The sequence below is a fragment of the Nocardia sp. NPDC004654 genome (genome assembly GCF_040609595.1).
In the GTDB taxonomy this organism is placed as follows: Bacteria; Actinomycetota; Actinomycetes; order Mycobacteriales; family Mycobacteriaceae; genus Nocardia.
In genome coordinates this window covers 57,672-115,342 of sequence record NZ_JBEXKI010000010.1, presented here as the reverse complement: position 1 = coordinate 115,342, position 57,671 = coordinate 57,672, and the positions used below count along the sequence as shown (strand labels likewise).

The following is a 57,671-nucleotide window of genomic DNA, read 5'->3' as shown; positions in this document are numbered from 1 at the left end:
GTGCAGCGCCGCGATCCCGACGCGCGCCGACAGCGTCGGCGTCGCCGAGTACGGTTCGGGCCGGATGTCCAGGACGCCGAAGGTGATCGAGTAGGCCGGGCTCATCGCGCGCCCCTCTCGGTTCGCGCCCGCGCCGACATCGTGGTGAAGAACTCCTCGATGTAGTGGTGCGCCTCCTGGCCGCCGTCGAACCCGCGCCACAGCAACCGCATCCGGCCGACGAACTCGTAGCAGGCGTCGATGGGCAACAACAGGCAGGCCCTGGGGCAGCCGCGGTGCGGCATGCGGATCAGCAAAGCCTCGACATCGTCGGCCGCGATATCGATCTCCGGGTGCCGGTCCAGGATCGCGCGCCAGCGCGGCAAGGGCAGTTCGGACTCGGTCGCGCCCGCGGGGCTCGGATAGAACGCGACGGTGCGCTCGAGCGTCGAATTGCGGAAGAAGAAGGCCAGACCGACCGGGATCTCGAGCGAGTCCCACTCGTCCTGGTCGATGACCACGTCCGGGAACGACAGGTAGCGGTCCGGCACCGCGCGGTACCGCAATGCGGCGGTCTGGTCGGTGAACAGCAGATAGCAGCCGCGGCAGACGCACATCAGCTGTCTGCCTTCGATATTCACCACGTGCTGGTGGGCTTCGCCGATCGGGTCCGCGCACATCTCGCAGCGCTCGCCCGCCGGTGCGGGCGGTCGCGGCGCGGTCAGGCGGCGCAACACGCCGAACGCCGAGGTCATCCGGGCACCTCCGCGGGCACCGCCACCGACAGCTCACCGGAGCGCACCAGCACCGGCAGCGGTTCGAGGTGCCCGTCGCCGTCGACCCGCGCACCGGCGTGCACCGCGTCGAAATGCGCGCCGCACGCCGGGCAGCGCAGCACGGCGTCGCCCACGGGGAAGCCCAGGCGTCGGTGCAGGACCGCGCCCGCCATCGAACGACCGCAGGCGCCGCACCGGTCGCGGTAGACGAACAGTTCGTCGCCGACCCGGCAGGCCAGCACCGGGACACCGGCCACCGCGAACCCGCCGACTTCACCCGCCCCGATCGCCGCCAGTTCGGGGACGGCGATCCAGCTGCCGGACTGCGGGCCGTGCACGCGCGCGAACAACGACTCCGCCGCGATCACCCCCGAGCCCGTCTCCGCGGCCGCCGCGACCACCTCGATCGCCTCGATCTCGGGCGCGGCGGCGCGCACCGCGTCCTCCACGGCCAATTCCAGCGTCACCGACGACGACGGGCAGGTGCGGCAACTGCCCGCCAGCTCGAGCCGCACGATCCCGTCCTCGATCTCGATCAGCGAGACGTCGCCGCCGTGCGAACCGAGGTAGGGCCGCACGCTGTCGAGCGCGGTGCGCACCCGCGTCGCCACGTCGTGCGGGTGCAGCCCGTGCACGAGCAGCAGACTCGCGATCAGGTCGTCCCCGGCCAGACGTTCGAGCGCCGCGTCGTCGAGCATGCCGACGATGCGCTCGAGGCCCGCGCCGTAGAGATCGGCGACCTCGCGGACCAATTCCTCGGCCCGCTCCCTGGCCGCGACGCCGCCCACCGAACTCGATTCGAGCAGCGTTTCGATGCGTTCGCCCGCACCGCGCCAGCGATCGTCGTCGACTGCTGCCTCGCCGTGTCCGTTTCCCATCTCCCGCTGCGGGCGCGCCATCCGCTACTCCGGGGTCAGCGTCTGGGCGGGGGAGTGCACTTTCTCCAGCGTCTTTCCCTTGCCGAGATACATGTGCACGCCGCACGGCAGGCACGGATCGAAACTGCGCACGGTGCGCATGATGTCGATGCCCTTGAAATTCTCGCGGTTGTTCTCCTCGAAGATCGCCTGGCCCTGCACCGCGTCCTCGTAGGGGCCCGGTGTGCCGAAGCTGTCGCGCGGGCTGGCGTTCCACGGCGTCGGCGGATACGGGTGGTAGTTGGCGATCTTGCCGTCCCTGATCACCATGTGATGGGAGAGGACGCCGCGTACGGCTTCGGTGAAACCGCACCCGATGCTCTCCTCGGGCACCTCGAACGGCTCCCAGGTCTTGGTGTGCCCGGCCCGGATCTCCTCGATGGCCTTCTCGGCGAAGTGCAGGGCGCAGGCCGCCGCGTAAGCCTGGAAGTAGGTGCGGGCGCGGTCGCGTTCGATGGTGTTGCTACCGACGGACGGAATCTTCCATTCGAGTTCGACCGGCCCCTTCAGTGCGGTCTTGGGCAGGTTGATCTGCACACTGTGCCCGGTCGACTTCACGTAGCCGATGTCGACCAGGCCGGCCAGCGCCGTGGACCACAGCCGTGCCAGCGGTCCGCCGCCGGTGTCCAGCGCCAAGTGGTCGGTGCCGTCGAACCAGCGCGGCGACATCACCCAGCTGTACTTGTCCTCCAAGTCGCGCTTCTGCGGCCTGGGGTTGGTGTGCTGGTTCCACGGGTGGCGCCGATCCACCGGATTGCCCAGCGGATCGGTCTTCACGAATGTCTCCTGGTCGGTCCAGTCGTCGTAATACGAACTGCCCAGCAGGATTCGGATGCCGAGGTTGATGTCGACCAGGCTGGTCGTGAGCAGTTTCCCGTCCACCACCACACCGGGAGTCACGAACATCTTGCGACCCCAGTCCTCCATGTCCTTGTAGGAGAAGTTGCAGAACTCGGGATCCTGGAACGAACCCCAGCAGCCGAGCAACGTGCGGCGCAGACCGACCTTGTCGTAGCCGGGCAGTGCCTCGTAGAAGAAGTCGAACAGATCGTCGTGCATCGGCACGGCCTTCTTCATGAACTCCACGTACCGCATCAGACGCGTCATGTAGTCGGTCATCAGCTGGATGGTGGCGACGGTGCCGACACCGCCCGGATACAGCGTCGACGGATGCACGTGCCTGCCCTCCATGAGGCAGAACATCTCGCGGGTGTACCGGCTGACTTGCAGCGCCTCGCGGTAGAACTCGCCGCTGAACGGGTTCAGCGCCCGCATGATGTCGGCGATCGTCCGGTATCCGTGGCTTTCCGCGTGCGGCGCCTCGGTGCGCTCGGCGCGGGCGAGTACGCCGGGATTGGTCTCGGAGACCATCTTCTCGCAGAAGTCCACGCCGACCAGGTTCTCCTGGAAGATGTTGTGGTCGAACATGTACTCGGCCGCTTCGCCGAGGTTGACCAGCCACTCGCCCAAGTGCGGCGGCTGCACGCCGTAGGCCATGTTCTGGCAGTAACACGAACAGGTGGCGTGGTTGTCGCCGCAGATGCCGCAGATGCGACTGGTGATGAAGTGCGCGTCGCGCGGATCCTTGCCCTTCATGAAGATCGAGTAGCCGCGGAAGATCGACGAGGTGCTGTGACACTCCACGACCTGCTGATTCTCGAAATCGATCTTGGTGTAGATACCCAAGCTGCCGACGATCCGGGTGATCGGATCCCACGCCATCTCCACGAGGGCGTTCGGGTCGATCGTGCGGTGTGACGGCTCCGGAATGATCTGAGTCATCGAAGTCCTCCTACCAGGTGCGCGTCGCGCCGGTTTCCAGCTTCTCGCCGCGGTGCCGCCAGCGCGGCTCCTTGTCCACGGTGCGGCCGGTGACCGAGCGCAGGCTGCGGATCACCGACCCGTACAGTCCAGAGGCCGCCGAGGAGAATTTGCCGCCGGGCGGTTCGTCCATGAACGGCATGAACTTGTCCGGGAAACCGGGCATGGTGCAGCCGATGCAAATACCGCCGACGTTGGGGCAGCCGCCGACGCCGTTGATCCAACCGCGCTTGGGCACATTGCATTTCACGACCGGACCCCAGCAGCCGAGCTTCACGATGCACTTCGGCGATCCGTACTCGGTGGCGAAGTCGCCCTGCTCGTAGTACCCGGCGCGATCGCATCCCTCGTGGACGGTCGCGGCGAACAGCCACTTGGGCCGCAGCGCGTCGTCGAGCGGGATCATCGGCGCCTGGCCGGTGGCCATGTAGAGCAAGTAGGTCAGGGTCTCGGAGAGGTTGTCCGGGTGGATCGGGCACCCCGGCACACAGACGATGGGAATGTCGGCCTTGCTCCGCCACTCCCAGCCGAGGTAGTCCGGCACGCCCATCGCCCCGGTCGGGTTGCCCGCCATGGCGTGGATGCCGCCGTAGGTGGCGCAGGTACCGGCGGCCACGATGGCGGTGGCTTTCGGGGCGAGGCGATCCAGCCACTCGCTGGTCGTCATCGGCTGGCCGGTCTCGGGGTTGTTGCCGAACCCGCACCAGTAACCCTCGGTTTTGAGTTGCTCGTTGGGGATCGATCCCTCGACCACGAGGACGAACGGTTCGAGTTCGCCGCGGTCGGCGCGGAAGAACCATTCCAGGAAATCGTCGGCCCCACCGTTGGGACCGCATTCGAAATCGATCAGCGGCCAATGGACGGCAACCTTGGGGAGACCGGGGAGCGAACCCAGGGCGATCTCCTCGATGCTGGGCTGGGAGGCGGCAGTCAGCGCCACCGAGTCACCGTCACAACTGAGGCCGGCGTTGATCCAGAGAACGTGGATCAGCGTTTCTTCGGCTTTGACTGCTTCCTTAGTCGGCATGAGATGCCACCTTTCGAAGCTGGAGCGCCGCACAGGCTTCTGATTCAGAAAACCGTCCGGAATGTGACACTCGTCACGTCAGTCTAGGCGGGGCTGGAGGCTTCCTCAAGGGACGCCGACGGCGGCGACATCTGTCCGGAAAGCCATGTGTACCAGCTCGGCAAGCCCTCGCCGGTGATCGCGGAGACCGGCATGATCGGCACGCCGGGATTGATCGAGTGCGCGTATTCGGCGCACCGGTCCAGATCGAAATCGACGTAGGGAATCAGGTCGATTTTGTTGACCAACACCAATCCGGCCGCGGCGAACATGTGCGGATATTTCAGCGGTTTGTCCGTGCCCTCGGTCACCGAGAACACCACGACCTTGGCGAGCTCGCCCAAATCGAACAGCGCGGGGCAGACCAAATTGCCGACATTCTCGATGAACAGCAGCGTGCCCGGCGCGGGATCGAGCTCGTCCAGGGCATACCGCATCATTTCGGCATCGAGATGGCAACCGGCTCCGGTATTGACCTGCACGACCCGGCACCCCGTCGCCTTGATTCGCTGGGCGTCGAGCAGCGTCTCCTGATCGCCCTCGACGACCGCGACCGGGCGATCGCTGAGATCGCGGATGGTCCGCTCGAGCAGCGTCGTCTTACCGGCTCCCGGCGAGCTGGTGACATTGAGCGCCACGATGCCGCCGCGCCGCAGCCGTTCTCTGTTGTGCTGGGCCAGCCGGTCGTTCTTGGCCAGCACCTTCTGCTCCAACGTCACCGTTTCGGTGATCGGCACGTGCACGTGATCCGCGTGCTCGTGGCCGTGCGCGTCGTCGTGCTCGTGGCCGTGGTGGTGGCCGTGCGCGTGCTGGTGGTCGGGGTCGTGCCGGTGGTCGGGGTCGTGCTCGTGCGGGTGGTCACGCAGGACCGTGATCATGGCTGTCGAGTCGCCGCATCCGCAGGTCGCGCACATGGTTCGCTCACTTCCATCGTTCGGATTCGAAGCTCCCGCCCGGACCTGATCTCGACGTCGGCGCTACCGCACGGACACAGCAGGATCAGGTCGACGAGGGCGAACTCGGCGCCGCAGGAGCGGCAGATCGCGGCGCCGGGCACGGTCTGCACGACCAGCTCGGCGCCGTCCGCCACGGTCTCCTCGGTCGCCAGCTCGAAGCAGAACCGCATCGCCTCGGGCACAATCGCGCACAGCGCGCCGACCTCTACGGTGACGCTGTGCACCCGTCGTCCCGCCGCATGCTCACACACGGCGTCGACGACACTTCGAGTTATCGCCATTTCGTGCATCGTGGCCTCGGCTTTTGGGATATGACCCTTATCGAGGCTACTCCGTGGCACATGGGGCGGAGTCGTATCGGAGAATCCGTTCGCTCGACCGGCGGTATGGTGGCGGATCGGCGAATCGATAGGTGAGCCGCCCTCACAACTCCTGGCCGATGAGGGAATCCACCAGGTCGTTCAGCTCCGCGACCAGGTTCGCGGCGCCGCCGGAGTGGGCGAGGTTGCGCAGCTCGAGCGGGTCCTCCTGACGGTCGTAGAGCTCGTACTCGAACTCCGCGCGCGGTCCGGACAGGTTCTCCGGTGTGGAGTATCGGGCGAAGCTGTAGCGCGAGGTGATCGCCCCGCGCAGGCAGTAGCCGACGCCGGGCAGCAGACCGCCGCTGGACTTGGCGTCGGAGGTCAGCAGGAGGGCCTCGCGCACCGTTCGACCGGGGTCGGCCAGCAGCGGCGTCAGGTCACGGCCCGCGACCGGGCCGAGCGCCTGTGCGGAGGCTCCGGCCAGCGCGGCGAGGGTGGGCACCAAGTCCACGTGCGAGGTCAGGCCGGTGGCGGTCGTCCCGTGGGTGCCGGGGTTGCGCGGGTCGGCGATGACCAGCGGCACCCGGTTGTTCTCGCGGTAGATCATCGCCCCCTTCTGCCGAAGTCCGTGCGCGCCACCGAGTTCCCCGTGGTCGGCGACCCGGACCACGACCGTGTCGGCGGCCGCGCCGCTGTCGTCGAGAGCGCCGAGCACCCGGTCGATCAATTCGTCGGTGCGGCGCAACAATTCGAGGTACCAGTTGCCCCACTGCCGCCACTGCCGTTGGGCGAGCGGGGAGGCTGTTTCCTCCGGCATCACGCCGCCGACAATGGAATTCGCTGTGCGCCAAGCGGTTTGCACACGAGGTTTGGTCGACAGGTCGGATTCGAAGTTCGCCGGTACGTCCGCGCCGTAGTCGGGAACGTCTTCGAGCCGGTAGAAGCGCGGGCAGAACATCATGTCGTGCGGGTTGACCATGCTCACCACGCACAGCCACGGCTCGGGAGTGCCCGCGCGTCGCCGCAGCCAGTCCACCGCATGGTCGACGACCCCGGGATCCTCGTGCATTCCCTCGTTCGGCCCGCCGCCGGACAGGATGTCGATCGCCTCGTCGAACCCGTACCGCGACAGTGCCGTGAGCTCCGTGCCGACCGGATCGGACAGATGCCATTTGCCGATGTAGGCGGTGCGGTACCCGGCGTCGCGCAGAACCGTGCCGAGCGTGGGGATGGTCGTGTCGAGGTTCGGGCTGAACGCCTCCATCGCGCCGAGCAGCGCCCCCATCGGCTCGCTGCCGCGAACATTGTCGAGCATGCCGGTGACGGGCGCCTGCCGACCGGTGAAGAACGTCGACCGGGCGGGTGAGCACGGCGCGGTTGGGGTGTGGTGCATGGCGAAACGCACTCCCGTAGACGCTATTCGGGCACGTGCGGGCAGGGTGAATCCCGGCGGCAACGTGACGTCCGCGCGTTCCTGGTCGGTCATGACGACCAGGATGTTCGGGCGGTGCGACGAGGGCGCGGCCACCGCGCGCGGGACGGGCGCGGCCGCCAGCACGGGCGCCGCGGCCATCATGGCGAGCACCTCGCGGCGGCCGACCATCGTTCGTTCGGGCATGTGGGACACAACCTTTCGCCGACTGCACACGCAATTGACGATATCTTCACTTACGAACGAAAGGTCAGTCAAGCGCCCGGTGCAGCGGCGAGCCCTCCTAGGAGCAGCTGGGGGAGGTGGTCTGGGCGTTGGCGAGCATCTGGCAAGCCCATGCCTTCTGCAGTTTCCAGCGGCCGTTCTCGGCGACGAAGGGGATCACGGACTGGCCCTCGACGGGTGTGCCGTTGACGGACAACGTCGCTCGGGCCTGCATGGTCTCGCCGCCGGTGTACTCCACCTGCGTCACCGTCATGGTGACGCCGTTCTTCGTGGCCGCCTCGGTCACTCGGGCGATCAGATCCGGGTCGTTCTCCGCCCCCTGCACGAAGGTGAGCTTCTGGTCCGCCGGTGTGGCGGGATTCAAGGCGATGCCGAGTCCAGCGTTGAGTTCGGCCGGGCTCGGCAGCGGGACCGGTGGCTTGTCGCTCGCCTGCTGCGTCCTGCTGACGGAGGCGGGCTGGGCGGGGGAGTCGCCGCCCGAATCTCCACATCCAGCAACGACGATCGCCGCCGCGACGAGGAGAACGCGGGCGCGTGGGAATGGTTGCCTGCGCATGGTCGTTCCTTCCGGCCGTCAGTCGACGCCGACGGCCTTGATGATGTCCAGACGCGCCGCCCGGATCGCCGGTGGGACGGCGCCGAGCAAGCTCAGCGCGACCGCGCCGACCGCGAAGACCAATGCCGCCGCACTCGGCCGGTAGGCCACGTCGATGTTCATGATGTCCACGCTGAGCCGGTCGAAGAAGTACTGGCTCGCCATGCCGAACAACAGCCCGAGGCCGCCGCCGACGATCCCGACGCTCGCCGCCTCGGCCAGCACCATGCCGAGAGTGAGCCTGCGGCTCGAGCCCATCGCTCGCAGCACACCGAGCTCGCGGCGGCGTTCCAGGACCGACAGGGTCAGCGTGGTGAGCAGGGCGATCGCGGCGATGAGCGCGACGATCACCCACAGGGCGTTGCTCACCGCCATGCCCTGCCGGAGGGCGCTTTCGACGCCCGCGGTGGACTCCTCGCTGGAGTACACGTGCACCCGATCCGGCGTGACCGCGCGGATCGACTCGCGAAGCCGGTCGGCATCGGTCCCCGGGGCGCCCTCGACCTGCAAAACGGTCGCCCCCGGCCGGTCGAACCAGTCCCGCATCTGGGCCGAACCCATGCCGGCCGTGCCGGACAGGGTCGTGAAGTACGGCACGACGGCCAGCACTGCGGTGCGCTGTGTTCCGCCCGGCGTGCGCAGCGTGAGCTCGTCACCGACCTCGAGTTCGAGGGTGCGACTCAGATCCCTGGAGAGCACGACGCCGCGTCCGGCGACGATGTCGGCGCGGGTCCGCGGATCGAGGTCGTCGAACAGCGGGCTGGCCGCGTTCTCGCCGAGTCCGTGTAGCGCGATCTTGTGTTCGCCCAGCGTCGCGTACGCGACTTGCCCTTCGCTGACCCGCGCCACGCCCGGAAGTCCGGCGATCGTGGGGGCGAGGTCGTCCGGCAGCGTGGGGCCGGTGGGCAGCTGGTCGGGCGAGTGCGAAGCCACCCAGACGTCGACACCGCCCGCGGGTGTCACCGAATCGCGCACCGACCCGAGCAGATCCCCGTTCGAGCCGGTGATGGTCACGGTGACCGCGACCGCCATGAAGACCGTCATGAGGGTCGCCCAGACCCGCCGCGGCGCGCGCTCGAGCGTCGCCGCCGCCAGTTCGCCCGCGTGGCCGAGACGCCGTGCCACCGCGGTAGCGGCTCGGACCAGCTGCTCGGACAGCGCGAAGCACAGCGTGACGCTCGCGCCGAAGAACATCGACAGCGCGATCCCCGACCACAAGAACTCGCCGAGCCGCAGCACCGCGAGCCCGACCGCGATCGTCACCGACCCGATCGCGGAGACCGCCGCGCCCCACCGCAGCCAGGCCGGAATACGGTCCGCGGTGGACGCGCCGACCGGAGCGAGCGCCTCGACGGGCGACACCTTGTACACCTGCCGCGCGGCGACCGCCGAGGCGGCCACGCTGGTACCGGCCGCGGCGAGAACCGCGACCGGAATCGCGTACAGCGGAAGGATGTACACCGTCCGCGCCTCCACCGACTGCATGAGCGCCGCGGGCAGGGTGCCGACCGCCAGACGGCCGAGTACGGCTCCGAGCGCCGACCCGATCAGGCCGCCGATCGCGCCGACCAAAAACGCCTCGACGAGCAGATCGGCCACCAGCGTCCGCCCGCGTCCGCCTACGGCGCGCAGCATCGAGATGGTCGCCCGGCGTTGGGCGATCGCCATCGTCACCGTGGTGTAGATGAGGAACGCGGCCACGATGAACGCCAGCGCCGCCCCCATCAGCATCATGTACTGCAGTATCCGGATTCCGTTGCCCGCCTGCACCGCTCGCAGGCTCGGCGCGGCCACCACGGCGCGGCCGTCCACCGCGTCTTCGACCGCCGCGCGCACGGCGGCGCCGTCCGCTCCGGCGGCGGGAACGATCAGGACCGAATCGATGCGGTCGGCGTGGCCGGTCACCCGCTGGGCGACGGGCAGGGCCGCCAGCACGAAGCGGCCCTCGTTGAGACGCGCCGCCCTTCCGTCGCGCACCACACCGGCGACGGTGACCTCGGTACTGGCCAGCAGGAGTGAATCACCCACTGCCGCACCGACTCCGGTGCCGACGATGACACCGTTGGGAGTGGCGGCGAGGGCGTTCAGGTGCGTTTGCAGCGCCCGTTGCAGATCGCTTTCCAGCGCGGTGGCGCTCATATCGGTGCCGATCAGCAGCACGTCCCCCGCGGGGGTGGGAACGACGTCGCGCACCATCGGCACGGCGGTGCCGACACCCGGGACTCCGGCGACAGCGGCGTGCACCGCGGCGGGGAACCCGGTGTCGGTGATGCCGGACACCTCCAGGGTCGCGGAGCCGGCCAGGCCGCCGACGAGCCGATCGACCGATCCGGTCAGCGAACCGAAGATGCCGAAGACCGCGACGAGGAACGCCGCCGACACCGCCGTCACCGTCGCCGACGCGAGGGCGCGGCCGCGGTGGACGGCGAACTCGCGAAAGCCGAACATCCGCCACCGATCGACGACCGTCCTCATCGCGAACCCGCCGCGAGTTCGTCGGTGACGATGCGGCCGTCGGCCAAGCCGATGATCCGGTCGGTGGCGGCCGCCGCGTCCGGATTGTGGGTGACCATGGCCACCGCGCGATCCTCGGCGTGCGCGATGTCGGCGAGCAAGGCCAGGATGTCGGCGCCGGTCTTGGAGTCCAGATTGCCCGTCGGTTCGTCGGCCAGGATCAGCGGCGGATCCATCATCAGCGCCCGCGCCAGGGCCACCCGCTGCATCTGGCCGCCGGACAGTTCCGCGGGGCGGTGCTCGGCGCGGTCGCCGAGGCCGACGAGATCCAACAGCTCCAGTGCTCGGGTGCGGGCGGCGCGCAGCCGGGTGCCGTCCAGCAGTCTCGGTACGGCGACGTTCTCCCACGCGGACAGCGTCGGAAGCAGATTGAAGAACTGGAACACGAATCCCACGTGGTGACGCCGGAATCGGGACTGCCGGTCGTCGTCGAGGTGCGCGAGCTCCTCGTCGCGGAACCGAATGGAGCCCTCGTCCGGGCGATCCAGCGCGCCGAGCAGGTGCAGCAGGGTGCTCTTGCCAGCGCCGGACGGGCCGACGATCGAGACGAACTGTCCCGCTTCCATTTTCATGCTCACACCATCGAGTGCGCGCACGCTCTGGCTGCCGAGGTGATAGGTACGGACGACGTCGCTCAACGCGAGCACTCGCACCTCCCGGCCGCCGCGACAGCTTCCGGTGTCATCGGCCCGCCGATCCGGTCATCGCCTCGAGCTTGTGCATCGAGTCGGTGAGCAGTTGCCTGGCGTCCCGCTCGATCACCTGCCCGAGCTGGCCGTTCACCATCGGGCCCGCGAAATCGCCCGCGATGGTCAGGCTGCAGCCGCCGGGGATGCGCTGGATCCCGAAGCTGAACTCGCACGACACCCCGGCGGGGCTGCTTCCCGAGAACACCAGCTGCATAGGCGGTTTGAACGCGGTGATGGTCAGCTCCAGCCGGTGCGTCATGCCGAGCATGCGGATGCTCTGCACGAGTGTGGAGTTCACGGTCATGTGTTCGGGCGGGTCTTCCAAAAAGCCGTCGTGCATCATGAACCAATCGCCCCAGGTGCCGGTGTCGGCGATGATCGAGTAGATCTGCGTGGCGCTGACGTCCAGCTCTTGCGTTATCTCGAAGCCGGCCATTAACCCCTCCCAAAGGTATTTCGCCGAGCGTGCGGGGATACGAAGCCCCCCAATGTGACAGTACGCGCCGGTCTCCGTGACGCGTCGGGCATGCCCGGACTCGGCGCTTCACGGCGCGAATGAATCGAGGATTACATATGGGATCGCAGCGTGCTAGTGACTGGCGGTAACAGTAACGAGAAACTAATGGCATGAAGGCGTTATGGAATAGCGCGAAGCTATCGCCGAAAGCGTCGCCGGGATCCGTTGCGGGCGGCGAAAACTGGTGTTAGATTCGTCGCGACATCGGGGTCCGACGCGTGGACCGTCGATCTTGCCGACGCTGTGGGGGTACCCTTTCCGGCGCCGGACGTGGTGGGGAAAGATTTCCGGGATTCTTCTCTCGCATGGGGTCATGTTCATTCACTTGTGCCGATAGGGCATGGATTATCGATACGGGGGCGTTTATGACGCGCGATTCTTTTTCGGACGATTCTGTCGGCATCGTGGGAATGGCATGCAGGTTTCCTGGTGGAATCGATTCGCCAGAATCCTTGTGGCAGTTCCTGGTCGCGGGAAAGCACACCTCCAGCAAATTCCCCGGTGACCGGGCGATGACCGAGCTGGCGGACATGGCGTCGCCCGAGGTCGCCGCCGCGATGGCGCCGATGGGCGGATTCATCGACGAGCCGGGGCAATTCGATCCGGAGTTCTTCGGAATCAGCCCACGCGAGGCGAAGGCGATGGATCCGCAGCAGCGGATGGTCCTCGAAACCGCCTGGCAGGCAATCGAAGACGCGCGGATCGACGCCGATCGGTTGCGCGGCAGCGACACCGGCGTCTACATCGGCGCGATGGGCGGCGACTACGCCTACCTCATTCCAGGACAAAAGGATCTCGACCCGGGCTATGTGTCGCTCGGCGTCAGCCAAAGCGTGCTGTCGGGACGCGTTTCCTACATCCTCGGCCTGCAAGGCCCGACGATGAGCGTGGACACGGCCTGCTCGTCCTCGCTCGTCGCGATGCACCTGGCCGCGCGGGCGCTGAAGTCCGGCGAATGCTCTCTCGCGCTGGCCGGCGGCGTCTCGATCATGTCCACGCTCACCGGCTTCTACGCGCTCGGCCAGCACGGCGCCATCTCCAAGGAAGGCCGAAGCAGGCCCTATTCCGCCGACGCGGACGGATTCTGCATGTCCGAAGGCGTGGCAGTCCTTGTGCTGGAACGGCTTTCCGACGCGCGACGCAACGGTCACGAAGTGCTCGCCGTGCTGCGCGGCGGCGCGATCAACCAGGACGGAGCGACGAAGGGGCTCACCGTCCCGAGTACCGAGGCGCAGCGCAAACTGATCGGCGCGGCACTGGCCGACGCTGGTCTCGGGCCGGACGACATCGACATGGTCGAGGGGCACGGCACCGGTACGCCGGTGGGCGATCCGATCGAATTGGCCGCGCTGTTCGACACTTTCGGCCCGCGGCGCCCGGACGGCAAGCCGCTGCTGCTCGGCTCGATCAAAGGCAACTTCGGACACACCCAGGCCGCCGCGGGTGCGGCGGGTGTCATCAAGGTCGTCGAGTCCATGCGCCGCGCGGCTGTGCCGGGCACCGTCAATTTCGCCGAACCGACCTCGGCCGTCGACTGGTCGAGCGGCGCCATCGAGGTCCCGGTCGAGACCGTGGCCTGGCCGGAGCGTGACCGGCCGCGCCGGGCGGGCGTGTCGTCGTTCGGCATCGCGGGCACCAACGCCCACGTCATTCTCGAACAGGCCCCGCCCGCGCCCGCCGAACCGGCGCGACCCGCCGACGCGGCGTTGCCTACCGCCGTCTTGCCGGTCTCGGGCCGGACGCCGGAAGCCCTGGCCGCCCAGGCGGGCGCGCTCGCCCGCCATATCCAGGACCATCCCGAGTTCGGGCTGCACGACCTCGGTTACGCACTCGGCACGACCCGGACCGCGTTCGAGCATCGCGCGGTCGTGCTCGGCGCCAATCGCGTCGACGCGCTCGCCGGACTCGCCGCGGTGGCGGAAAGCCGACCGGTGGGCCCGATTCGTGGGCAGTCGCTGCCCGATCGCCGGGTGTGCTTCGTGTTTCCCGGTCAGGGCGCGCAGTACGCGGGAATGGGCGCGCGGCTGATGCGCGAGTCCCCGGTGTTCGCCGCCGAGATTCGCGCCTGCGAAGAAGCGTTCGCCGAGTTCGTCGACTGGTCGTTGACCGATGTGCTGAACGAGGTCGACGGCGCGCCGACGCTCGACCGTGTCGACGTGGTGCAGCCCGCGCTGTTCGCGACCATGGTGGCGCTGGCGGCGCTGTGGCGGTCGGTCGGCATCGAACCCGAAGCGGTACTGGGTCATTCGCAGGGCGAGGTGGCCGCGGCGTATGTGGCGGGCGCGCTCTCGCTCGCCGATGCCGCGCGGATCGTGACCATGCGCAGCAAGCCGTTGCGCGCGCTTCCCGGGTCCGGCGGCATGGCATCGATCAACGCACCGGCGGCGCGGGTGCGCGAGCTCATGAGCGGCGTCGAGGACATCCATATCGCGGCGATCAACTCGCCCGCCACCACGGTGATCGCCGGTGGGGCCGAGGCGGTCGCGCGAGTCGTCGCGGCGGCGGAGCGGGACGGTCTGCGCGCCAAGATCATTCCGGTCGACTACGCCGCGCACACCGATCACGTGGACCCGCTGCGCGAGCAGCTCGAGGCCGCCGTGCGCTCGGTCTCGCCGCGCTCGGCCCCGATCCGCTTCTTCTCGACCGTGACCGCCGACGAGCTGGACACCGCGAACCTGGGTCCGGAGTACTGGTTCCGCAATCTGCGCGAGCCCGTCCAATTCGACGAGGGACTGCAGGCTGCCTTCCAGTCCGGATACAACGCCTTCATCGAGATGAGCGTCAATCCGGTCCTCACCTCGGCCGTGCACGAGTCGCTCGATCATGTCGGGCCGTTCGCCGAGTCCTGCTTGATCGTCGGCTCGCTGAAGCGCGAGGACGCCGGCATGGAGCGCTTCCTCACCTCGGTCGCCGAAGCCCACGTCAAGGGTGTCTCGCCCGACTGGTCGCGGCTCTACCCGGCGGGCGCCGCGCGGTCGGTTCCCCTGCCCACCTACGCCTTTCAGCGTCAGAAGTACTGGCTGTCGAGCGTCGCGGGTTCCGGCGGCGGCAAGCCGAGCGGGCTGGGTCTGGCCGATGCCGGGCATCCCCTGCTGGGCGCGGTCGCCGAGAACCCCGGCGCCGACCGATTCCTGTTCAGCACCCGCCTTTCGCTGGCGACGCACGGCTGGCTGGCCGATCACGCGCTGCACGGCAACGTCCTCGTTCCCGGCGCGATGCTGCTCGAACTGGCCCTGCACGCGGGCGACAAGCTCGGCACCCCGCGGGTGGCGAAGCTGACCATGTACACGCCGGTGACGCTGCCCGCCGAAGGCGCGGTGCAGCTCCAGCTGACCGTCGGCGAGCTCGAGCGATCCGGACGCAGGAAGGTCGCGATCTACTCGCGGCCGGAGAACACCGACGAGGCGCCGGGGCAGGTCGAGTGGAGCCTGCACGCCGACGGCCAGCTCAGCGCGGCGGGCAAACCCGACGACACCGAGGCGCCCGGCCTGGAACTCTGGCCGCCGGTCGGCGCGCAGTCGGTGGTCGAGCCCGCGAACGCGTACCAGACCCTGGCCGCCCTCGGCTACCAGTACGGTCCGGTCTTCCAGGGCATGAAGGCGGTCTGGAAGCGGGGTGAAGACGTTTTCGCCGAAGTCGCGCTGCCCGAGCAGGTTCCGGACGCGGACAAGTACGGCCTGCATCCGGCGCTGTTGGACGCCGCGATGCAGTCCGTCGCCGCCTCCGCGGCGCTGCTGCCGTCCGAACCGGGCAGCCTGGCCCTGCCGTTCGCGTGGGAACGGGTGGAGCTGCGTGCCGTCGGCGCCCGCGCACTGCGCTGCAAACTGACACCGGCGGGCGCGGATCGGGTGCGGTGGGTGCTCGCCGACACGACCGGCAAGGTGGTCGCCGCGGGCACGCTGCAGGTTCGCTCGGTGTCCGTCGGCAAGCTCGCCACCCGCGGGCTGGCGGAACGGCAGGACTCGTTGTTCGGCGTCGAGTGGCTGGCCACTCCCGTGCAGCGTATGAACTTCGCCGCGGCCCAGGGTGAATGGGTGATCGTCGGAGAGCCTCCGCTCGGCATCTCGGGCGAGGCGGAACTTCCGTCGTATCCCGATCTCGACGCGTTGCGCGCGGACATGGCGGCGGGCGCCGCGGCGCCGAAGGTCGTGCTGCTGCCGCGCATGGCGGCGTCCGTGGGCGGTGAGCCGGGCGCGCACCTGAACCAGATGGTGCGCACCGAACTGGCGGCGGTGCTGAAACTGGTGCAGGAGTGGCTCGCCGACGAACGCTTCACCGAGACGAAACTGGTCGTCCTCGCGCGCGGCGTGCAGTCGGTCGGCGCCGCCGAGGACATCTCCGACATGGTCGGCGCGACCGTCTGGGCGCTGGTGCGCAGCGCCCAGTCCGAGTATCAGGACCGCATCGTGCAGATCGACGTGGACGAAGCCGGGATCTCACTCGGGCAGATCGCCGCGGCGCTGCACACCGACGAACCCGAGCTGGCCGTGCGCCGCGGCGACTTCTACGCCCGCCGGATCCGCTCGGGACTCGAATCCGCAGTGGCGCAGGGGACTCGGCTGGCCGGTCCGTGGCGGCTCGAGATCCCGGCTTCCGGCAATCTCGACGACATTGCGCTGTCCGAGTCGGCCGAACCCGACGGCTCCGCGCTCGCGCCGGGAACCGTCGTCGTCTCGGTCCGGGCGGCCGGGTTGTCCTTCCCGGTCGCGCTGACCGGCCTCGACGCACCCGCCGGACGGCCCGCTCGCCTGGTGCACGAAGCGGCGGGCGTGGTTGTCGCGACGGCGCCGGACGTCACCCGATTCGCGCCCGGCGCACGGGTTTTCGGCTTGTTCGGCGAGATCGCCGCGACAGCGGTCGTCGATCAGCGACTGCTCGCGCCGGTACCCGCCGCGTGGTCGTTCGCGCAGGCGGCCGCCGCGCCGGTCGGCTATGTGACGGCGCTGCACGCGTTGCGCGATGTCGCGGGCGCCCGCCGCGGGGAGAAGGTGCTCGTCCACGCGGCCACCGGCGGCGTCGGCATGGCCGCGCTGAACATCGCCGCGCATCTGGGCTTGGACAGCTACGCCACCGCGGCCGAGCCGAAGTGGGACGCGTTGCGGGGGATGGGCTTCGGCGACGACCGGATCGCGGACTCGCGATCCGACGGGTTCGCCGCGCGGTTCGCCGCCGCGGGCGGCTTCGACGTCGTACTCGATCTGCTGCCGGACACATTCACCGAGCATTCCCTCGGATTGCTCGGCGGTGCCGGCCGATTCGTCGAGATCGCCAGGGACGTCGTCCGCGATCCCGACGAGGTGCGCGCCGCGCACGGAACCGACTACGCCTCCTTCGAGCTGGGCGATCTGGCCGTGGACACGCTGGCCGGTCTGCTCGCCGAGCTCGCCGACCTGTTCGAGCGCGGCGACCTCGCGCCTTTGCCGCTGACCCGCTTCGACGTTCGCCATGCCGCGACCGCCGTCCGGTATCTCAGCGAGGCCGAGCACATCGGCAAGGTGGTGCTCACCTGGCCGAAGCCCTTCGATCCGGACGACACGGTGCTGATCACCGGTGGGACGGGGACCATCGGCGCCATCATCGCCCGCCACCTGGTCTCGGCGTATGGCGCAAGGCATCTGATCCTGACCAGCCGCAGCGGGGAGCAGGCCGAAGGGGTCGCCGAACTGGTCGCCGAGCTCGCCGAAGCGGGGGCCCGGGTCACCGTCGCACAATGCGACGCCGGTGATCGCGACGCCTTGCGGGCGGTGCTCGACGCCGTGCCCGCCAACCATCCCCTCGGCGCGGTGATCCATCTGGCGGCCGCACTCGCCGACGCGACCTTCGACGCGCTCACCGACGAGCACCTGGACAAGGTCCTGCGCGCCAAGGCCGGCGGCGCGTGGTACCTGCACGAGCTGACCGAAGGCGCGGACCTGTCGATGTTCGTGCTCTTCTCCTCGGCCGCGGGTACTTTCGGCAACGCCGGTCAAGCCAACTACGGTGCGGCCAACGTCTTCCTGGACACCCTGGCCCGGCACCGCTACCACCGCGGGCTGCCCGCCACGTCGATGGCGTGGGGCTGGTGGTCCGAGGACACCTCCAACACCGGCAAGCTCGACGAGAAGGATCGAGCCCGGCTGCGCAGGATGGGCGTGACCCCGATCCCGACCGGTCAGGCACTCGCACTGTTCGACGCCGCACTGCAGACTGGCAGGCCGAACGTGCTGCCGATCGGGATGGACCTGTCGCTGCTGCGGGTGGCCGCCTCGGTGGCCGAACTGCCACCGTTCTTCCGGGCGCTGCTGCACACGAGGCCGCGTGCCACCCAGCAGATGGGCGACGCGTCGCAGCTGGCCAAGCGGCTGTCGGGCCTGAGTCCGGCCGAGCAGCACGAGGTGGTGGTCGAGTTGCTCAAGACCCCGATCTCGATGGTGCTCGGCTACTCCTCACCCGACGCCGTACAGCCGGATCGCGAATTCACCGAGCTGGGCATCGACTCGCTCAGCTCCATCGAACTCGGCGCGCACCTGAGGGCGATGACCGGTGTGAAGCTGGCGAATTCGGTGATCTTCCAGTATCCGACGGTGAACCTGCTGGCCAGGCATGTGCTCGAACAGGTCACCCCGCAGGACGCGGAACTCAGCGACCCGATCGTCGCCGAGGTGGAGATGCTGCTCGATCGGCTGGCGGCGCTGCACGAGGACCGCGAGGTCCCCGAGGATCTGCTGCGCCGCCTCACCACCGCGGTCGGCCGGATCGGCGCCGTCAGTGGCGCGGTGCTGTGAACGCAGTACTCGCCGTCAGCGACCTGCACCTCGGTCATCCCGGCAACCGGGACCTGCTCGACCGCATCCGGCCCACCTCGCGCGGTGACTGGTTGATCGTGGCGGGCGACGTCGCGGAGAAGCCCGAAGCGCAGCGGCGGGCACTGTCCACGCTGCGCGAACGATTCGAGAAAGTCGTATGGGTCCCCGGCAATCACGACCTGTGGACCACCGCGCGCGATCCGGTCTCGCAGCGCGGCGAGGGACGATATCGGCGCCTCGTCGAGATCTGCCGGGAGATCGACGTGGTGACGCCGGAGGATCGGTATCCGGTATGGACCGGTCCCGGCGGACCAGCTGTGCTCGCGCCGATGTTCCTGCTGTACGACTACACCTTCCTGCCCCGAGGGACGCGGACCAAGGACGAAGGCCTGGCGCTGGCCGAGGCCCGGGGCACGGTGGCGACGGACGAGCAGCTGCTCGACCACGCGCCGCACGAGTCGCGGGAGCAGTGGTGCCGACGGCGCGTGGAGTACACACGTCGCCGGCTCGACGCCCTCGATCCCGCGGTGCCGCTGGTGCTGATCAACCACTTCCCGCTGATCCGCGGGCCGGTCGAGCGGCTGCTGCGTGCGGAGTTCGCGATGTGGTGCGGCACCGAGCTCACCGCTGAATGGCATCGCCGCTACAACGTGCGGTGCGTGGTGTACGGGCACCTGCACATCCGCAGGACCGACTACTTCGACGGGGTGCGGTTCGAGGAGGTCTCCGTCGGCTATCCGCGCGAATGGCGAACGCGTGGTCTGCCCGATCCGCTGTTGCGCCAGATCGTTCCGGAGCCCGCGGATCTCGCGCGTCCGGCCGGTCGTCTCGGTCGGCGCTCCGCCGATCGAGCCTTGCGGCTGGCGCGCTCGATGGCCCGCCGTACTTCGGTCGGCAAGTGAGGAGGCGACGATGACCGAGATCAGTGATACCAGAACCACATTCGAGCAGGCGCTCGGCGTGGACCAACCCGCCCTTCGGCAGTTGAGCCCCGCTCGGCTCGCCGATCTGCTCATGCTGGTCCAGGGCGCGCCGCAGCGGGATCGCGCCGCGGCCGACACCGAGCTGCGCGAACGGCTTCAGCGCATGCCGTGGGGCGCCCGCGTCGTCGTGCGCGCGGCGCTGCTGGGGAGGCGGCGATGAGCGCCCGCGCGACCGCGATCCAGCTGCGAAAGCTGGCCGACCTGCTGCACGTGCCGGTGGAGCGCATCGACTATCTGGAACCCCTCGGGGCCCGCGAGGTCGCGGCGCTGCGCGAACACATCGCCCGCTACCTGCACGGCCGCTACCCGGTGTCCTACCGGCGGATCATCCGGCTCGGCCGACTCGCGCCGCTGCGGTTGGGCGTCCCGTTCGCGACCCGTGTCCTGCCCCCGCGCATGCTCGGCCGGTCGCTCAGCGGCGGAGTGCTGGCGGGCCGAGGCGCGAAATCGACCGCGATGCTGACCGGCGTGCGACCGGAGGTGCTCGCGGACGCGGCGCCGTACCTGGATCCCGCGGTGATCGCGACACTGCTCGAGATCACGCCGCCAGAGGTGGTCGGCGGCGTCGTCAACGAACTCATGACACGCGAGGACTTCGACACCGCCGACCTCTTCGCGGATCAGATCACCGGGTTGCTCATGGGCGCCCAGCACTCCACCGCTCCCGAGCGGCCGCGCGACCACGCGGCGCCGCACGGACGGTGGCGAATACTGCGCGGGAGGGGACCAGCGTGACCACAGCTCAGCACGACAGCTACGAAGTCGTCGTCATCGGGGCCGGATTCGCGGGCCTGTGCGCGGCGATCAAGCTGCGGCAAGCCGGAATCCACGATTTCCTCGTGGTCGACAAGGCCGACGACATCGGCGGCGTCTGGCGGGACAACACCTATCCCGATGTCGGCGTGGACGTTCCGACCTGGGGCTACAGCTTCTCGTTCGAGCCCAATCCGGACTGGGCGTACGTGTACGCCAAAGGTCACGAGATGAAGGCCTACGCCGATCACTGCGCCGAGAAGTACGGCGTCCGAGCGCATTTGCGGCTCGGCACCGAGGTCCTCGCCGCGGCGTTCGACGAGGACGAGCACTCGTGGCGGCTGGAGACCAGTCGCGGCGTAGTGCGCGGAAGGTATCTCATCGTCGCCTACGGCGGTCTCGGCCGACCGAAAGTCCCGGCGATCGACGGTCTCGACACGTTCGCGGGCCCGGTGATCCACAGCGCCCGCTGGGATCACGGCTATTCGCCCGCGGGCAGGAGGATCGGCCTGATCGGCACCGGGTCGTCGGCGGTTCAGATCATTCCCGAACTCGCCGATCGCGCCGAGCGGCTCGTCATCTTCCAGCGCACGCCGATCTGGGTGATACCCAAGCCCGATTTCCGCATACCCACGATCGTCCGGCGCGCCTTCCGTGCCGCGCCCTGGCTGCTGCGCCCGGTGCGCTGGGCGGTGCTCGTCTGGCTCGAACTCATCTACACCTGTATCTTCCGTTTCAAACTCCCCGCCTTCATGACCTTGCTGCAGGGTATGTCGCTGCTCACGATGCGCGTGCAGATTCGCGACCGCGCGCTGCGGGAAAAGCTCAGGCCCCATTACGGTTTCGGCTGCAAGTTCCTGACGCTGTCGAACAGGTACTACCGCACCTTCGCCCGCGATCACGTCGAACTCGTGTCGGACGACATCGTCGCGGTGACCGAGAACGGAATCACCACCGCCGACGGACGGCACCACGCGATCGACTCGTTGATCCTGGCCACCGGATTCGAGGTGCTGGAGCGCTCCAACCAACCGAAATTCCCGATCACCGGAGTCGGCGGCGCCGATCTCGGTACGTTCCTGGACACCAATCCCAAAGGCCACTACGAGGGCGTGACATTGCCCGGCTGGCCGAACTGTTTCACCGTGCTCGGTCTCTACGCCCAGACCGGCACGTTCTTCGGCAGCGTCGAGGACTCGGTCGACCACGCGATCCGCTGCGTCACGGAGGCTCGTGGGCGCGGCGCGACCCGCGTGGCGGTGAAACCCGAACCCTACGACCGCTACGTGCGGGAGATGATCGAGCGGCAACAGTCCTCGGTCTTCTACCACTCCAATTGCGAAGGCGTGCACACCTGGTACTTCGACGCGCGCGGCGATACCCCACTGTTCCGTCCGACGAGCAGTGCCGAGGCGCGGCGCCGCGTGCGGAGCGTCTCGCTCGACCATTACGACTTCACCTCGGTCGCCGAACGTGACCGCGACGACCGCGAGCGGGAGGCTTCATGACCACGCCATCGATCCGTGATGTTTCCGAGACAGCACGGTGGGTCGCGATATACCGGGCCATGGAGTCGGCGCGGCCGGACGCCCTGTTCGACGATCCGCTCGCGGCCACTCTCGCCGGGTCGGCAGGGGAGAGCCTGGCCTCGTCGAACATCCTGCCTCCCGGCGCGCGCAACCACTGGCCGACGGTCGTGCGGACCAAGCTCGTCGACGACATCGTGGTCGAGTCGCTCGCTCGCGGGTGCGATCGGGTGATCAACCTCGGCGCGGGCCTGGACACGCGCCCCTACCGGCTGCGCCTGCCCGACGAGCTCACCTGGCACGAGGCGGATCTGCCCGAGTTGATCGCGTACAAGTCGGCCCAGCTGGCGGACCGTGATCCGCACTGCCGCTTGCTGACCCGCGCCGTCGACGTCACCGACCGGACGGCGTGCGCGGAGTTCCTCGCCGAGGCCGCCGCGGGCGCTCGCTCGGTGCTCGTGCTGACCGAAGGACTGCTGCCCTACCTCGAACCGCGGCAGGTCCGAGTGTTGTCGGACACGTTGCGGGAAACGGGAATTCGCTGGTGGGTGCTGGACCACTGGTCACCCGTGATGCTGCGCGCGGTGAATCTGACGATGGGCCGCCAACTCGGCTCCGCGCGTTGGCGTTTCGCGTCCAGTCTGGACTTCTACGACGGCTGGTCGGTCGACGTGGCTCGCTCGACCTTCCGCGCGGCCGCGCGGTGGAAGCGGGCGCCGCTGCAGTTCCGTCCTTGGCGGTGGGTACCGGAGACCGGATTGCGTCGACAGCCCGAACGCTCCCGTTCCTGGTGCGGTGCGGTGCGGTTGGCGAACTCGCGGTGGCAGGACGCCGCATGAGTGAGCGATTCATGTGCCAGCGTGCCGCACGCACGTCGGAACCGAGGGGCAGCGAGGCGCGGGCATGAGCGCGGCTCGAGAGCACGTGGTGGTCGTCGGCGGTGGTTTCGCCGGACTGCTGGCGGCGGCGGCCGTCGCGCCGTACGTCGAGCACGTCAGCGTGGTCGAGCGCGACCGGTTCCCGGAACAGCCAGCGCTGCGCCGCGGTGTGCCCCAGGCCCGCCACCCGCACTTGTTCGTCCCTGGCGGCGTTACCGTCGCCGAGGAATTGCTGCCCGGTCTGACCCAGCGCCTGATTCGGGCCGGGGCACATCGCGTGGGCATGAACGCCGACCTGCTGCTCTATTCCGGTGCGGGCGGGTGGATGCCGCGGTATCCGACGAGCCGGTTCGGCATGACCTGCAGCAGGCAGCTGCTGGACCACGTCGTCTACGACATGGTGCGGCAGTGGCGCAATGTCGAGTTCCGGTCCGCCACAGCGGCGGTGCGTCTGCTCGGGGACGCGCGGGCTGTCACGGGCGTGGAGCTGCACACGCCGGACGACGAGACCGAACGGCTCGACGCGAGCCTGGTGATCGACGCCACCGGTCGGGGGTCGCGGACGGTCGAATGGCTGGCGAGTCTCGGGACGACCCTCGCGCCGCCGGAGATCGTGGACTCCGGTCACACCTACACCACCCGCGAGTTCCGCGCGCTGCCCGGCGCGGAGACGAACTTTCCGATGGTCATCGTGCAGGCCCATCCGGCTTCTGGCAGACCGGAATACAACGCACTGCTCCTGCCGATCGAGGACGGTCGATGGCTCGTCACCGTGGGCGGCACCCGGGGGTGCCGCCTGCCCGCGGACGAGGACGAGTTCCGCGAAGCGGCCCGCCGGTGGGTGCGCGCGCCGCTGATCGGCGAGCTGATCGCGGACGCGGCGCCGCTGTCCTCGATCCAGCGCTCCCGCAGCACCGTCAACCGACGGCATCGCTTCGACCGGATGCGGGAATGGCCCTCGGGGTTCGTGGTGATCGGCGACGCGGCGACGGCGCTGAATCCGACCTACGGTCACGGTCTTTCCGCGGCAGCACGATGCGCGGGCACGCTCCGTCGAGCGGTCGCGCGCGGCGCCGCGAGACCGGCGGATTCGCGCAAGCTGCAGCGGGCCGTCACCGGCGCCGCGAACTATCCGTGGCTGACCGCGATCGGCCAGGATCTGCATTATCCGAACACCACCGGCGCGCGACCGCGCTGGGTGGACCGGGTGGGCAAGCGGTACGGCGATCGGCTGCTGCGTGCCGCACCGGAACGCCCGGAGCTCGGGACCCGGCTGATCGAGGTCATGTTCCTGGCTCAGTCACCGCTGCTGCTGGCCCACCCCGCGGTGCTGTCGGGGGTCGTGCGCCGCCCGCGGTGCGCGCCGCCCACCGAACCGCCGCTGACGCCGGGGGAGCGCGGGCTGCTCGCGGGGAGGCAGGTCGGATGAGCGCCGCGCGTACCGCGGAACCGATCGCGATCGTCGGCATGGCGGGCCGGTTTCCCGGCGCCGCGGACATCGACGAGCTGTGGGAGTCGCTGCTCGCCCGCGGCGACGCCATCCGTCCGGTGCCGTCCGAGCGATGGGACGCCGACGCACCGTTGGACGGTTCGAAACGCGTCCAGGGCGTCGGCGGATTCCTCGACGGCGTCGATCGGTTCGACGCCGCCCTTTTCGGAATCTCGCCCCGCGAAGCCGCCGACATCGATCCGCAGCAGCGGATCATGCTCGAGACGGTCTGGCGCGCGATGGAAGACGGCGGCATTCCGCTGGCCGACGTGCGTAGTCGCCGCGTCGGCGTCTACATGGGCGCGTCCTGGCACGATTACGAGATCCTGCGCACGCGACGAGAACTCGGGGCCAGCCAGCACAGCTTGATCGGTACGGCACTCGATGTCATCGCCTCGCGGGTGTCCTATGCCCTCGGGCTCACGGGACCGAGCATGACCGTCGAGACCGGATGCTCCTCGGCGCTGGTGGCGCTGGACCTCGCGGTCCGGGCGATCCGATCGGGCGATGTCGAGTCCGCGATCGTCGGCGGCGTCAATCTGCTTCTGGCGCCGGATGTCTCGATCGGTCTCACGCACTTCGGCGGACTGTCGCGGACCGGCCGCTGCGCGGCGTTCGGGGACGGCGCCGACGGGTTCGTTCGCGGGGAAGGCGTGGCGGCCGTGTACCTGAAGCCGTTGCGCGCCGCCCGCGCCGACGGCGATCCGGTGCGGGCCGTCGTCTTCGAGAGCGTGGTGAACAACGACGGTGGCGGCGACAGCCTGGTCACACCGAATCCGGCGGGCCAGCGCGATCTGCTGCGCCGCGCCTACCGCAGCAGCGGATTCGACCTCGGCGACCTGGCCTACGTCGAGGCGCACGGGACGGGAACGGGCCGAGGCGATCCGATCGAGGCGGGGGCGCTCGGTGAGATCCTCGGCGCCGACCGACCCGTCGAACGCGGGCCACTGCCGATCGGGTCGATCAAAACCAACATCGGCCACCTGGAGGCGGCCGCCGGCATCGCCGGATTGGTGAAGGCCGTGCTGTGTCTCGAGCACCGGCGCGTGCCGCCCAGCCTGCATTCGGAGACGCTGAATCCCGAGATTCCCTTCGACGCGCTGAATCTGCGTGTCGTTCGCGAGCCGATCGAGCTCCCGGCGGATCGGTCGAGCTACATCGGCGTCAACTCTTTCGGCTGGGGCGGCACCAATGCCCACGTCGTACTGCGGTCCGCCGACGCGGTGGCCGAGGACGCGGATGCCTCCGCCGCGCCCGCCCTCGGTTTCCTTCCGGTCTCGGCGCATACTCCCGACGCGCTGCGCCGCCGGTGCCACGACATCGCGGATCTGCTCGACACCGACCCGGCGCGTTCCAAGGCCGTGATCGCCGCGCTGGCCCGACGCAGCACCGCGCACCCGTTGCGCAGCGCGGTGCTCGGCGACGATCCCGTCGAACTGGCCGCCGCGCTGCGCGCGCACGCCGACGACCCATCGGCGCAACAGTTTTCGCTGCTGTCCGGCCGCGCCGCCGATCGTGGCAGGGTGGCCTTCGTCTTTCCCGGTCAGGGTGGCCAGTGGCACGGGCTGGCGGGCGCGTTGTACGGCGTGGACCCGGCCTTCACCGACGCGCTCGACGCGTGCTGCGCCGCACTCGAACCCCATGTCGACTGGGACACCAAGGCGATCGTCACCGGCGCGGGCGGTGCGGGCTGGCTCGATCGGGTCGACCAGGTTCAGCCCGTGCTGTGGGCGCTGGCCTGCGGTATCGCCGCGATGTGGCGACGAGCTGGCATCGAACCCGACGTCGTGATCGGCCACAGCCAGGGCGAGATCGCGGCGGCGTCCGTCGCGGGTCTGCTCGGCATGGCGGACGCGGCGATGATCGTCGCCCGCCGCAGCGCCGCGCTCCGCACTGTCGCGGGCACCGGGCGAATGCTGGCGGTCGACCTCGGCATCGACGAAATCGCCTCGGCTGTGGTGGGTTTCGAGGACCTTGTCGCGCTGGCGGTGCACAACGGCCCGCGCTCCTGCGTGCTCTCCGGCGACACCGACGCCATCGAAGCGCTGCGGGAGATCCTGACCGCCGAGGGCGCCTACTGCCGGATGGTCAACGTGGACTACGCCTCGCACAGTCCGCGGATGTCGGTGCTGCGGCCGCGATTGCTGTCCGAACTGGCCGAGGTCACGCCGAGTCCCGGCCGCGTCGAGATGATGTCCACCGTCTCGGTGCGCAAGGTGACGCCCCGGGACCTCACCGCGGACTACTGGATCGACAACCTTTGCCTGCGTGTGCGTTTCGCCGAGGCGATGTCGGCGCTGTACGACGACGGCGTCACCCATGTCGTCGAGATAAGCCCGCATCCCGTCCTGCTGCCCGCCGCGGAGCAACTGGCCGCGACACGCCCGCGACCACCGGCGGTGCTTCCGTCGCTGTACCGGGACAGCGATCCGATCGCCGAGATGAACCGCAGCCGCGCCCGCGCCTACGTCTCCGGTCTCCTCCCGTTCGCCGATGTCGAGGCGCGCGGGGCGGCGCGGCTGCCCCGGTATCCGTTCCAGCACGAAAGCCATTGGCTGCCTTCCTCGGCCGCACCGGAAAGCCGCGCCGCAGCCTCCTTGCGAGTCGAGGTGGCGCCGAGTTCCCTGGAACCCGGCGCCTGGCTGGCGCGGGTGGGGGACCTGTCCGGCGCGTTGGGGTGGCTGGCCGACCATCGGGTGGGCGACGCGGTGCTGGCGCCCGCCGCGATGATGACAGCGCTGGTGATCGCCGCCGCGCGCGCTCGCTTCGGCGCTACGCCCGTCGCGCTGCGCGGTCTGCGGTTCGTCGACACCCTCGTGCTCGGGGTGCGGCCGGTGCGCGTGGAAGTCGGCCTGCGCGACGACCTCGCGGCGCGGACCAGCTTCGAGGTCGCATCCCTGACCGGCGACGCCGACGGCTGGGTCGTGCACGCGGGCGGCCACGCCGAGCGGTCCGCCGAGCCGACGGACGCACCCGCCACGTTCCCCGCCGACCTGCTCGACGCGGCCCCGGTCCCGGTTGCCGATTTCTATCGCGACTGCGACCGGCGCGGACTGCACTACGGTCCGCAGTTCCAGGTGATCCGCGAGCTGCGGGTGCGTGGTGACGGTGCGAGTCGAGCCGCGCTGAGCCGGGTTGCGCTCGGCGAACAGTGTCGCGCGCAGACCGGCCGCGCGGAACTGCACACCGTCCTGCTGGACGGGGTGCTGCAGACCGCCCTGGCCCTGTTCGACGACGAGCGGACGATGCTGCCCTCGGGTATCGACGAATTGCGGCTCTACGGCGAACCGGCGGGATACGTCGACGCCGCTTGGGCCTACGCGACGCGCCGATCCGAGACCCGCGTGGACCTCCACCTCTTCACCGACGATCGCGCACCGCTGGCCAGGATCAACGGGTTGCACCTGCACCCGATCGACGGCGAGCGGACCGGCGGGCGCCGCTCCGACCGCGAGTTCACCCTCGCATTCCGGCCCGTGCCACGCGAACAACGCACGTCCGCAGGCACTTTCGTGCTGGCCGGAACCGCGCACTCGCATGCCGAATTGTCCGCGGCGCTGCGCGACGGCGGTGGTCCCGCGGTCTCGATCGAGCCGGACGCCGAGGCGCCCAGCTGGGCGGGCAAGACCGTGGTGTTCCTGGCGCCGACCGCCCGCGACGGACTCGACGCTCAGCGGCACGGGCTGACCGAACTCGCGGCGCTGGTGCGCCGTGTCCTCGATGCCACGGCGACACCGGCCGGGCTGGTCGTGGTGACGGCGAACGCCCAGGCCGCGGAACCAGCGGATCGGCCGGACCCGGGTGGCGCGCTGTTCTGGGGATTCGTGCGAGTGCTGCGCCGGGAACACCCCGAATTGTCCGCCGACCTCATCGATCTCGATCCGGTGGGCGGGGCGGGAGTCGAGGAGTGCGCGGCCGAGCTCCTCGCCGCGCTGGGCGACGACCAAGTGGTGCTGCGCCAGGGCGGCCGTTACGTCGGTCGGCTCGAACAAGGGACGCCAGCCGGTGACGACACCAGTTCACCGCCGTTGCGAACGGTGGCGCAGCCCTTCCGGCTCGGGCCGACGCCGGGCCGGTTCTGGGACGGACTGTCCTTCCGGCCGTTGGACATTCATGCACCCGGTGTCGGCGAGGTGCTGGTGGAGGTGGAGGCCGCGAGCCTGAACTTCATGGACGTCATGAAAGCCACCGGCGCCTATCCCGACACCTCGGCGGGCAGCGAGTTGCTCGGCGCGGAATGCGCGGGCGTGGTGCGCGCCGTCGGCCCCGCCGTAGGCGATCGCGCGGTCGGGGATCGAGTCGTCGCCTGCGGATTCGGTTCGCTGGCTTCGCATCTGACCGTGCGTGCCGACCACACGGCCGTAGTACCGGACGACATGCCCGCCGCGACCGCCGCCGCGCTGCCGATCGTCACCGCCACCGCCTGGTACGCGCTGGTCCGGCTGGCGGCGGCGACCGCCGACGACGTCATCCTGATCCATTCCGCCGCAGGAGGTTTGGGGTTGGCCGCGATCGGCGTCGCCCGTTCGCTCGGTGCGACCGTGATCGCCACGGCGGGCACCGAGCGCCGCCGCGAGTACCTGCGCGATACCTGCGGTGTCGAGCACGTCTTCGACTCGCGTTCGTCGGACTGGCCGGACGAGGTGCGTGCGGTGACCGGCGGACGCGGCGTGGACGTCGTGCTCAACGCGCTCGCGGGCGCGGCCATCGATCGCGGCCTGGACGTACTCGCTGAGGACGGCCGCTTCCTCGAGGTCGGCAAGAAGGACATCTACGCCGACCGCAGGATCGGATTGGGCGCCTTCGCCAAGGGAATCACGGTGAGCGCGGTAGATCTGGCCGGGCTCATGACCCGACGGCCCGAACGGTTCGCGACGGTGTTGCGCGAGACCTGGCGCCAGGTCGTGTCGAAACGGCTCGCCGCGCCGCCGGTGACGGTGTACGACTTCGCCGAAGGACCGCGGGCGCTGCGGCAGCTGGCCGACGGTACCCACCTCGGCAAACTCGTGCTGACCCGTCCCGACACCGTGGACCGGGTCGTTCCCGAGCCGATGCCCGACGGCCGGTTCCGCAGCGGCGGGACGTATCTGATCACCGGCGGGCACGGTGCGCTCGGTCGCAGTCTCGCCACCCATCTGCTCGCGCACGGCGCGGGAGCGGTGGCGCTGGTGAGCCGCGGCACGTCCGATCCGGGAACGTGGTCGGTGGATCCGATCCGTGACTCGGGTCGCGATCCCGATTCCGTTGTGGTGCGCGAATATCGGGCCGACGTCGCCGATCGTGCCGCACTCGCCGCCGTCCTCGATGCCGTCCGCGCGGAGCTGCCGCCGTTGCGCGGCGTGTTCCACGCGGCGGGCGTGCTGGACGACGCGACCGTCGCCACGGTGTCCGCGGAGCAGATCGAGCGGGTGCTGCGGCCGAAGATCGACGGCGCCCGCCATCTCGACGCGCTCACCGCCGACGACCCGCTCGACGCGTTCGTGCTGTTCTCCTCGGCCGCCGCGCTGATCGGCAACCCGGGGCAGAGCGCCTACGCGGCGGCCAACGCCTATCTCGACGCGCTGGCCACCGCGCGCAGACGGGACGGGCGGCCGGGATTGAGCGTCCAGTGGGGTCCGTTCGACGACATCGGATTGGCGGCGACGCAGGACAACCGGGGCGCCCGCCTGGCGGCACGCGGCCTCACGGGCATCGCCGCCGCCGAGGCCTGGGGCGCCCTCGATCACCTTCTGTGCGAGGACCGCCCGGTGGTCGGATACCTGTCGCTCAACCGGCGGCAGTGGTTCGACGCCTACCCGGACTGCGCGGCCCAATCGAGCTGGCACGCCTTGCGGGACAGCGCCGAGGTCGGCGGAGGCGACACCGCCGCCCACGATTTCCTGAACACGCTCGCGCGCGCGACCGGCGACGAACGGCATCGGCTCGTGCACGCGAAGGTCACCGAGATCGCCGCGCAGGTGCTGCGCATGCCACCGGCCGGGCTGGACGGTGCGACGCCGCTCAAGACCCTGGGCTTGGACTCCCTGATGAGTCTGGAGATGCGCAACAAGCTGGAATTCACCTTCCGGCTGGAGCTTTCCGCGACCGTGCTGTGGACCTACGGAACGACCCAGGCGTTGTCCGGCGCGATCGGCGAGCGGCTGGCGGCCGCGATTCCCACCCGAGAGGAAGCGATATGAACGACACGGATCTCGCGCCCGCGCCGCAGCCCGCCGACGCCGCGCTGCGCCGCGCGACCGAGACGATCCGCAGGCTGCGCGAGGAATTGACGCGGCGATCGGCGACCGGACCCATCGCGGTAGTCGGCGTCGGCCTGCGCCTCGCGGGCGGCATCACCGACCTCGAAAGCCTCTGGACGGCGCTGCGGGAGGGGCGAAATCTGGTGGCGGACATGCCCATCCACCGCCGCTGGCCGTTCGAGGACGAATGGAGCAGGCTGCCGACGATGGGCAGCTTCATCGACGACGCGCTGCACTTCGACCCGGAGTTCTTCGGCATCAGCCCGCGCGCGGCGCAGGCGATCGATCCGCAGCACCGGCTGCTGCTCGAAACGACGTGGGACGCCATGGCACACGCGGGTCTGGAACCGGCTGGGCCGCATGAGGAACCGATCGGCACGTTCGTCGGGATCACCGGCCGTTTCGACTACGCCGACTGGTCCGCGCGGCACGTCGACGCGCACGCCGCGCTCGGCAACGGCCACAGTTTCGCCGCGGGCCGCATCGCCTACACCTTCGGATTCACCGGACCCGCCATCGCTTTCGACACCGCGTGCTCCTCGTCGCTGGTCGCGATCCACCACGCCATCCAGTCGCTGCGCCGCGGGGAGTGCGCGGTGGCCGTCGCGGGTGGCGTGAATCTGGTGCTGGCCCCGAACTCGACCCGGCTGATCGACCAGACGGGCACCCTCGCGCCGGACGGGCTGTGCAAGTCCTTCGACGCGCGGGCGAACGGCTATGTGCGCGGCGAGGGGTGCGCGACGGTGGTGTTGAAGCGTCTGGCGGACGCCGAACGCGACGGCGACCGGATCCTCGGCGTCATCCACGGCAGCGCGGTCAATCAGGACGGCCGCTCGTCGGGTTTCACCGCGCCGAACGCGCGGGCGCAGCAGCGCGTCATCGAGTCGGCGCTGGACGACGCCGGATGCTCGGCGGCCGACATCGGCATGGTCGAGGCGCACGGAACGGGCACCTCGCTGGGCGATCCGATCGAGATGAGCGGGATCGTCGCCGCGCTCGGCGCGCGCAACGGCGGCCGCGCGTTGCACGTGGGGACGCTGAAGACGAATCTCGGGCACCTGGAAGCGGCCGCCGGTGTCGTCGGCCTGGTCAAGGCACTGCTGTGCGCGCGTGAACGCGTCGTCCCGCCGCTGGTCCATTTCGGCACGTTGAATCCGCGAATCACCCTCGATGGCACCGATATTCGTGTGTCGGAGCAGTCCGCGCGCTGGTCGACGGACGATTCGGGACCGCTGGCGGGCGTGAGCGCGTTCGGCATCATCGGCACCAACGCGCATGTCATCGTGGGACCGGCGCCCGCGCAGGCCGCCGACGGCGCCCCGAACGGGAGATCCGGCGTGACGGTTGCTCGCCGGGCGCGCCACCGCGTCGTCTGCGTGCCCGCCTTCCTCGGCGAGCCGCCCGCGCCGGTCCCCGCGGCGCGATGAGCGAATCCGGCGTTCCAGCGAAAGGTGTTTCCATGGCGAACAATTCGGCCCATGCCCGTGCCTTGTCCAGCCCGAGGGCGTTCCACCTGCTGATGAACTTGTATCCACCACTGCTGTTCACGGGGGTGCGGGTCCGCCACGTCGCCGAAGACTGGAGTTCGGTACGGGTCTCGCATCGGGTGCGGGCCTGGAACCGCAACGTCAACCGTTCCGCCTTCGGCGGCACCCTCTTCGCGATGACCGACCCGTTCTACGCGGTCATGGCGGCGGGCCAGCTCGGCGGCGGCTATCGCATCTGGAACAGCAAGGGCGCCATCGAGTTCCTCGCCCCGGGCTACGACGTGGTCACCGCGACCATGCGGCTGACGCCCGACGAGGCGGCGGCGATCCGCGCGCGAGTCGACGACACCGGCCGGTCCGTCACCACGCACGTCACCGAGATCCGTGCCGCCGATGGCACTGCGATCGCCCGCGCCACCCAGGACCTGCACGTCCGCCGCCTGAGCTGAGAGGACTACTCGGCGGAATTCGCTTGCCGCTCCGCCAATTCGGCGAGGCGTTCGATGGACGCGGACAGCTTGTCCGCGGTGGTGGCGCGGGCGCGCACCAGACGCTTCTCGTCGGTCAGCGCCGTCCAGTCGTAGGTGTGTGTCACCAGCGTGCGACCCTCGCCCGCCGGTGCCAGCTCCCAGCGCCACAGGTGACCGGGCGGCTCCTTGCCCGGCTCCGACGGCCGCCACGCGATGCGGCCGCTCTCGGCGAACTCGACGACATGGTTGTCGCGCACAGCGCCGTTCGTGAGCGTCATGCTGAACACCTCGCCCACGCCGCGCACCCGCTGTCCGGTCGGCGCCTCGGCGAGGTTGTCGTTGCCGTCCCACCGCGGCTGCTGCGCGGGGTCGGCGATGAGCTCGAAGATGTCGGCCGGGTCCGCCGCGATCTCCCGGCTGGCGCTGACTACACGAATCTCATCGATCTGCTCGGTCACGGGCGGTATCGAATCATCCCATGCCTCGAGCGCACAACCCTTGCGCTCGAGGCGGCGCGAATTCGCTTCCGCCGGAACGGGCCGCGCCGACTCCGGCGACAGTCGTGGGCGCGCCGTAGCGGCATGGCCGAACTCGTCGGCGGCAGTCGTCACTCGGGGAAGGTCGCGGTCAGGTCAGGAGGGTGTTCAGCTCGTCGGCGTAGAGGAGGGCGGGATCGAACTCCATGCCGGTGAAGTGGCCCGCGAGTTCGAGGGAGAGGACGCCGTGGAGCCGGGTCCAGAAGGACACGGCGCGGTGGAGGACGGTGGCGGGCGCCGAGTGGCCTTCCGCCCATCGACGGTGCTCGTCGAGGTGGGCGTCGAACGGCGTCGTCGGATTGTCCTGAGGCAGCCCGGCGAAAGCTTCGACGAGCACCGACATGATTTCGGCGGAGATCTGAGTGGTGTCGTCGGGGGCGTGGTAGCCGGGGACGGGTGTGCCGTAGATGAGGAAGTAGCGCTGCGGGTCGGCCAAGGCCCATTCCCGCACGGTGTAGGCCAGCTCGGTGACGTCGGCGCCGGAGCCGAACGCCGCGCGCATCGCGTCGGCGAGGCTTCGGTAGGCGTCGCGGATCAGCTCGGTGATCAACTCGTCGCGACTGGCGAAGTACCGATACAGGGCGGGGCCGCTCATGCCGACCTGCTTGGCGATCGCGTTGAGCGACAGCGCGGACACGCCCGCCGTGGCGATCTGCTCCCACGCGTGCTGCTTGATCTCCTCGCGCACCTGGGTCCGATAGCGCTCGCGCGAACTCGCCCCACTGGCGACCATCGTCCACCACCTCCGCACGACCTCCGCGACATGACAGTTAGACCCTATCACTTTTCCTATTGACACTCACTTGGTCGCGGTTATAGCTTCTAACTAAATCGAGTGACTCTAACTCGATGGTTGTCGGCTCCAAGCCCTGACGAGGAGAACCTCATGTCCCACACCCCGCGAACCGCTCGCCGCGCCGCCCGCTTCCTCATCCCGTTGGCCGCCGCGCTCGCGCTGACTGCAGTCACCGCATGCGGCGGCGATGAGAACGAAACCGCGGGCCGAGCCGCGACTACCACCGACCCCGCGCACCCGGCTCCCCTGACTTGCGGTGGGGCGGGTATCGATCGCGATGCGCCGATCCGCTACCGGACGGAGACCTTGATCGAGGCGCCATTGCGCACCATCTGGGAACTGCAGACCGACGTGGAACGCTGGCCCTCCTGGCAGAAGCCCGTCACGAGCATGAAGCTCTTGGACCAGGGACCGCTGCGGGAAGGCTCGCGGTTCCAGTGGACGACTCCGGCGCCCGCCACCGCCACGACCCCGGCCACCACCCTGGTCATCACTTCCAGCGTCCACCAGATGCAGCCGAGTACGTGCATCCGCTGGAGCGGCCCTGGCATCGGCGACGGCCTGCGCATCGACAACGGCGTGCACGTCTGGACCTTCACCGAGGTCGACGGCGGCGTCCTGGTGCGCACCGAAGAGAACTGGACCGGCGCGCAGGTCGAAGCCGACGTGCCCACCTCCACCGCTTTCCTCGGTATGGGCCTCGAAGCCTGGTTGAAGGATCTGAAGGCCGCCGCCGAAGCCAGCTCCTGACCGGGCGCCGATTACTACTTCTTGGTAGCGGTGGCGGGCCAGCCGATGCCGGGCCAGGATTTGGGCAGCCTGATCAACCCGTCCAATGCCAGCGCCACCAAATCCTCGTAACCCTCGCGCATTTCAGCGAGATGATCCCAGGCCCGGTGGCGTTGGACCGCGTCCTCCACGTGGTGCAGCGCCCAATGGGCGCATGCCGCGGCTTCGGCGACCCGCGCGATCACCCCGCCCACCGAATCGGTCCCGCGGGGAGCGCCCGGCCGCGGGCGCGGAAGCTGCGCGGTGATCCACGCGTCGATCTCGTGGACGACTCCCGCTACCTGCTGGCGGATTTGGCATTCGGACGGCGCGCCGAGCCACTCGCGGTGCAGCGATCCGAGCTTCCGCGCCCAGCCCGACAATGGTCGATCGCAGTTCGAACGTCCGCTGATCGCGCGCAGCAGATCGTCCGGTGCGAGAAATGGCCCGTGTTGCCGTGGCACACGTAAACGTGAAGTTGGCGCCGCCATCTCCGGTCACGCTCGCCGGGCAGGCCTGGCGGGGGTCGCCGGTGAATGCGCGAGATTCGAATTTCTTTCGCCAGTCACATGATCTCCTGGGCAAGGCGCGCCGATATGGCGGCATACGCCTTGGAATTATTCTTCTGCAGATGGGGATGGAGATCGCTACCCTCCGCGACACCTGACAGCAGCGGCAGGTGAAGGCCTGATGCAAGTGAGTTGGAGCGATACTCGCGAGTCACAAAAATAGCAGTGAGTGACCTTCGTTACCATACGTCGGCACAATCTCGAGAAATTCTCAGAAAACTCCGATCTATGCCGCCGCGAGGTCGACGGGCGCGCGATGTTCCGAAGCGCGTCGTACCTGTCGTACTACAGCCAAGGTGGGTCGTGCTCGATGGGCCGCGCGATCGTCACCGCGGCTTCGGAGGGTGTGTGGGCGCGGGCCGTGCGTCGCGCCGACCGCTCCGATCGCGACGCCGCACGAAAATGTCGGCGAGACACGCGCTCGGATCAGCCGCTGCCGTCGCCGCAGGTGAGAAGGTCGCTGGGTGATCACGACTACTGACCGCGTCATCGACCGCTATGTGACCGTGAGCCGTCCCCACGACCCCGTCGCGGTGGGATCGGGGTGGACGCCGACGTCGACGAGCGATGACCGTGCGGAAGATTTCGGCGTGCATCACCGCCCGATCGCCCGCCCCTGCCCGGAGCAACGCCGTCTGCTCGAGGCCATCCGCGTGGCGGCCGGGCATCTCGCGTCGACCCCCGGCTGCACCGACGAGGAACGCCGCCGCGCGCGGGCGCTGCTGGCCGACGCCGTCGCGCAATCGCGAAGTGCGGCGGAGATCTTCGACATCGATCCCACTCTCACCGATGAGTCGAGCCTGACCGGCCACCATGTGGACCTGCTGATCGAGCTGCTGCGCCAGCTTCCGGCGAAGTTGGACGACGCGTGCCCCGAACCGAACGACCCGCGCCGCACCCACGGCGCCGCCGCGCTCGCCCAGCAGTGGGCCGAAGCCATCGCACTGGCCAGCGCGATCCGGGCCCGGGTGAGCCAGATGCTGCAGGAGCTGCCGCGCCCGGACTGGGCAAGCCCGGTCGGCCAGCACCGTATCTCTCGGCAGCGCTTGGCGCGGAACGCGGCGCTGATCGCCGAGGCGGTCGAACTGCTGCGAGCCGCTGTCGGCAGCGCTGTCGCAGTCGACTTGCCGCACCCGCAGGCCCGGTCGATCGCCCGGCTCGTGGACACCCTGGACACGCTGGTCGAGGACCTGCGAGCAGAGAGCCATCACTGACCGGAGACCCCGCCGCGGCGGCGGATCACTTCCGCGCCGTCGGTCTTCGCCACGCTGCGCGAACCAACGCCGGACACGGTGTGCCGGACGCATTTCCGCGCCAGGCCGAGCCCTCAGGACATCAGGCATACACTGTTCGTCGCGCTCGCGATCGGTGATGCTCACCGCGCAAGCACGTCGAGTTCGGAACCGGGAAAGCCGCCGCTACGGCGATCGAGTATGAAGGTGTGACGCAGCACGGTGCGGGTACGACCGAGGTGTCGGTGTGGACCGCGCGTGTTCGCGCGAGCAGGTGAGTGATCATGAAGACGAAATCGCCGGAGACGGTGAAATGCCGGGGATGTCAGTGCTGGTGGCCATTGAGCGCCCACAATGTGTGCCATTGTTCGCAATGCCATCAGACGTTCACCGGTGAGAAGGCCGCGAACCTGCATTTGGTGGTCGATTATCGCCACAAACCGCACGTAACTTGCCGGACACCGGCCAGCGTCGGCCTCATCGACGCCGGCCGCGACTACCCGTGCTGGGGGTTACCGCAGAACTAGCGTTGTGCGCCAACGAGTTCGGCGATCGAAATCCGGCCTGCGCAAGACTGCGTACGCCGTGCGTGGACTTGTCGACCGAAACTCGTAGGCAATTCGTTCGCGCCGGTCATCGGCTCACGTCCTTCTCACGCCGGGGTGCTCGTCGTCGAGTCGGCGGACAGGTGTCGCCGATGAGATGTCGAGCGCGCCAGCTTTTCGGCTGACGGTTCGTCCGTGGGCAATGTCCGGTTCGCGCGAAAATCGACCGTTGTCGCGGTCGTGCCGTACCCGGTGTCGAAGAGCAGATCTGTTATGGGAACTCAGTATTCGGAGCGCGGGGCCCAGTCGCCGTCTCGTCGGCGGTTGGTGTGCACGAGGCTGAGGGCCGCGACGGCCGACATGCCGCGGATCGTTCGTCGCGGCGGATCCCGTTGTCTGCAAATCGGATTCACACAAAGTTTCGCCGACACTTTGGGATCTCCACGAGGCGATCGCGGATGGCTACCGGCGGGTAACGAAGCGTGGTCTGATGGGCCCGTCCCGAACCCGGGACGTGTTGAATGCACAACCAGAGGATGATGTATGACCTCCAAAATTGTTCGCCCGCTTGCCATCGCCGCCCTGGTGCTGTCGGCGGGCTCGCTGACCGCGGGGACCGCCACCGCGGCTACACCGGTGTCGGGTTCGGTGGAAGTGTGCACCGGTATCCCGCTCGGTCACATCGAGCTGAGCTTCTGCCTGTAGTCGTTCGGCCCGGCCCGCGGCGGCCGCGAAACCATCCACGGTGACGAAGCTGCCTGGCTTCACCGGTCTGGAATGGCGGCCGCCGCGTAGGTATTGGGGATGCGTCTCCGCCTGGGGCCGCACGACCCCAGGCGGAGATCGCCGGTCGCGCGGTCATCGGCGTGCCGCTGGACCGGAAGGGATGTCCAGGTGATGGGGACGCCGATTGTGCGAAGAGGGGCACGCTGTCTCGCTGGCCGCCGGGCGGCGAGGCGGGGTCGAGCTCGAGCTCGATCACCACTGGGCAAGCAAGCCACAAGTCGGGGCGGGTCGATGCCGTGAATATCGCCCCTCGGGTTGTTTACTTGGCGTGCTGCTCGTTCACGGAGCCCTGCCGAAGGCGCAGGCGGCACCGTGAATGCGGCTGTGGGCAGCGCCGATCCAGCGATCGTCTCGTCGATCGTCATGGCGCTGCCAGCATCTATGCGGGCCGGAATCGACTATGAGGAGGGCTAGTGACGAAGAAGGTGGTTCACCGGGCTGCTGGCGTGAGCGCCAAGTGGGGTGTCGTCGGTGCGGCGGTCGGTGCCTTGGTGCTTGGGCAGCACACCGTCGCGCACGCCGCGGAGACGACCACATTTCATCTCCCACTGATCAAGTTGTCCCAAACATGGGGTGTTCCATCGACATTCAGCGTCTACTTGACCGCGACCGTCGGTGACGAACCCGGAGTCACCACCTTCGGTGTCGCCAACCCGGGACCGTTCAGCGGTGGCACCGTTTTCGACTCCCACGCCCGGATCCACTGGACGAATCTGACGACCGGAGCGGTCGGTGTAGTGGACGTGCCGGATCGGGAAACGGCGCAGCGGCCCTGTGACTGCCGCCCGGCGCCGGTGCGGGTGTTCACCGGAGCGGGTTCGATCGTCGCACTCGCGACCGCCGGTGGCGTCGCCATCAATGTGTCCTCGGGACTCGGTACCTTCAAGGCTGTTTGAGCCCGGTTGGCCGGCAATCGCCGATGGGCTCGGCGCAATCGATGGAGGTCGGCGCGGTCGGGTCAGCTGACGACTGCGCCTCGCTGGCGCTCGGCTCCGTCGTGCGCGAATGCGCGCTGTGCCTATGGTTCGCTCGCTCACGACGGGAACCCGCGCCGCTCGCCGAGCAGATACGGCGGTGCGAGATTGAACCGGCGGCAGTCGGCACAGCGCCGCGACATGGCGTCCGCCGTGCCCGTGTGGTGCAGGACGGCTTGCGTAGGGACGATCTCGAGGGTGTAGCCGGACAGCGCGGCGTGACCGTCGACGATCAGCACGTGGCCGGTCGGTGCCTCCGGCGGCCAGAGCAGGGTGACCGCCGGGTTCGCAGTGATATTGCGGCAGGTGACCGGTCCCGGCGCGGGAATGTGAAAGCGGTTGTCCTCCAGCACCGGATGGTGGGGTGTGGTGTGCGGCCCCAAGTCGCCGATGCTGACGAGAAGGGCGAGGTCGTACCTGCCGATGATGTCTACCAGGTCGGGCGGGAGGTCCGGCGAGCTCATTCACCAAGGGTAGGCGAAACCGAGGGTGAAACGCGCGGATTTCTCCGCGAATGCGGATTCGCTAGCGTTCTCGTGCCGTATGTGAGCGCGCCACGCTAGGAACGGTCTGTGACCTGCTCGTCAACGGCTCGGTTACGTTCGCCTGGCTGCCCGGTCGTCGGGATCATGAGGAAACCGGCGCCGCACCGCTGACCGCGTATGCGGGTGAGGTTGCGGTAATTGACCGCAACTGCGGCGATTTCGGCGAGAAGTCTCCGTATGCGAGGATGTGCGTCCGAATGGTTGCCGACGGGAAGGGCGATGCGTGGGTGCGGTATCCCTCGAGGAGGACACCGGCGCGGCGGTGAGTGTGGACGACATCGACGCGGTTCTGGCGGCGGCCCTTCCGCCGGTGCCGGTCAGGTATGCGCCCTGGGAGCATGTCCGCACCGAACGGCGTGGCAGGCGATGGGTCGTGACCGAAGCGCCCGAGGTTTCCCACCGCAACGACATCCGACGGCGCGGCGAATACTGGTCCGCCGGTGACGAACTCGCCCCCGCCGGGGCCCGGGTCGATCCGGCGCTCGCCTCCGTCGCGTTCAGTGCCGACGCGCCGATCGCCGCGATCCGGGGTCCGCTGCGCGCCGATGTACTCATCACCGGCGACGAGATCCGTGCGCCCGGCCTCCGCGCCGAGGGGCAGGTGCGTGACGCTCTCGGCCCGGTGCTGCCGCACTATCTGCGCGGTCGCGACATCGACTGCCGACAGGTCTGGCGGCTGCCCGACGACCGTGCGGTGCTGCGGTCCTGGTTCGACCTCGACACCGATGCCGAACTCGTGGTCTCGGTCGGGGCGACCGGACGCGGCGCCGCCGACGGGCTGCGCGATGTGCTGGCCGAGATCGGCGCGCAAATCCTGATCGACGGTGTGCGCATGCGGCCGGGAGGCTCGCAGATCGTGGCGCGCCTCGCCGATGGTCGCACACTGCTGGCCCTCCCGGGCAATCCGCTGGCCGCGATCACGGCTTTGCTGGTCACCGGCGAATCGTTGGTCCGTGCCCTGACCGGCCGTAGTCCGTCGCCACCACGCTGGGGCCGGATCGCCGACGCGTTGGCGCTGGAGCTCGGATGCACCCGCGTCGTGCCCGCCCGGCAGGTCGACGGCGGCGTCTGGCGAACCGTCGGCGCGGCGCGGACCCCACACCTGGCCGATCTCCTCGCCGCGCAGGCGTTGGCCCTACTTCCGCCAGGGTCTGGTCGCGGCGCGCTCGTGGAAGTCCTGCCGATTCCGCAATGACCCGGCATATGTGCCGCAGACGCGGCAAAATATGGCCAGCCGTGACGAATCCGCGGGACAGTGAACTCGGCCCAGTTCGTGGTCGAACTACAGAAAGTTGATGAGGATGAAGACATTCCGGACGCTGAATGCGGCCGCTGCCGTGCTCACCGTCACCGCGGGACTGGTGGGCTGCGGCTCGGACGACACGCAGACGCCGACGGGATCTGATCAGGTCTCCGGCACCGTCACGGTGTTCGCGGCGGCGTCGCTCACCGAGACCTTCACCGCGCTCGGCAAGGAGTTCGAAGCCGCGCATCCGGGGGTGAAGGTGGTGTACAGCTTCGGCGCCAGCTCGTCGCTCGCCCAGCAGATCGGGCAGGGCGCGCCCGCGGATGTCTTCGCTTCGGCGGCGCCCGCCAATATGCAGCAGGTCGTCGACCGTGGCGAAATCACCGCCCAGCCCACGACGTTCGTGAGCAACCGTTTGAAAATCGCGGTGCCCAAGGGTAATCCGGGCAAGATCACCGGTCTCGCCGACTTCGGCAAGACCGAGCCGCGCATCGCGCTGTGCGCCGAGCAGGTGCCCTGCGGCGCCGCGGCCAAGAAGGTCTTCGAGATCGCGGGCATCGCACCCCAACCCGACACCCGCGAGCAGGACGTCAAGGCCGTGCTCACCAAGGTGACGCTCGACGAGGTCGACGCCGCCCTGGTGTATCGCACCGATGTCCAGGCCGCCGGGGACAAGGTGGAGGGCATCGACTTCCCCGAATCGACCCAGGCCGTCAACACCTACCCGATCGCGCCGCTGGCCAAGGCGCCCAACCCGAACGCGGCCGCCGCCTTCGTCGACTTCGTCCGTTCGGATCGGGCCAAGCAGGTGTTCGCCGCCGCCGGTTTCGACACCCCTTGAGCGCTCGGATCACTCGGGATGAGGAGTGACCGGACCCCCGCGCAGACCGCTGCCGCGGGGGTTCGCGCGTCAGGGGCGATCCGAGTTCTCGAAGAGCGGACGTAGATTGCGCGCCGCCATGATCAGATCGTTGCCCGCACCGGCTTCGACCATCGGCCACACCTGAGCGTCCGAGCCGACGACGAAATCGATCACCACGGGCCGATCGTGTATGGCCCTGGCCGCCGAGATCACGTCGGCGACGTCGGCTTCCCGCTCGCAGCGCAATCCGACGCAGCCGAGCGCCTCGGCGAGCTGGACGAAATCGGGGATGCGCCGGGAATGGGTGGCCAGCTCGCTCTGCGAATACCGCTCGTCGTAGAACAGGTGCTGCCACTGCCGGATCATGCCGAGGTGACCATTGTTGATTACCGCCACCTTGATCGGCACACCCTCGACGGCGGCGGTGGCCAGTTCCTGGTTGGTCATCTGGAAGCAGCCGTCGCCGTCGATGGCCCAGACTTCGGCTTGTGGCGCACCGAGTTTGGCGCCGAGAGCGGCCGGGACGGCATACCCCATCGTGCCCATACCGCCGGAGTTGAGCCAGGTCCGCGGCTTCTCGTAGTCGATGAACTGCGCGGCCCACATCTGATGCTGGCCGACGCCCGCGCAGAAGATGGCGTCGGGCCCGGCGGCTCGCCCCAGCGCGCGGATGACGAACTGCGGCGCGAGCGCGCCGTCCGATGGCCGGTCGTAACCCAGCGGATACGACGTGCGGAGCCGTTCCAGGACCGACCACCAGACCGAAAGATCCGGCTGCGGTCGCGGATTCGTGGCCAGCTCGGCGATCAAGCCTTCCAGCACGGCGCGGCAGTCACCCACGATCGGCACGTCGGCGTGCCGGATCTTGCCGATCTCGGCGGGGTCGATATCGGCGTGAATCACCGCCGCGTTCGGAGCGAACGAGTCCGGGTCGCCGGTCACCCGGTCGTCGAATCGGGCACCGAGGGCGATGAGCAGATCGCTCTTCTGCATGGCCGCCACCGCGGCGACCGTTCCGTGCATGCCCGGCATGCCGAGATTCTGCGGGTGGCTGTCGGGAAACGCCCCACGCGCCATCAGGGTGGTCACCACCGGAATGCCGGTCAGTTCGGCGAACGTGCGCAATGCCGCGGCGGCTGCGGCCTTGATGACACCGCCGCCCACGTAGAGCACCGGTGCCTGCGCTCGCGCGATCAGGCGCAGCGCGGCCCGGAGTTGGCGCGGGTTTGGCGCGGTGACCGGACGATAGCCGGATAGCCTAGGCCGCGGCGGCCAGCGGAAGACCGTCTTGGCGCGCAGCACGTCCTTGGGTATGTCCACCAGGACCGCGCCGGGTCTGCCCGAACTCGCCAGATAGAAGGCCTCGGCGAGGATTCGCGGAATGTCGGCGCCGTGCGCGACGAGGACATTGTGCTTCGTGATCGGCATCGTGATGCCGGTGATGTCGGCTTCCTGGAACGCGTCCGTGCCCACCATCGGCCTCGGCACCTGACCGGTGATGGCGACGAGCGGCACGGAATCGGCTTGGGCGTCGGCGAGCGGGGTCACCAGGTTGGTCGCGCCCGGACCCGAGGTGGCCATGCACACCCCGACCCGGCCGGTCGCCTGGGCGTAGCCCGTGGCCGCGTGCCCGGCGCCCTGCTCGTGCCGCACCAGCACGTGGCGGATGCGCCGGGAATCGAGCAGCGGATCGTAGACCGGCAGAATGGCACCGCCGGGAATGCCGAAGACCACTTCGACGCCGAGTTCCTCGAGCGATCGAACCACCGATTGCGCGCCGGTGATCCGCTCGACGATCGGCTCGGAAGCGTCGGAAACCGCTGCGCGACAAGGGGCGTCGCTGTGCTGTGGCGACTCGGGTCGCGACAGTGCTGAACTCACGGGAAGACTCCTTCTTGGGCGCCGCGTAGGGCGGCGACCGTCGGCGAGCGCACCGCCGATCCCGGGGACTTCCGCAACGGGTTCGATTCCGGGATGACGGCACGCGTCGAGGGAACAGCCGTTCCCGGCCGGACACACCGACTTGTTCCGGCGGGTCTCTCCGCCGTGGGTGTGCCGCAGGATGATCGGCCTCGCCGGTCCGGATTCCCGTGGTGAGGACGGACCGTCCTTGGTGCGGACGCCCGATGCGGCGTTCACGCACTGAAGATGATCCTAACCATCCCCCAGGCGAAGCTGCGCAGCCCCCAGCGGGTTTGGCAACGGAGGACTTACACGGAGCGACGTTCTCAGGGCAGACGCATCAGCTGTCGGGAGAGGCCGAACAGGCGGCGGGCGAGCCGCACGACAGGGAGACCCAGCGGAAGAAGGATGATCGTCACGCACAGCACCGCGCCGACGAGCCACACCACGGCTGCGAGAATCCCGACCACCGTGCCGAGTACGGCGGTCAGAACTCCAACCACTACGCCGAGCAGGCCCTTGAGCAGTCCCATGACGACCTTCCTGACTCCATTCTGCTCCTTCGGAAACCAGCGCGCACGTGCCGATGTTCGCCGGATGGCTGCTACTCCGGGACCGGCCCTCCGGCCGCGGGCAATTCGGCGTGGAACTCGCGCAGCGCGGCGGTGACGCCGACGAGGACCCGATGGGCCGCCCGCAGGTCGGCATCGGGCAACTCGGCCAGCGCGGCGCGAGTCCGCTCACCGAGCGGACCGAAGAAGCCCGCCGCGACCGCCATGCCGTGATCGGTGTAGCGCAGGTGGACTCGACGCCGATCGGCGGCATCCGGCGTGCGTTCCAGGTGGCCCGAGTCGAGCATGCGCTCGACCAGGTAGGTGACGGCGGGCGCGGAGATCCCCATCAACTTGCTCAGCTGCCCCGCGGTGACCGGCGTGCCTTCGGCATCGGCCGTCGCGACGTGCATCAGGGCGCGGAAATCGTTGGGGCGCAGGTCGTTCGCCCGCGCGAAGACATGACCGATCTGCTCCGAGACGGCCGTGAGCGCGCGAAGGTCCCGAGCGATCTCGGTCTCCAATGCCGTCCGTTCGATGCCTGGGTCCGTCGTGTTCGCGACGCTGTCGCCCACCGGCCGCCTCCTGTCTGTCCGGCTCAGAGCTTAGTCACTCGGGTAGGCGCCCGTTGCCTATTAGTTAAGTTTCTGAAATAGTTACCGACGTGAACGGGAGCGCATGGGACGGATTCGCGAGGCTGGTCACCGGGCGACGATCGTGGGGTGTCCTGCTCGCGGTCGTGGCGGCGGCCATGGCGGTCATGGTGCTGGCGGGCGGCAACGACAGCGCGGGCCAGGCGCCCGATTCGCTACCCGCCTCGACCGAGTCCGCCCGCGCCGCGGTGGTCGCCGACCAGTTCCCGGACGCGGGAACGGCCGCCGCCATCGTGGTCGCGACTCGCTCCGACGACGGCGAATTGACGCAAGCGGATCTCGCCGCGCTGGAAGCGGCGCTCACCCGCGCCGATGCCGGGGCGCGACCGACCGGCGTGATCGTGGCCCCGGACGGTCGAGCAGCCCTCGGCCGTGTCGCGGTGCCCGCGGATCTCAACGGCTTCGCGCTCACCGAACGCATCGAGGAATTGCGCGCCGCCGTCACCGCCGACGCGCCCGAGGGACTCCGATTGCAAGTGACGGGCGGACCTGCGTTCGGTGCCGATATCGCCGACTCGTTTTCGGGTGCCAACACCCTGCTGCTCGCCGTGACCGCGATCGTGGTGATGGTGCTGCTGATCGCGACCTACCGCTCGCCGGTGCTGTGGCTGGTGCCGCTGACGGTGGTCGGGCTCGCGGACCGGGTCGCCACCAGCGTCGGCACCGCCCTCGCCGACCTCACCGGCCTCGCCTTCGACGGATCGACCTCCGGCATCACCAGCGTGCTGGTCTTCGGGGCGGGAACCAATTACGCGCTACTGCTGGTGTCGCGCTACCGCGACGAACTGCACCGCCACACCGACCATCGGGACGCGCTGCGTGCGGCGGTGCGGCACGCCGGGCCCGCCATCGTCGCCAGCAACGTCACCGTGGTCCTCGCCCTGCTGACCCTGTTGCTGGCCCTGCTGCCCAACACCCGCAGCCTCGGTGCGTTCGCGGCGGCGGGCCTGGTGGTCGCGGTCGTCTTCGTGCTCACCGCCCTGCCGCCCGCTCTCGCGCTGTGCGGACGACGGGTGTTCTGGCCGTTCGTGCCGCGGCCGGATGGCCGCGACGCCGCCGAGGACGGGGCGTGGGCGGCGGTCGCGACGCGGGTGGTGCGCCGCCCGGCCGTCGTCGCCTGCGGTGCGTCGGCGGTGCTCGTCGTCTTCGCCGCCGGTTTGGCGGCTACCGACATCGGACTCTCGCGCACCGAACAGTTCCGTGTCCGAGCGGAGTCGGTCGACGGTTTGAACGTCCTCTCCGAGCACTTTCCGTCCGGAGCGTCGGACCCGGCCCTCGTGATCGCGCGGAGCGGCGCTACCGCGCAGGTCCAGTCGGCGCTCGACACGCTTTCCGGAGTCTCGCGCGCCACGGTGACGGGAACATCCGAAAACGGGTGGACCCGTTGGTCGGTGGTGCTCGACGCGGCTCCGGCCTCCGCCGCGGCGTTCACCACCATCGAGAACATCCGGTCGGCGATGGCGGCGGTGCCCGGTGCGGAGGCGCTGGTCGGCGGATCCGATGCCGAAGCGCTCGACATCCGCGACGCCGCCCGCCGCGACCAGGCTCTGGTCATCCCGCTCATCCTCGCCGTCGTGCTGCTGGTGCTCGTGGTGCTGCTGCGTGCGCTGCCCGCCGCGTTGTTGCTGGTGGGTGTCACGGTGCTCAGCGCGCTCGCCGCGCTCGGCGCGGGCAGCTGGCTCAGCGACAACGTGTTCGGCTTCCCGGCGCTGGACACCAACGTCCCGCTGTTCGGCTTCCTGTTCCTCGTGGCGCTCGGCGTGGACTACACGATCTTCCTGGTGACCAGGGCGCGGGAGGAGGCGAACCCGCACGGCACCACGCGGGGAATGGTCCGCGCGGTCGCCTCGACCGGCGCGGTCATCACCAGCGCGGGCGTGGTCCTCGCCGCGGTGTTCTGCGTCCTGGGTGTGCTGCCGCTGATCACCCTGACCCAGTTGGGCATCGTCGTCGGCGTGGGCATCCTGCTGGACACCTTCGTGGTGCGCACACTGGTGGTACCGGCCTTGTTCGCGATGCTCGGCGACCGGGTCTGGTGGCCCGGCGAGCCTGCCGCGCGCGCCCTCTATCCCGCCGCGACCGCGGCCGCCCAGCGATAGTCGGCCTTGCCCGCCGGTGTGCGCCGGACCTCGTCGACCACGACCATGGTTCGCGGTATCTTGTAGCCCGCCAATGTCTTTCGGCAGTGCTGCTGGACTTCCTCCAGTTCGAGCGCCGGTGCGTCCGGGTAGGTCGCGACGACCGCGGCGACCTTCTGTCCCATGCGTTCGTCGGGCACGGGGACGACGAGCGCGTCGGCGATCGACGGGTGGTCGTGCAGTGCGGCCTCGACCTCCTCGGCGAAGACCTTCTCGCCGCCGGTGTTGATGCACTGCGAGCCGCGGCCGAGGAACACGATGGTGCCGTCCGCCTCCACGCGCCCCATGTCGCCGAGGATCGACATGCGTGTGCCGTCGGCGCGGGTGCGGAAAGTGCGGGCGGACTTCTCGTCGTCCTTGTAGTACCCGAGCGGGATGTTGCCGACGCGGGCGATGTATCCGATCCGCTCGCTGCCCGGGGGAATGTCGTCGAGGTCTTCGTCGACGAGCAGCATGGTCGGCGAAGGCGGCATGCGCAGATTGCCCTGCTCGTCGACGGTGAAGGCGCCGTCGTTGCCGGACTCCGAGGCTCCGAAGTTGTCGCGCAGCAGGAGATCCGGCTTGATCGCGAGCATGCGTTCGCGCACACCGACCGACCAGATCGCGCCGCCCGAGGTGATCGAGAACAGCGAGCTGAAGTCGATCTCGCCCCGGCGACGCTCCATCTCGTCGACCAGCGGAAGTCCCATACCGTCTCCGACGATGAGGATCACCTGGAGCTTGTCCCGCTCGATCGCTTCCACGACACGGCGCGAATCGAAGTCGCGCATGAGGACGACGCGCGCCCCGAGGGTGAAGAAGGTGAACAGGGAGTACAGCGCGGCGCCGTGCATCAGCGGCGCGGCGATCAGGAAAGCCAGTTCCGGGAATTCCTTGGCGGCGGTGGCGATCTCGGCGAGATCCTGACGGGCATCGTCACCGTAGGGGTTGCCGCCGGAGAGCGGCTTGCGAAAGAAGTCGTCGTGCCGCCACATCACCCCCTTCGGGTACCCGGTGGTGCCCCCGGTGTATAGCAGATACAGCTCGTCTCCGGTGCGCGGCGCGAATTCCACGGCGGGGGAGAGGGTTTCGGCATCGGCGAACGGCACCACGGCGATCGAGCGCGCGTCCGCGGCGGCGCGCAGCTCGCCCTCGATCGCACCGATCACGATCACGGTCCGCACCAGCGGGCACGCGTCGAGGAGCCCGGCCAGCGTCCGCTGATGTTCGGGCAGTTCGACGAGCACGGCTACGGAGTCCGAATTGGTGAAGATGTACTCGAGCTCGGCGGGCGTGTAGCGGTAGTTGACGTTGATCGGCACCGCGCGAATCTTGATCAGGCCCAGGAGGGCGGTGACGTGTTCGACGCTGTTCTTCAGGAACAGCGACACGTGTTCTCCCGCGCCGATGCCCGCCTCCGACAACAATCGCGCCACCGTGTTCGCCTCGGCGTCGAGCCGGGCGTACGTGTGGTGCTCGCCCTCGTAGGTCAGCGCGACGCGGTCGGGGACCGCGGCCGCGACCGTCTCGAAGACATCGGCCAGGTTGAACTGCACATCCACTCCTCGCGAGACCGGCTGGCCGGGCCCCCGAGGTTCGGGATCTTCCTCGTTGGGCGCCGACCGACGCCCAACTGTAGAACATGTTCTAGTTGCCGGGGGAGCATTCGGCATCGCGGACGTCAGTCCTTGGCGAACGCCGCGGCGAGCTCCCGTTCGACGTCGATGTACGGGGTGCCCGAGGTGTCGACGATCACCTTGGCGACGGTGCCGCCGGTGAACGGATACGGCGCGGTGTAGGCACTCGACACCGACTGTCCGCCGTTGCGTCCCACGCCGATTCCGCCGCCCGCCAGTCCGAAGGTGCCGGGGTGGGTACGCATGCCGGACCGTGACGCGACGACCGCGTCGTCGACATACAGCGAGACCTCCCCGAGCGGGGTGTGGCTGCCGTCGACGGTGCCGGTGCGCTCGTAACGGACGCCGAACAGGTGGCTGCCCAGCGGCAGGGCGTCCGGCGCCGACACCCACTGCTCGTCCTCGCCCATGAAGTTGTAGAGGTAGTGCAACCGGCCGTCTTTGACGAAGAGGACGTGTCCGCCGTGTCCCGCACCCTGTTTGAACAGCACGCCCTCGGCGGCGGGGGAGTCGACGGTGACTTCGGCGAGCACCGAATAGGACTGGCCGCGGATCTCGACCCCGGCGCCGATGCCGACCTCGGCGGTGCCGGGGTAGTACGTGAAGTTCGTCCGGTCGACCACCAGGTAGGGCCGCCAGCGGTTCAGCGTCTCCAGGATGTTGAGATCGGCCAGCGGCAGCCCGTTGTACTTGGCGGCCTCGGAGAACCACAAGGCCTTCAGTTCTTCGAGTTTGTCGGGATTCTCGGCGGCCAAGTCGCGGTTCTGGCTGCGGTCCTTTTCGATGTGGTAGAGCTCCCAGCGATCCTGGTCGAAGTGACTCCAGCCGGACGGGGTGGCCGCGTGCACGGTGTTGGCGAACCAGCCGCGGTGCCAGATTCCGCGGGTGCCGAGCATCGTGTAGAACTGCGTGTCCTTGGCGGTCTCGGCCGACGGATCATGAAGCGCCGCTGTAAAACTCACGCCTTCCAGCGGCCGTTGCGGGATGCCGCGCACGGTGTCGGGCGGGGTGATGCCCAGCAGGTCGTAGACGGTCGGCATCACGTCGCAGACGTTGACGTAGCTGTCGCAGACCGTACCGTGCGCGCGAATTCCGTTGGGCCAGGAGATGATCGCGGGATCGGCGATGCCGCCCTCGTGGGAGGCGTAACGCTTGTAGAGCTTGTAGGGCGTGTTGAACGCCATCGCCCAGCCGATCGGGTAGTGGTTGTAGGTCTGCGGGCCGCCGAGCTGGTCGTAGAACCGCATGCTCTCTTCGACGGTGTCGATGTAGCCGTTGAAGAACTTCACCTCGTTGACCGATCCGTTGGGTCCGCCTTCGCCGCTCGCGCCGTTGTCGGAGATGACCACGATGATGGTGTTGTCCAGCTGGCCCGACTCTTCCAGATAGTCGAGTATCCGGCCGATCTGATCGTCGGTGTAGCTCAGGAACCCCGCGAAGACCTCCGCCATGCGGGCGAACAGCCGCTTCTCCTCGGCGTTCAGCGAGTCCCATGGGCGCACCGTGTCCAGCAACGGCCACGGCTCGCCGTTGGGACCTTTGGCGGCGAGATACGGGTTGACCGGTGACATCTCGGTGTCGGGCGGGACGATGCCCATCCGTTTCTGGTTCTCCAGCACGATGTCGCGGTACGCCTCGTAGCCCATGTCGAACCGACCGGCGTAGCGGTCGGCCCACTCGGCGAACACGTGATGCGGGGCGTGGCCCGCACCGGGGCAGACGTAGGAGAACCACGGCTTCTCGGGCGCGATGACCTTGGCGTCGCGGATGAATTCGATGGTCTTGTCCGCGATGTCCTTCGACAGGTGGTAGCCCTGCTCCGGGGTGGCCGGTGGCGCGGTGGTGTGGTTGTCGTAGATCAGCTCCGGGTACCACTGGTCGGTCTCGCCGCCCATGAAACCGTAGAAGCGTTCGAAACCCCGGCCCAGCGGCCAATGCCGTTTGGTGGCAGCCAGATTCGACTCCTCCAGCGGCGTCAGGTGCCACTTGCCGACGCAGTAGGTGTTCCAACCCCGTTCGGCGAGTACCTCCGACAGCAACGCGGTCTCGAAGGGAATCCGGCCGCTGCAATTGGGGAAGCCGTCGGTGAATTCCTCGATCGTCGCCATGCCGACGGAGGTGGCGTTGCGACCGGTGAGCAACGACGCCCGCGTGGGCGAGCACAGCGCGGTGGTGTGGAATTGCGACAGCCGCACGCCGCGCTCGGCGATCCGCGTCATGTTCGGCATGTCGACGAGGCCGCCGAAGCAATCCCAGGTGGCGATGCCGATGTCGTCCCAGACGAGGTAGAGCACATTCGGCGCCCCCTCCGGCGCGGTGGGCGCCGCGAACGGGCCCCAATCCGGTTCGGAGTCGCGGATGTCCAGTGCGATCTTGCCCTTGAAATCGGTCGCCATCGAGCACCCCGATCGTTGTTGGAAGATTGCTGCCGACGCGCTGTTTGGAGGATAACGCGCACTACGCCCCGCGCGAGGCGGAAATCATCGCCTCGGACGAGATATCAGCAACTATTCAGTTACAAAGTTGCGCGGGCCGGTGGCGCCCGCGGCGAAACCGCCGGAGCGCCACCGGAAGGTCTCGGGTCAGCCGCCCACGTAGTCGGCGAGGTGCTCGCCGGTGAGGGTGGAACGACCGGCGACCAGCTCGGCGGGTGTGCCCTCGAAGACGATCTTGCCGCCGTCGTGGCCCGCGCCGGGGCCGAGGTCGATGATCCAGTCGGCGTGCGCCATCACCGCCTGGTGGTGCTCGATGACGATGACCGACTTGCCGGAGTCGACCAGCCGGTCCAGCAGGCCGAGCAGCTGTTCCACATCGGCGAGGTGCAGGCCGGTGGTCGGCTCGTCGAGGACGTAGACGCCGCCCTTGTCGGCCATGTGGGTGGCCAGCTTGAGCCGCTGCCGCTCGCCGCCGGACAGCGTGGTCAGCGGCTGGCCGAGGCCGAGGTAGCCGAGCCCGACGTCGACGAGCCGGTCCAGGATGGCGTGCGCGGCCGGAATCCGCGCCTCGCCCGAGCCGAAGAACTCTTCGGCCTCGCTCACCGACATCGCGAGCACCTCGCTGATGTCACGGCCGCCGAGCTTGTATTCCAGCACAGCGGGCTGGAACCGCTTGCCCTCGCAGTCCTCGCAGGGGGACTCGACACCGGCCATCATCCCCAGATCGGTGTAGATGACCCCGGCGCCGTGGCAGGTGGGGCACGCGCCTTCGGAGTTCGCGCTGAACAGCGCGGGCTTCACGCCGTTGACCTTGGCGAACGCCTTGCGGATCGGCTCGAGCAGTCCGGTGTAGGTCGCCGGATTGCTGCGCCGCGAGCCGCGGATCGGCGCCTGGTCGACCGCGACCACGCCCTCCGAGGCAGGGATCGAACCGTGGATCAGCGAACTCTTGCCGGACCCGGCGACGCCGGTGACGACGACGAGCACACCGAGCGGGATGTCGACGTCGACATCGCGCAGGTTGTTGGTCGCCGCGCCGCGGATCGCCAGCTTGCCGGTCGGCTTGCGCACCGTCGGCTTGAGCGAGGCGCGGTCGTCGAGATGGCGGCCGGTGACGGTGTCGCTGGCCCGCAGCCCCTCGAGCGTGCCTTCGTAGCAGATGGTGCCGCCCGCCGAGCCCGCGCCGGGCCCGAGGTCGACGACGTGGTCGGCGATCGCGATCGCCTCCGGCTTGTGCTCGACGACGAGGACCGTGTTGCCCTTGTCGCGCAGCCGCAGCAGCAGGCCGTTCATCCGCTGGATGTCGTGAGGGTGCAGGCCGATGGTCGGCTCGTCGAAGACGTAGGTGACGTCGGTGAGCGAGGAGCCGAGGTGGCGAATCATCTTGACCCGCTGCGCCTCACCGCCCGACAGCGTGCCCGCGGGCCGGTCGAGGGAGAGGTAGCCGAGGCCGATCTCCACGAACGAGTCCAGTGTGTGCCCGAGCGCTTCGAGCAGCGGCCCGACCGACGGCTCGTCCAAGCCGCGGATCCACTCGGCGAGATCGCGAATCTCCATCGAGCACGCGTCGGCGATATTGATGCCCTTGATCCGCGACGAGCGCGCGCCCTCGGCGAGCCGGGTGCCGTCGCATTCGGGGCAGGTGGCGAAGGTGACCGCCCGCTCGACGAACGCGCGAATGTGCGGCTGCATCGACTCGGGATCCTTGGACAGGAACGACTTCTGCACCTTGGGAATCAGTCCCTCGTAGGTGAGATTGACGCCGTCGACCTTCACCTTGACCGGCTCCTTGTAGAGGAAGTCGCGCATCTCCTTCTTGGTGTACTTGCGGATCGGCTTGTTGGGGTCGACGAAGCCCGACTCGGCGTAGACCCGCACCGTCCAGAAACTGTCCGACTTCCAGCCGGGAATGGTGAACGCGCCCTCGGCCAGCGACTTGGAATCGTCGTAGAGCTGGGTGAGGTCGATATCCGAGACCGTCCCGCGGCCTTCGCAGCGGGTGCACATGCCTCCGGTGCGGGAGAAGGTCGCCTTGACGGCCTTGGTCTTGCCCTCGCCGCGTTCGACCGTGATGGCGCCGGCCGCCTTGACCGAGGCGGTGTTGAAGGAGAACGCGCTGGGCGGGCCGATGTGCGGATCGCCGAGCCTGCTGAACAGGATGCGCAGCATCGCGTTGGCGTCGGTGGCGGTGCCGACCGTGGAGCGCGGGTCGCCGCCCATCCGCTGCTGGTCGACCGTGATCGCGGTGGTCAGGCCGTCGAGCACGTCGACCTCGGGCCGCGCCAGTGTCGGCATGAAACCCTGCACGAACGCGCTGTAGGTCTCGTTGATCAGCCGCTGCGACTCGGCGGCGATCGTGCCGAACACCAGCGAACTCTTCCCGGAGCCGGAGACGCCGGTGAACACCGTGAGCCTGCGTTTGGGGATCTCGATGCTGACGTCCTGGAGGTTGTTCACCCGCGCTCCGTGCACACGGATCAGATCGTGGCTGTCGGCAGCGTGCCCTGCGGGCGATGTCGTGCCCGTCTTCGTGGCCTTTCCTGTGTTCTTCCTCGCGGCCGTCGCCATCGTTTCTCCCTTTGGTTCGGGGACCGGTTTCGCGGTCTCCGTCGAAGTGGCCTGGCTCGATCCAACCAGCTTCGAGCAGTGCGTCGTGTCTTTTTCATAGCCGCCCGGCCGGGACGTCGGAAGCAGGGGCCCTGCTCATCGCGGTGGTCGCCGGGCGGCGGCCACCGTCTGTGGGCGGGACTACTTCACGATGCGGTTCGGACGGCTCGTGGTGCCGCCCGGCCGGTCAGCTCACCTGCTGGATGCGGACCATGTTGCCCGCGGGATCGCGGAACGCGCAGTCGCGGACGCCGTAGGGCTGATCGGTCGGCTCTTGGACGACCTCGGCGTCACCGGCCTGGATCCGATCGAAGACGGCGTCGACGTCCTTGGACGCCAGCAGCAGGGTGGCGTAGGTGCCCTTGGCCATCATCTCCTCGATGGTGCGGCGTTCCTCGTCGGTGATGCCGGGCGTGGCTTGCGGCGGGTACAGGACGATGGACGTGCCGGGCTGGTCGGCGGGGCCGACGGTGATCCAGCGCATCCCGCTGTACCCGACGTCGTTGCGGACCTCGAAGCCGAGGGTGTCGCGGTAGAAGGCCAGAGCCGCGTCCGGGTCGTTCTGCGGAAGGAAGCTCGCGCAAATGCTGATATCCATGCTGATCAGGCTAGATGCGGCGCGGTCGCCGACGCTTCTTTATTCCTGATCGGTCTGGTCACCTGTTTCGCCACGCACGACGGCATCCCCTCGGTCGCCTGCGCCGCCTCGCGCCGGTAGACGCTGGGCGGCACGCCGACCAACTCGGTGAAACGGGTGCTGAAGGTGCCCAGCGACGAGCAGCCGACCGCGAAGCAGACCTCGGTGACGCTGAGGTCGCCGCGCCGCAACAGCGCCATCGCGCGCTCGATACGCCGCGTCATCAGATAGGAGTACGGCGACTCGCCGTAGGCGAGCTTGAACTGGCGGCTGAGGTGCCCCGCCGACATGTGCGCGTCGCGGGCGAGCTTCTCGACGTCCAGCGGCTGGGCGTACTCCCGGTCGATACGATCGCGGACGCGGCGCAACCGCGCGAGGTCGCGCAGGTACGGCTCCGAGGCGGAATTGCTGCTCACCTCCGCGATCGTCCCACGTCGAGGCGGATCATGGGTGACACGGTCTAGCTCCGCGCGCGCGGGAGTCCGTAGTAGTCGAGGACCAGCCGTTCGTACAACCGGCCCGGAACCAGACGGCGGGTCCAGAACGACAGTCGAACATCGTTGCCGCACAAGTAGGTTTGGCGCGGCCGCGAGGTCTCCAGAATGTCCTGCACCTTCCGGGCGACCGCGACGGCCGGTTGGCCCTCGGCCAGATACCCGCTGACCCGTTCCAGCACCGCCTGGCGATCGGCGTCGTATTCCGGCAGCGGCGCGGACACGCGCACGGCCGATTCGATGATCGGAGTCACCGTCCACCCCGGCGCGAGCACCGACACCGCGATGCCGAACCCGGCCGCCTCCATCCGCATCGCCTCGCCGATCCGCTCCACCGCGGCCTTCGTGGCCGAGTACCAGCCGCCGTAGGGTTCGGCGATCGCGCCCGCGCCGGAGCTGACCACGATCACCCGGCCACCACCCTGCGCGCGCATGATCGGCATGACCGCGCGCACCACCCGGTGGGTGCCGAGGACATTGGTGTCGAACAGGGCGGCTGCCTCGTCCGGTTCGGTCTCCTCCACCGAGCCGACCACGCCGTAGGCGGCGAAGGTGACCACGGCGTCGATCCGGCCGTGCCGCGCGACCACGTCTTTCACCCAGGCGCGCACCGCCTCCGTATCCCGGACGTCCACGGTCGCGTGGGACGGCCCGGCGACGAGATCGGAACCTTCCACGGTGTAGCCCGCGCGCGCCAGATGCTCCGCCGTCGCCGCACCCATGCCGTTGGCCGCGCCGGTCAGCAAGACGACTTTGCTCATGCCGCACACACCTTCAGCGCCCGCGGCAGCACTTCCAGCCGCGCGGATTCGACCACGGTGATCTCGCCGTCCAGCTCCAGCGGGACGGGCCGTTCGGGCCGCAGCTCCACGGCGGTGTCGCGATGACAGACCGCCAGCGGAGATCCGGTGAACGCGCCGCGGTACAGCCCGGCGATCAGGCCAAGGACGCGCAGTCGTCCCGCGGCCGCCCAGATGTTCACGTCGAACCGGCCGTCGGTCCGGGTGACGGGGGTGTCGTAGTACATGCCGCCCGCGAAGTGCACGCTCTTGAGCACCCCGATATTGGTGATCGGCGCGGTGTGCGTCCAGTCGGTGCCGCGCACCTCGAGACGCAGCGGGCGATGGGTGGCGATATTGCGCAGGGCCGTGGCGACGATGGCGGCCTCCACGTTTCGCGACTTCAGCCAGGCCAGCGCGCCGGTCGCGTTGTTGAACGAATCGTTGCCCGCCGCGACCAGTCCCATGCTCGCGTTGAGCAGGAAGTAGCGCACCGCGCGGGTGCCGTCGGGCAGGAGCATCGTCGCCTTGCCGACGTCGACCGCCTCCGCGCGCGCCGCGTCGACCCGGACCGCGACGCCGTCGACGAGGGCCGACGGCGGCACCGGCTTGTGGAAGTCGTTGGAGCTGCCGAGTCCGATGGCGCCGAGCGCGAGTTCCTCCGCGCCGCGGCGCGGCCGATCGGTCTCCGGATCCATGATCGCGTTGAGCACCAGGTTCACCATGCCGTCGCCGCCCGCCGCGACGATCGCCTCCGGCTTCGCGCCGTCGGCCGTTTCGATGTGGGTGAGCACCAGCTTCACCGCTTGGTCGGCATCGGCGGGCAGTTCGACGGTCATGCCGGGATGACGTTCCCGCAGGGCACGTTCCACCGGCTGCCAGCGTCGCAGGGCGGTCCCCGCGTTGGATTGCGGATTCAAGATGACGAGCATGACTTCTCCTCGTTGCCCAGCCACACGCGCAGCCGGGTCCAATCTCCCGTGGTGACCAAACCGGTCCGCGAACAATCGTGCGGCACAGCGGTTTCCGCGACACCCAGCAGGAAGACCGGGATGCCGATCCGGGCGGCGGGCGCGTCGTTGGCGGCGTCGTTGCCGATCATCACGCAGTCCCGCGCCGCGAGGCCGAGCCGGTCCAGCAGCTCGCTGTAGAACTCCACGCGCGGCTTCGACCGGCGCATGCTCTCCCCGCTGGTGATGAACTCGAAGACGCCGGGATCATGGCCGCCCCAGCGTAATCGGGTGGTCGCGGTGCTCAGCGGCCAGAGCGGATTGGTGGCGACGATCTGCGGGACGCCCGCCTCGCGCAGCTCGCGCACCGTCGACACCGCCTCGGGCAGCGCCGGGAAACAGCGGCGCAGCCGGACGAAATCGTGCTCGGCCAGCCGCCGTAGCCGCTCGTCCACCCGCTCGCGTCCGATGTCCAGCCGATCCGCGAGCAGGTCGACCATGAATTCGGTATTGGTGCGGTCGGTTTCGTTGCGACGCACCTCCGGAAGGACACCGGAGAGCACCCGGAGGAACCGGTGCGGCGGCGTCAGGTCGCGGAAGGCCAGCGCCGCCGTGAGCGGCATCAGCGTCTTGAAGCCGCGCCTGCGCAGGCCGACCAAGGTGCCGTCCAGGTCCCACAGCACGGTGCGGTGTGCCCCGGTCATTCCTGACTGTCCAGCACGGCTTGCAGGTCGGCGCGGGTCAGCCCGAGTTCCGCGGCGTACTCGTCGATCCCGGGCCGGGCGGTGGCCGTCCGCACGCCCGCGCGCTGCGCGAGCTCCGCACCGTAGGCCGCCCCGAGGTCGACGACCGTCTTGGCCAGCGCCGCGGGGAACAGCCAGCGGCCGAGATCGCGCTGGAACACCCGGGTCAGCCGGTAGGGGGCGGACACCCGCGCGCCGAGTGCCGCGAGCGCCTTGGGCTCGCGCAGCGAACTCATGCGCTCCGCCTCGTCGGCGGGCACCAGCAGCAGATCCGACCACAGCCGCCCGAAGCTGGCGCGCTTCTCGTGCGCCTGCGCCGTCATGTTGAATTCGGTGTAGGCCTTCTCGATCCGCGAGGTGTGCGTGGAGCGGCTGCGCAGCAGCGCATGGATGTCGGCGGTCTTGCGCGCGGTGTCGTAGCGGGTGAAGCGGTTGATCCTCGGCCGCACCCGGTCGACGAGGGCGGCGAACGCCGGGTTCGGCACCAGCCGGTGGCTCAGTGAGAGCGCGTGGTACATCAGGCTTTCGGTGCCCGCCTTCGCGATCTCGCCCGCGAGCAGGTCGTAGTCGAGATCGGTGGCGTAACGGGAGAGGTTCCACAGATCGCCGAGTTCGCGCACGCCGGTCTTGTAGTACGGCAGGTGCACGCCGAGGTGGTGCAGGTTGTCCTCGTGCGCCATGGCCCAGGCGGGCACACCGTAGAAGTCGATGGGGCGCACCCGATCCCAGATGGCGGCGTAATCGATCGTGTACGGGGCCAGCGGCGTGATCAGTCCCCAGTGCGTGCCGACCACCAGCGCGCCGTCGCGCGAGACGAACGAGGGCAGATGGTGCGAGCGCTCGGACCGCATCTTCGGGGCCTTGCCGAGCAGCTCGGAGGTGGCGAAAAGCCCCAGCTCCCGGTAGAT

47 protein-coding genes (2 of these 47 cut by a window edge) are annotated in these 57,671 nt (G+C 69.1%); 19 read left to right on the top strand and 28 right to left on the bottom strand.

Annotation, left to right across the window (positions count from 1 at the left end):
• The 12 genes from ABZV58_RS30010 to ABZV58_RS29955 form a co-directional block, all read right to left on the bottom strand.
• Positions 1 to 105: the 5' end (the start) of a DUF6084 family protein gene (locus ABZV58_RS30010; RefSeq protein ID WP_355003549.1), read on the bottom strand. Its footprint begins 543 nt before the window's first position; only the first 105 of its 648 coding nucleotides appear in the window; its start codon is at positions 103 to 105; its stop codon lies off the left edge, out of view.
• Positions 102 to 734: a DUF5947 family protein gene (locus tag ABZV58_RS30005; protein WP_355003548.1), complete on the bottom strand. Its 633-nt coding sequence runs from the start codon at positions 732 to 734 to the stop codon at positions 102 to 104. Before ABZV58_RS30005 ends, ABZV58_RS30010 begins: the two co-directional genes overlap by 4 nt.
• Positions 731 to 1,654 carry a NifU family protein gene (locus ABZV58_RS30000; RefSeq protein ID WP_355003547.1) on the bottom strand — a complete coding sequence of 308 codons (924 nt, stop codon included), beginning with the start codon at positions 1,652 to 1,654 and terminating at the stop codon, positions 731 to 733. The genes ABZV58_RS30005 and ABZV58_RS30000 overlap by 4 nt, the downstream gene beginning before the upstream one ends.
• Before the next feature lie 3 nt (positions 1,655 to 1,657).
• Complete coding sequence (locus ABZV58_RS29995) at positions 1,658 to 3,454, bottom strand: nickel-dependent hydrogenase large subunit (RefSeq protein WP_355003546.1); 1,797 nt, start codon at positions 3,452 to 3,454, stop codon at positions 1,658 to 1,660.
• Positions 3,455 to 3,464: 10 nt separating this feature from the next.
• Positions 3,465 to 4,520: a hydrogenase expression protein HypE gene (locus ABZV58_RS29990; RefSeq protein WP_355003545.1), complete on the bottom strand. Its 1,056-nt coding sequence runs from the start codon at positions 4,518 to 4,520 to the stop codon at positions 3,465 to 3,467.
• Between the two features lie 83 nt (positions 4,521 to 4,603).
• Complete coding sequence (gene hypB, locus ABZV58_RS29985; protein WP_355003544.1) at positions 4,604 to 5,473, bottom strand: hydrogenase nickel incorporation protein HypB; 870 nt, start codon at positions 5,471 to 5,473, stop codon at positions 4,604 to 4,606.
• The gene (locus tag ABZV58_RS29980) at positions 5,434 to 5,805 is read right to left on the bottom strand and encodes a hydrogenase maturation nickel metallochaperone HypA (protein ID WP_355003543.1); all 372 of its coding nucleotides are present in this window, start codon (positions 5,803 to 5,805) and stop codon (positions 5,434 to 5,436) included. Before ABZV58_RS29980 ends, hypB begins: the two co-directional genes overlap by 40 nt.
• Positions 5,806 to 5,938: 133 nt before the next feature.
• Entirely contained in the window at positions 5,939 to 7,435 is a 1,497-nt protein-coding gene (locus ABZV58_RS29975) for a sulfatase-like hydrolase/transferase (protein WP_355003542.1), read from the bottom strand.
• A 97-nt stretch (positions 7,436 to 7,532) separates the two neighbouring features.
• Positions 7,533 to 8,030: a hypothetical protein gene (locus ABZV58_RS29970; RefSeq protein ID WP_355003541.1), complete on the bottom strand. Its 498-nt coding sequence runs from the start codon at positions 8,028 to 8,030 to the stop codon at positions 7,533 to 7,535.
• 18 nt (positions 8,031 to 8,048) lie between these two features.
• On the bottom strand, positions 8,049 to 10,544 hold the full coding sequence (locus tag ABZV58_RS29965) for an FtsX-like permease family protein (protein WP_355003540.1): 2,496 nt from the start codon (positions 10,542 to 10,544) through the stop codon (positions 8,049 to 8,051).
• Positions 10,541 to 11,230: an ABC transporter ATP-binding protein gene (locus ABZV58_RS29960; protein ID WP_355003539.1), complete on the bottom strand. Its 690-nt coding sequence runs from the start codon at positions 11,228 to 11,230 to the stop codon at positions 10,541 to 10,543. Before ABZV58_RS29960 ends, ABZV58_RS29965 begins: the two co-directional genes overlap by 4 nt.
• Positions 11,231 to 11,264: 34 nt before the next feature.
• Positions 11,265 to 11,708, bottom strand: coding sequence for an SRPBCC family protein (locus ABZV58_RS29955; RefSeq protein ID WP_355003538.1), 444 nt, complete (start codon positions 11,706 to 11,708; stop codon positions 11,265 to 11,267).
• Positions 11,709 to 12,094: 386 nt separating this feature from the next.
• Here ABZV58_RS29955 and ABZV58_RS29950 point away from each other — a divergent pair, with 386 nt between their 5' ends.
• The 10 genes from ABZV58_RS29950 to ABZV58_RS29905 all read left to right on the top strand — a co-directional run bounded on the left by ABZV58_RS29950 (position 12,095) and on the right by ABZV58_RS29905 (position 32,378).
• On the top strand, positions 12,095 to 18,553 hold the full coding sequence (locus ABZV58_RS29950; RefSeq protein WP_355003537.1) for an SDR family NAD(P)-dependent oxidoreductase: 6,459 nt from the start codon (positions 12,095 to 12,097) through the stop codon (positions 18,551 to 18,553).
• Positions 18,550 to 19,476: a metallophosphoesterase gene (locus ABZV58_RS29945; RefSeq protein WP_355003536.1), complete on the top strand. Its 927-nt coding sequence runs from the start codon at positions 18,550 to 18,552 to the stop codon at positions 19,474 to 19,476. Before ABZV58_RS29950 ends, ABZV58_RS29945 begins: the two co-directional genes overlap by 4 nt.
• A gap of 10 nt (positions 19,477 to 19,486) precedes the next feature.
• The gene (locus ABZV58_RS29940) at positions 19,487 to 19,717 is read left to right on the top strand and encodes a hypothetical protein (RefSeq protein WP_355003535.1); all 231 of its coding nucleotides are present in this window, start codon (positions 19,487 to 19,489) and stop codon (positions 19,715 to 19,717) included.
• Positions 19,714 to 20,292, top strand: a complete 579-nt coding sequence (locus ABZV58_RS29935) for a hypothetical protein (protein WP_355003534.1) — start codon at positions 19,714 to 19,716, stop codon at positions 20,290 to 20,292. The genes ABZV58_RS29940 and ABZV58_RS29935 overlap by 4 nt, the downstream gene beginning before the upstream one ends.
• Positions 20,289 to 21,818: an NAD(P)/FAD-dependent oxidoreductase gene (locus ABZV58_RS29930; protein ID WP_355003533.1), complete on the top strand. Its 1,530-nt coding sequence runs from the start codon at positions 20,289 to 20,291 to the stop codon at positions 21,816 to 21,818. Before ABZV58_RS29935 ends, ABZV58_RS29930 begins: the two co-directional genes overlap by 4 nt.
• Positions 21,815 to 22,675: an SAM-dependent methyltransferase gene (locus tag ABZV58_RS29925; RefSeq protein ID WP_355003532.1), complete on the top strand. Its 861-nt coding sequence runs from the start codon at positions 21,815 to 21,817 to the stop codon at positions 22,673 to 22,675. The genes ABZV58_RS29930 and ABZV58_RS29925 overlap by 4 nt, the downstream gene beginning before the upstream one ends.
• A gap of 64 nt (positions 22,676 to 22,739) precedes the next feature.
• The gene (locus tag ABZV58_RS29920; protein WP_355003531.1) at positions 22,740 to 24,143 is read left to right on the top strand and encodes an FAD-dependent monooxygenase; all 1,404 of its coding nucleotides are present in this window, start codon (positions 22,740 to 22,742) and stop codon (positions 24,141 to 24,143) included.
• On the top strand, positions 24,140 to 30,382 hold the full coding sequence (locus tag ABZV58_RS29915) for a type I polyketide synthase (protein ID WP_355003530.1): 6,243 nt from the start codon (positions 24,140 to 24,142) through the stop codon (positions 30,380 to 30,382). Before ABZV58_RS29920 ends, ABZV58_RS29915 begins: the two co-directional genes overlap by 4 nt.
• The gene (locus ABZV58_RS29910) at positions 30,379 to 31,869 is read left to right on the top strand and encodes a polyketide synthase (RefSeq protein ID WP_355003529.1); all 1,491 of its coding nucleotides are present in this window, start codon (positions 30,379 to 30,381) and stop codon (positions 31,867 to 31,869) included. Before ABZV58_RS29915 ends, ABZV58_RS29910 begins: the two co-directional genes overlap by 4 nt.
• Before the next feature lie 32 nt (positions 31,870 to 31,901).
• Complete coding sequence (locus tag ABZV58_RS29905) at positions 31,902 to 32,378, top strand: DUF4442 domain-containing protein (RefSeq protein ID WP_355003528.1); 477 nt, start codon at positions 31,902 to 31,904, stop codon at positions 32,376 to 32,378.
• 5 nt (positions 32,379 to 32,383) lie between these two features.
• Here ABZV58_RS29905 and ABZV58_RS29900 read toward each other — a convergent pair whose 3' ends face one another.
• Positions 32,384 to 32,866 carry an SRPBCC family protein gene (locus ABZV58_RS29900; protein WP_355003725.1) on the bottom strand — a complete coding sequence of 161 codons (483 nt, stop codon included), beginning with the start codon at positions 32,864 to 32,866 and terminating at the stop codon, positions 32,384 to 32,386.
• 160 nt (positions 32,867 to 33,026) lie between these two features.
• Complete coding sequence (locus ABZV58_RS29895; protein WP_355003527.1) at positions 33,027 to 33,668, bottom strand: TetR/AcrR family transcriptional regulator; 642 nt, start codon at positions 33,666 to 33,668, stop codon at positions 33,027 to 33,029.
• 153 nt (positions 33,669 to 33,821) lie between these two features.
• Here ABZV58_RS29895 and ABZV58_RS29890 point away from each other — a divergent pair, with 153 nt between their 5' ends.
• Positions 33,822 to 34,481 (top strand): SRPBCC family protein, encoded by a 660-nt coding sequence (locus tag ABZV58_RS29890; protein ID WP_355003526.1) that lies wholly within the window; start codon positions 33,822 to 33,824, stop codon positions 34,479 to 34,481.
• 14 nt (positions 34,482 to 34,495) lie between these two features.
• Here ABZV58_RS29890 and ABZV58_RS29885 read toward each other — a convergent pair whose 3' ends face one another.
• Entirely contained in the window at positions 34,496 to 34,963 is a 468-nt protein-coding gene (locus ABZV58_RS29885; protein WP_355003525.1) for a hypothetical protein, read from the bottom strand.
• A 274-nt stretch (positions 34,964 to 35,237) separates the two neighbouring features.
• Between ABZV58_RS29885 and ABZV58_RS29880 the strand changes: the two genes are divergently transcribed.
• The 4 genes from ABZV58_RS29880 to ABZV58_RS29865 all read left to right on the top strand — a co-directional run bounded on the left by ABZV58_RS29880 (position 35,238) and on the right by ABZV58_RS29865 (position 38,527).
• Positions 35,238 to 35,549, top strand: coding sequence for a hypothetical protein (locus ABZV58_RS29880; RefSeq protein WP_355003524.1), 312 nt, complete (start codon positions 35,238 to 35,240; stop codon positions 35,547 to 35,549).
• Positions 35,533 to 36,282 carry a hypothetical protein gene (locus tag ABZV58_RS29875; protein WP_355003523.1) on the top strand — a complete coding sequence of 250 codons (750 nt, stop codon included), beginning with the start codon at positions 35,533 to 35,535 and terminating at the stop codon, positions 36,280 to 36,282. Before ABZV58_RS29880 ends, ABZV58_RS29875 begins: the two co-directional genes overlap by 17 nt.
• A 1,106-nt stretch (positions 36,283 to 37,388) precedes the next feature.
• Positions 37,389 to 37,550 carry a hypothetical protein gene (locus tag ABZV58_RS29870; protein ID WP_355003522.1) on the top strand — a complete coding sequence of 54 codons (162 nt, stop codon included), beginning with the start codon at positions 37,389 to 37,391 and terminating at the stop codon, positions 37,548 to 37,550.
• 494 nt (positions 37,551 to 38,044) lie between these two features.
• Positions 38,045 to 38,527, top strand: coding sequence for a hypothetical protein (locus ABZV58_RS29865; protein WP_355003521.1), 483 nt, complete (start codon positions 38,045 to 38,047; stop codon positions 38,525 to 38,527).
• A 137-nt stretch (positions 38,528 to 38,664) separates the two neighbouring features.
• On the opposite strand, the gene ABZV58_RS29860 is transcribed toward ABZV58_RS29865, so the two are convergent.
• Positions 38,665 to 39,069 carry a pyridoxamine 5'-phosphate oxidase family protein gene (locus ABZV58_RS29860; protein WP_355003520.1) on the bottom strand — a complete coding sequence of 135 codons (405 nt, stop codon included), beginning with the start codon at positions 39,067 to 39,069 and terminating at the stop codon, positions 38,665 to 38,667.
• Positions 39,070 to 39,373: 304 nt separating this feature from the next.
• Between ABZV58_RS29860 and ABZV58_RS29855 the strand changes: the two genes are divergently transcribed.
• Complete coding sequence (locus ABZV58_RS29855) at positions 39,374 to 40,345, top strand: molybdopterin-binding protein (RefSeq protein ID WP_355003519.1); 972 nt, start codon at positions 39,374 to 39,376, stop codon at positions 40,343 to 40,345.
• 100 nt (positions 40,346 to 40,445) lie between these two features.
• Positions 40,446 to 41,237, top strand: a complete 792-nt coding sequence (modA, locus tag ABZV58_RS29850; protein ID WP_355003518.1) for a molybdate ABC transporter substrate-binding protein — start codon at positions 40,446 to 40,448, stop codon at positions 41,235 to 41,237.
• A gap of 69 nt (positions 41,238 to 41,306) precedes the next feature.
• Here modA and ABZV58_RS29845 read toward each other — a convergent pair whose 3' ends face one another.
• The 3 genes from ABZV58_RS29845 to ABZV58_RS29835 all read right to left on the bottom strand — a co-directional run bounded on the left by ABZV58_RS29845 (position 41,307) and on the right by ABZV58_RS29835 (position 44,286).
• Positions 41,307 to 43,139 carry an acetolactate synthase large subunit gene (locus ABZV58_RS29845; RefSeq protein ID WP_355003517.1) on the bottom strand — a complete coding sequence of 611 codons (1,833 nt, stop codon included), beginning with the start codon at positions 43,137 to 43,139 and terminating at the stop codon, positions 41,307 to 41,309.
• Positions 43,140 to 43,486: 347 nt separating this feature from the next.
• Positions 43,487 to 43,693: a hypothetical protein gene (locus tag ABZV58_RS29840; protein WP_355003516.1), complete on the bottom strand. Its 207-nt coding sequence runs from the start codon at positions 43,691 to 43,693 to the stop codon at positions 43,487 to 43,489.
• A 71-nt stretch (positions 43,694 to 43,764) separates the two neighbouring features.
• On the bottom strand, positions 43,765 to 44,286 hold the full coding sequence (locus ABZV58_RS29835; protein ID WP_355003515.1) for a MarR family winged helix-turn-helix transcriptional regulator: 522 nt from the start codon (positions 44,284 to 44,286) through the stop codon (positions 43,765 to 43,767).
• A 176-nt stretch (positions 44,287 to 44,462) separates the two neighbouring features.
• Here ABZV58_RS29835 and ABZV58_RS29830 point away from each other — a divergent pair, with 176 nt between their 5' ends.
• Positions 44,463 to 46,463 (top strand): MMPL family transporter, encoded by a 2,001-nt coding sequence (locus ABZV58_RS29830; protein ID WP_355003724.1) that lies wholly within the window; start codon positions 44,463 to 44,465, stop codon positions 46,461 to 46,463.
• On the opposite strand, the gene ABZV58_RS29825 is transcribed toward ABZV58_RS29830, so the two are convergent.
• The 3 genes from ABZV58_RS29825 to ABZV58_RS29815 all read right to left on the bottom strand — a co-directional run bounded on the left by ABZV58_RS29825 (position 46,430) and on the right by ABZV58_RS29815 (position 53,121).
• Positions 46,430 to 48,037 (bottom strand): AMP-binding protein, encoded by a 1,608-nt coding sequence (locus tag ABZV58_RS29825; protein ID WP_355003723.1) that lies wholly within the window; start codon positions 48,035 to 48,037, stop codon positions 46,430 to 46,432. The two genes, ABZV58_RS29830 and ABZV58_RS29825, sit on opposite strands and share 34 nt — an antisense overlap.
• Before the next feature lie 125 nt (positions 48,038 to 48,162).
• Complete coding sequence (locus tag ABZV58_RS29820) at positions 48,163 to 50,514, bottom strand: arylsulfatase (protein ID WP_355003514.1); 2,352 nt, start codon at positions 50,512 to 50,514, stop codon at positions 48,163 to 48,165.
• Between the two features lie 186 nt (positions 50,515 to 50,700).
• A complete protein-coding gene (locus tag ABZV58_RS29815) occupies positions 50,701 to 53,121 on the bottom strand; it encodes an excinuclease ABC subunit UvrA (RefSeq protein WP_355003513.1) in 2,421 nt (806 codons plus the stop codon).
• On the opposite strand from ABZV58_RS29815, the gene ABZV58_RS29810 reads away from it, so the two are divergent.
• Positions 53,072 to 53,221 (top strand): hypothetical protein, encoded by a 150-nt coding sequence (locus ABZV58_RS29810; RefSeq protein ID WP_355003738.1) that lies wholly within the window; start codon positions 53,072 to 53,074, stop codon positions 53,219 to 53,221. The genes ABZV58_RS29815 and ABZV58_RS29810 overlap by 50 nt on opposite strands.
• 126 nt (positions 53,222 to 53,347) lie before the next feature.
• Here the strand turns inward: ABZV58_RS29810 and ABZV58_RS29805 are convergent, their stop codons facing one another.
• The 6 genes in view from ABZV58_RS29805 to ABZV58_RS29780 are tightly spaced (at most 44 nt apart) and all read right to left on the bottom strand, a layout consistent with a single transcriptional unit that may run on beyond the window.
• Entirely contained in the window at positions 53,348 to 53,758 is a 411-nt protein-coding gene (locus tag ABZV58_RS29805) for a VOC family protein (protein WP_355003512.1), read from the bottom strand.
• 5 nt (positions 53,759 to 53,763) lie between these two features.
• On the bottom strand, positions 53,764 to 54,213 hold the full coding sequence (locus ABZV58_RS29800) for a helix-turn-helix transcriptional regulator (RefSeq protein WP_355003511.1): 450 nt from the start codon (positions 54,211 to 54,213) through the stop codon (positions 53,764 to 53,766).
• 44 nt (positions 54,214 to 54,257) lie between these two features.
• On the bottom strand, positions 54,258 to 55,052 hold the full coding sequence (locus tag ABZV58_RS29795; protein WP_355003510.1) for an SDR family NAD(P)-dependent oxidoreductase: 795 nt from the start codon (positions 55,050 to 55,052) through the stop codon (positions 54,258 to 54,260).
• Positions 55,049 to 56,002: a diacylglycerol kinase family protein gene (locus tag ABZV58_RS29790; RefSeq protein WP_355003509.1), complete on the bottom strand. Its 954-nt coding sequence runs from the start codon at positions 56,000 to 56,002 to the stop codon at positions 55,049 to 55,051. Before ABZV58_RS29790 ends, ABZV58_RS29795 begins: the two co-directional genes overlap by 4 nt.
• Positions 55,987 to 56,724 (bottom strand): HAD family hydrolase, encoded by a 738-nt coding sequence (locus tag ABZV58_RS29785; RefSeq protein WP_355003508.1) that lies wholly within the window; start codon positions 56,722 to 56,724, stop codon positions 55,987 to 55,989. The genes ABZV58_RS29790 and ABZV58_RS29785 overlap by 16 nt, the downstream gene beginning before the upstream one ends.
• Positions 56,721 to 57,671, bottom strand: partial view of a nucleotidyltransferase family protein gene (locus ABZV58_RS29780; RefSeq protein ID WP_355003507.1) — the 3' portion only. Its footprint extends 450 nt past the window's final position; only the last 951 of its 1,401 coding nucleotides appear in the window; the start codon falls outside the window, past its right edge; its stop codon occupies positions 56,721 to 56,723. Before ABZV58_RS29780 ends, ABZV58_RS29785 begins: the two co-directional genes overlap by 4 nt.

Coding starts and splice junctions, on each gene's coding strand:
- ABZV58_RS29975 (WP_355003542.1), bottom strand. CDS start 7,435: ATGCCCGAACGAACGATGGTCGGCCGCCGCGAGGTGCTCGCCATGATG.
- ABZV58_RS29920 (WP_355003531.1), top strand. CDS start 22,740: ATGAGCGCGGCTCGAGAGCACGTGGTGGTCGTCGGCGGTGGTTTCGCC.
- ABZV58_RS29805 (WP_355003512.1), bottom strand. CDS start 53,758: ATGGATATCAGCATTTGCGCGAGCTTCCTTCCGCAGAACGACCCGGAC.
- hypB (WP_355003544.1), bottom strand. CDS start 5,473: ATGTGCGCGACCTGCGGATGCGGCGACTCGACAGCCATGATCACGGTC.
- ABZV58_RS29940 (WP_355003535.1), top strand. CDS start 19,487: ATGACCGAGATCAGTGATACCAGAACCACATTCGAGCAGGCGCTCGGC.
- ABZV58_RS30000 (WP_355003547.1), bottom strand. CDS start 1,654: ATGGCGCGCCCGCAGCGGGAGATGGGAAACGGACACGGCGAGGCAGCA.
- ABZV58_RS29830 (WP_355003724.1), top strand. CDS start 44,463: ATGGCGGTCATGGTGCTGGCGGGCGGCAACGACAGCGCGGGCCAGGCG.
- ABZV58_RS29860 (WP_355003520.1), bottom strand. CDS start 39,069: ATGAGCTCGCCGGACCTCCCGCCCGACCTGGTAGACATCATCGGCAGG.
- ABZV58_RS29965 (WP_355003540.1), bottom strand. CDS start 10,544: ATGAGGACGGTCGTCGATCGGTGGCGGATGTTCGGCTTTCGCGAGTTC.
- ABZV58_RS29820 (WP_355003514.1), bottom strand. CDS start 50,514: ATGGCGACCGATTTCAAGGGCAAGATCGCACTGGACATCCGCGACTCC.
- ABZV58_RS29840 (WP_355003516.1), bottom strand. CDS start 43,693: ATGGGACTGCTCAAGGGCCTGCTCGGCGTAGTGGTTGGAGTTCTGACC.
- ABZV58_RS29950 (WP_355003537.1), top strand. CDS start 12,095: ATGGGGTCATGTTCATTCACTTGTGCCGATAGGGCATGGATTATCGAT.
- ABZV58_RS29890 (WP_355003526.1), top strand. CDS start 33,822: ATGTCCCACACCCCGCGAACCGCTCGCCGCGCCGCCCGCTTCCTCATC.
- ABZV58_RS29990 (WP_355003545.1), bottom strand. CDS start 4,520: ATGCCGACTAAGGAAGCAGTCAAAGCCGAAGAAACGCTGATCCACGTT.
- ABZV58_RS29935 (WP_355003534.1), top strand. CDS start 19,714: ATGAGCGCCCGCGCGACCGCGATCCAGCTGCGAAAGCTGGCCGACCTG.
- ABZV58_RS29790 (WP_355003509.1), bottom strand. CDS start 56,002: ATGCTCGTCATCTTGAATCCGCAATCCAACGCGGGGACCGCCCTGCGA.
- ABZV58_RS29995 (WP_355003546.1), bottom strand. CDS start 3,454: ATGACTCAGATCATTCCGGAGCCGTCACACCGCACGATCGACCCGAAC.
- ABZV58_RS29910 (WP_355003529.1), top strand. CDS start 30,379: ATGAACGACACGGATCTCGCGCCCGCGCCGCAGCCCGCCGACGCCGCG.
- ABZV58_RS29980 (WP_355003543.1), bottom strand. CDS start 5,805: ATGCACGAAATGGCGATAACTCGAAGTGTCGTCGACGCCGTGTGTGAG.
- ABZV58_RS29955 (WP_355003538.1), bottom strand. CDS start 11,708: ATGGCCGGCTTCGAGATAACGCAAGAGCTGGACGTCAGCGCCACGCAG.
- ABZV58_RS29870 (WP_355003522.1), top strand. CDS start 37,389: ATGACCTCCAAAATTGTTCGCCCGCTTGCCATCGCCGCCCTGGTGCTG.
- ABZV58_RS29915 (WP_355003530.1), top strand. CDS start 24,140: ATGAGCGCCGCGCGTACCGCGGAACCGATCGCGATCGTCGGCATGGCG.
- ABZV58_RS29905 (WP_355003528.1), top strand. CDS start 31,902: ATGGCGAACAATTCGGCCCATGCCCGTGCCTTGTCCAGCCCGAGGGCG.
- ABZV58_RS29895 (WP_355003527.1), bottom strand. CDS start 33,668: ATGGTCGCCAGTGGGGCGAGTTCGCGCGAGCGCTATCGGACCCAGGTG.
- ABZV58_RS29925 (WP_355003532.1), top strand. CDS start 21,815: ATGACCACGCCATCGATCCGTGATGTTTCCGAGACAGCACGGTGGGTC.
- ABZV58_RS29970 (WP_355003541.1), bottom strand. CDS start 8,030: ATGCGCAGGCAACCATTCCCACGCGCCCGCGTTCTCCTCGTCGCGGCG.
- ABZV58_RS29795 (WP_355003510.1), bottom strand. CDS start 55,052: ATGAGCAAAGTCGTCTTGCTGACCGGCGCGGCCAACGGCATGGGTGCG.
- ABZV58_RS29815 (WP_355003513.1), bottom strand. CDS start 53,121: ATGGCGACGGCCGCGAGGAAGAACACAGGAAAGGCCACGAAGACGGGC.
- modA (WP_355003518.1), top strand. CDS start 40,446: ATGAGGATGAAGACATTCCGGACGCTGAATGCGGCCGCTGCCGTGCTC.
- ABZV58_RS30005 (WP_355003548.1), bottom strand. CDS start 734: ATGACCTCGGCGTTCGGCGTGTTGCGCCGCCTGACCGCGCCGCGACCG.
- ABZV58_RS29785 (WP_355003508.1), bottom strand. CDS start 56,724: ATGACCGGGGCACACCGCACCGTGCTGTGGGACCTGGACGGCACCTTG.